A 49,884-nucleotide genomic window follows, 5' to 3' on the forward strand; every position below is an offset into this window, starting at 1 on the left:
GCCGCGATCTTCGCGAGCGAGCCGCCGAATTTGCCGACCGCGGTCCGCGCGGCCGATACGATCACTACGTCCGTCATGTTTTGTTCCTGCATCGAAATCAGTGGGTCGATCCGTGTTGCATGCTGTATCGCGTGCCGGGGCCGGGCGGCACGGCGGCCGACGTCGGCGCTTGAGCGCCATACGGCCCGCGATGCGGCTCGGGGCTCGCGCTTTCACGCGCGCCGCCCATTCGCCCGCTCCAGCCGGGCCCGGACACGCTGCGGCGAGCCGGACGCCACCGGCCACCACGCGGCACACGCGGCGGCCGGCGCCCGCCGGCGCCGTTCGATCAATGGTGTCGCGCCTGCGCGCGACACGCGCTCATGCAGCCGATTCGCGCGAAGCGGCTTCCTTGCGTGCGGCAGCCGCCGTCTGCTTGGCACCGCGCGTCGCCGTTTCGCTGACCGCGTCGAAACCGCTTTGTGCGGCTTCGATTGCCTGCCCCGTCGCTGCGCGCACGGAGTCTGCCGCGGCAGTCGCCGCGGACAGCGCCGAATTCAGAGCGGCGACCACCGCGCCCGAACCGGCCGGCGCATGCTTCGTCAGCTCGCCGACCACCTCCTTCACGCGCTTGTCGTTCTGCTCGTATTGCGCCTGCGCGACCTTCGCCCACTCGGCCTGCGTCGACACCGCGATGTCGAACAGATGGCGACCGTACGCGACGGCCTTGCCGGCCGCTTCCTGCGGTGCGGCGACTTGCTGCGCGAAGCCCGCAGCCGGGTTGCTCGCGTTGAACGCGTTCTTCAGCTTGTCCTCGTATTCGTCGAGCGCCGTCTTGGCCGCTTGCAGGTTGAGTTCGACGACGGCTTCGAAACCATTGATTGCCGGACGCGCAATCGCGAACCAGGCGGCAATTCCGGACTGGTAATCGGCGGCGAATTTTTCGGGGGCAAATACGGACATCGGGCACGCTCCTGTTAGCAATGCGAGAGACGAACGAAAAAAATGGAAGCCAGATCGAGGTCCGCTTCCTTATTCACAACCCGCAGGCACGATTGACTGCGGGGAGTTGAAGATTGCCATTCTAGATGGATTAATTGTCAATTAAATGGCATTAATAGTAGGTAAAAACCCTGATCGATCGGGTTGATCTCCTCGCAATCTGCGCCCGCACACAATGGGGCCGCGTCGCAACGCCTTGTCCCGAAATGATTTTTACTTTTTTACGGCATGGCGCACCGCGACGTCCGTAACATTTACCCCGTCATTATTCCGGTTATTTGAAAAACAGGTGCGCATTGGAAAATAGGGCAGATTCCCCTGTAATCGTTTTTCCAGATTTATTTTGAAATCGTTACCGGGATTATTAATGACGAATTCAATGATCGTATATAAACCGCCGGGCCGGGCCAGCGCCGACACTCTCACCCGACCAGTTCGCGATGCAGCGCGCGAAACTCCTGCGCGAGCTTGTGTGCCGGCTCGAGATGGATCACCGGCGTCGACTGCTGATGCGATTCGCGGATCTTCACCGATGCCGAGAGCCGCGACGCCAGCACCGGCAGCCCTTCCTCGACGAGTTCGTCGACCAGCCGCTGCGGCAGGCTCGCGCGCGGCTGGAACTGGTTGATGACGATCCCTTCGACCTCGAGCGCCGCGTTGTGGTCCTGCTGGATTTCCTTCACGTTCTCGAGCAGCGTGTACAGCGCGCGGCGCGAGAAGTCGTCGCAGTCGAACGGAATCAGGCAGCGCTCGACCGCGATCAGCGCCGAGCGCGTGTAGAAGTTCAGTGCGGGCGGCGTGTCGATGTAGACGGCATCGTAGGTGTCGAGCTCGTTGAGCGCGTCGCGCAGCTTGTAGATCTTGTAGCGCGACTCGAGCTTGCCGTGCAGCGTGTCGAGGTCCGGATGCGCGGGCATCACGTCGAGCCCGTCGAACGGCGTCGGATGGATGAACGATGCGACGTCGACCGGCCGGAAGTTGAAGGTCAGCGCGGTCTCGAAGAATTCGGCGACGCCGGGATGCGCGTCGGTGGCCCGGTCGCCGAGCAGGTAGTGCGTGGAATTCGCCTGCGCGTCGAGGTCGATGACGAGCGTGCGCAGCCCTTCGCTCGCGCTGATCGCCGCCAGGTTGCAGACGATCGTCGACTTGCCCACCCCGCCCTTTTGGTTGAATACGACCCGCCGCATTGTGTCTCCTTCGATCGAAACGTCGAAAAATCGAGCTTAGCCGGTCAATCGTGGCGGCCGCGTGACATCGATCAGATACACGAACCGCCCGGGAGATTTGCTGAGCGGCGCGACGAACGACTGGAAATCACCACGGAAGACGCGCGCACGAGGAACGGGCACAAGGGCTAATGTTGCGACGCAACATCCGAACTGTTAAACTAGGGAAAACCCGTAGTTCAAGCTTGCGAAGGAGCAGTCGTGTACCCCGTATTTTCGTTCCTGATGGATCTGCTGCCGGGCCGCAGCGCGGCTTCGTTTTCGCCGTCGGCAAAAGTAAACCGTGTCACGTTCACGGGTGCCGTGGACCGCAGCGATGGCGTGATCCTGTCGATCAACGGTAGCGACGCGCTGGTCCGTTGGCCGAAGGGTGGAAAATCCGTCGAGCGCGTCAGCAATCTGGTCGCGATCGTCACGGAAGCGTAAGCGGTTCTGTTCTGCGGCGGCCACGGCGCCGCTCTTGTCATGGTCCGCACCGTCCGAAGCAGGCGACTCGGGCGTGAATGCCACGGCCCCCATGTCGGGAATGCGCCGTTGCAGTCTTCAGGAAACCTGCTCACCGGCGCGGTTGCGTCGGTTGAAGTTTGCGGTCGGCATGCTCGCCACGTAAGCACAACAGACGTCAGAGCCATCGCGCCCGCGACGACGAACGTCCGCTGACGGGGGAGTCCATTCTCAAGTCTCGCCCATCCGACGCGGCCGGCGCCAGCGGCTTCTCCCCGCCTTGCACGACGCCACCACGACGCTCCTCACGCCCGATCGGGCACGTTCCGCCCAAACCCCAAAAAACGCGCAAACGAAAAAAGGACCCGAAGATCCAGGCTGAACCAGTGATTCAGCGTGGAGATTCGGGCCCCTCTTTACATCGGGAACCGGCGTTCCGCTTAGAACGGAATATCGTCGTCCATCTCGTCGAAGCCGCCGCCTGCCGGCGCGCTCGGACGGCTCTGGCCGCCGCCTGCACCGCCGCGCGGCGCGCCGCCGGCACGACCGCCGCCGCCGCGTTCCATCTGTTCGCCGCCGCGGCCGCCGCCACCACCACCGTAGCCGCCGCCGTAACCGCCTTCGTCACCGCCGCCACCGCCGCCGCCCGAACCGCCGCGGCCGCCGAGCATCTGCATCTGGTCGGCGACGATTTCGGTCGAGTAGCGATCCTGGCCGTCCTGGCCCTGCCACTTGCGCGTGCGGATGCGGCCTTCGATATAGACCGACGAACCCTTCTTCAGGTACTCGCTGACGATTTCGGCGAGACGGCCGAAGAACGCGACGCGGTGCCACTCGGTCATTTCCTTGAAATCGCCGCTTGCCTTGTCCTTGTAGCGATCGGTCGTCGCGAGACGGATGTTCGCAACCGCGTCGCCGCTCGGCAGGTAACGGACTTCAGGATCGGCGCCGAGATTGCCGACGAGGATGACCTTGTTGACGGATGCCATGTGTTTCTCCAGTAAATTCGATGCCGGGCCGCCCGCGAATGTCGTCGGAGCGGCCCGCCGGGCAAGCCGGCGAGCGCCGCCGGTGCCTGCCCGAAAAGAAGGTTCAGGCCTTGCGCGGCGGCGCTTTCATGCTGGCCGCGATTATAAGCCACGCCGCCACGAGCCCCGAGCACGCGTAGAAGACGGTGTTCGCGCCGCCGTGCTTCAGCAGCCAGCCGCCCACGATGCCGCCGAGCGCGAGCCCGATCGATTGCGTGGTGTTGTAGACGCCCGTGGCCGCGCCCTTGCGCGAACCGGGCGCGAGCTTCGACACGAGCGACGGCTGCGACGCTTCCAGGATGTTGAAACCCAGGAAGTACACGAACAGGATCGCCGCCACAATCAGGATGGTATGCGGAGCGCTGCCGAGCAACAATTGGCCGATCAGGATAGCCAGAATGCCACCGAGCAGCACCGGCTTCATCTTGCCCCGTTTTTCCGCGACGATGATCGCCGGGACCATCATCACGAACGCGAGCCCCATCACCGGCAGGTAGACCTTCCAGTGCGCGGCGACCGGCAGCCCGCCGTCGACCAGGAGGCGCGGCACGACGAGGAACAGCGCCGTCTGCGTCGCGTGCAGCACGAGCACGCCGAAGTTCAGGCGCAGCAGCTCGCCGTTGTGCAGCACCTCGCCGAACGGCGCCGGCACGTGCACGGGCTTCGCCGCGTCGGGCACGATCCACACGACGACCCCGATCGCGAGGATCGACAGCACGCCGACGATCGCGAACAGCCCGCTCATCCCGACCCAGTGGAACACGATCGGCGCGCCGACGATCGCGACCGCGAACGACACGCCGATCGAGCCGCCGACCATCGCCATCGCCTTCGTGCGGTTCTGCTCGGAGGTCAGGTCGGCGATGAACGCGAGCACCGCGGACGACACGGCGCCCATCCCCTGGATCACGCGGCCGACGATGATCCACGTGATGTCGTGCGCGAACGCGGCGACGAAGCTGCCGAGCGCGAAGATCAGCAGGCCGGTGGCGATCACGGGCTTGCGGCCGAACTTGTCCGACGCCCACCCGTAGAAGATGTACAGCAGCGACTGCGTGACGCCGTACGCCCCGAGCGCGATGCCGACGAGCAGCACGTTGTCGCCGCCCGGGATGGTTTTCGCGTAGACCGAGAACACCGGCATGATCATGAACAGGCCGAGCATGCGCAGCGCGAAGATCGCCGCGAGCGACGTGGTCGCGCGCAGTTCGGGCGCACTCATGCGGGAAGACGTGGCGGACGGATTGGACATCGGGAATGAATTTCGAATGATCGGAATGTCCGCCCGGCGGCGGGCGGCGGAAGATCAGGGCCACCGGCCCGGCAGGCCTGGCTGGCGCTTTCCGGGGCCGCTTTCCGGGACGTCGGGCAGGCAGCCTGCGGGCCGCCTCGCGCCGTGCGGCGCGGCCGCCTCCCCGGCGTGGACACCGCCTTGCTGCCAGCTGCTGCAAAGGCTGGGGGCCCCCAACGACGGCCTCGAAAAGCCGTTATAGTAGCAGGTTTGGTTCCCTCCATTTTCGCCAGGTTCATGGAACAGATCCGTATCCGTGGGGCACGCACCCACAACCTGAAAAACGTCAATCTCGACCTGCCGCGCCACAAGCTGATCGTGATTACCGGGTTGTCCGGGTCGGGCAAGTCGTCGCTCGCGTTCGACACCCTTTATGCCGAAGGCCAGCGCCGCTACGTCGAGAGCCTGTCCGCGTACGCCCGCCAGTTCCTGCAGCTGATGGAGAAACCCGACGTCGACCTGATCGAGGGCCTGTCGCCCGCGATCTCGATCGAGCAGAAGGCGACGTCCCACAACCCGCGTTCGACCGTCGGCACGGTCACCGAAATCCACGACTACCTGCGACTTTTGTTCGCACGGGTCGGCACGCCGTACTGCCCCGACCACGACATCCCGCTCGAGGCGCAGAGCGTGTCGCAGATGGTCGACGCGGCGCTCGCGCTGCCCGAGGAAACCAAGCTGATGATCCTCGCGCCGGTCGTCGCGAACCGCAAGGGCGAGCACGCCGAGCTGTTCGAGGACATGCAGGCGCAGGGCTTCGTGCGCTTTCGCGTGCGCTCGGGCGGCGGCACCGCGAACGAAGGCGTCGCGAAGATCTACGAGGTCGAGTCGCTGCCGAAGCTCAAGAAGAACGACAAGCACACGATCGACGTCGTCGTCGATCGTCTCAAGGTGCGGCCGGACATGAAGCAGCGCCTCGCGGAATCGTTCGAGACCGCGCTGCGCCTCGCCGACGGCCGCGCGATCGCGCTGGAGATGGATACCGACCACGAACACCTGTTCAGCTCGAAGTTCGCGTGCCCGATCTGCTCGTACTCGCTGCAGGAGCTCGAGCCGCGCCTGTTCTCGTTCAACAACCCGATGGGCGCGTGCCCGGAATGCGACGGCCTCGGCCAGATCACGTTCTTCGACCCGAAGCGGGTCGTCGCGCACCCGTCGCTGTCGCTCGCCGCGGGCGCCGTGAAGGGCTGGGATCGCCGCAACCAGTTCTACTTCCAGATGCTGCAGAGCCTCGCGGCGTTCTACGAATTCGACATCGACGCCGCGTTCGAGGACCTGCCGGAAAAGATCCGCAAGGTGCTGCTGTTCGGCTCGGGCAAGCAGACGATCCCGTTCTCGTACATCAACGAGCGCGGCCGCACGACGATCCGCGAGCACGTGTTCGAAGGGATCATCCCGAACCTCGAGCGCCGCTACCGCGAGACCGATTCGGTCGCGGTGCGCGAAGAGCTCGCGAAATACCAGAACAACCAGCCGTGCCCGTCGTGCGACGGCACGCGGCTGCGCCGCGAGGCGCGCCACGTGCGGGTCGGCACCGGCGACTACGCGCGCGGCATCTATGAAATCAGCGGCTGGCCGCTGCGCGACGCGCTCGGCTATTTCGACGGCCTGTCGCTTGACGGCGCGAAGCGCGAGATCGCCGACAAGGTGATCAAGGAAATCGTCGCGCGCCTGACCTTCCTGAACAACGTCGGCCTCGACTACCTGTCGCTCGAGCGCAGCGCTGAAACGCTGTCCGGCGGCGAGGCGCAGCGGATCCGGCTCGCGTCGCAGATCGGCTCGGGCCTGACCGGCGTGATGTACGTGCTCGACGAGCCGTCGATCGGCCTGCACCAGCGCGACAACGACCGCCTGATCGCGACGCTCAAGCACCTGCGCGACCTCGGCAACTCGGTGATCGTCGTCGAGCACGACGAGGACATGATCCGCACGGCCGACTACGTCGTCGACATGGGCCCCGGCGCGGGCGAGCACGGCGGCGTGATCGTGGCTGAAGGCACGCCGAAGCAGGTGCAGTCGAACCCGCAGTCGCTGACGGGCCAGTATCTGGTCGGCAAGCGCACGATCGAATACCCGGACGAGCGGCTCGCGCCCGACCCCGAGCGGATGCTGCGCATCGTCGACGCGCACGGCAACAACCTGAAGCACGTCGATCTCGAACTGCCGGTCGGCCTGCTGACCTGCATCACCGGCGTGTCGGGCTCCGGCAAGTCGACGCTGATCAACGACACGCTGTATCACGCGGTCGCGCGCCACCTGTACGGCTCGTCGGCCGAGCCGGCGCCGCACGAGGCGATCGAGGGCCTCGAGCACTTCGACAAGGTGATCAACGTCGACCAGTCGCCGATCGGCCGCACGCCGCGCTCGAACCCGGCCACCTACACGGGCCTGTTCACGCCGATCCGCGAGTTGTTCTCGGGCGTGCCGACCGCGAAGGAGCGCGGCTACGATCCGGGCCGCTTCTCGTTCAACGTGAAGGGCGGCCGCTGCGAGTCGTGCCAGGGCGACGGCGTGCTGAAAGTCGAGATGCACTTCCTGCCGGACGTCTACGTGCCGTGCGACGTGTGCCACGGCAAGCGCTACAACCGCGAAACGCTCGAAGTGCAGTACAAGGGCAAGAACATCAGCGAAGTGCTCGACATGACGGTCGAACACGCGTACGAATTCTTCAGCGCGGTGCCGGTGATCGCCCGCAAGCTGAAGACGCTGCTCGACGTCGGCCTCGGCTACATCCGCCTCGGCCAGTCGGCCACGACGCTGTCGGGCGGCGAGGCGCAGCGCGTGAAGCTGTCGCTGGAACTGTCGAAGCGCGACACGGGCCGCACGCTGTACATCCTCGACGAGCCGACCACCGGCCTGCACTTCCACGACATCGCGCTGCTGCTCGAGGTGATCCACCGGCTGCGCGACCAGGGCAACACGGTCGTGATCATCGAGCACAACCTCGACGTGATCAAGACGGCCGACTGGGTGATCGACCTCGGCCCCGAAGGCGGGGCCGGCGGCGGCCAGATCATCGCGCAGGGCACGCCCGAGCAGGTCGCGAAGACCAAGGCGAGCTTCACCGGCAAGTACCTCGCGCCGCTGCTCAAGCGCCCGGCCCGCAAGGCGGCGGCCGGCTGACACTTTCCGTTCCCGCGCGCGGCTGCCCGGCCGCGCGCGCCCGGCAGCGGGGCGGCGCCGGCCTCCTCGTTTTCCCTTCTGCGGTTTTCCCCTCTGCGTTTACACCACGAGCCAAACAGCCCCGTGGCGGACCATAATGGCAGCTATACTTTACGGTCGTAAGGTTCGCCATCCGCACCAATCCGGTGCGGCGCCGGGCGATCGCCGCCGTGTCGCCCACCGCGCGGCACGGCACACGAACGACAGGAATCCATGATGGAGAAGCAACAAGAGTCGCGCGACGCGCAGAACCGCGAGCCGCACCTGCGCAGCGTGCGGCTGACGAGCGACTTCAGCCTGCCGAAGCTGTCGGCGATCGAGATCGGCAGCTACCTGTTCGCCCTCATCGCGATGGTGCTCGTCATCGAACTCAAGCTGCTGGGCGGGCTGCTGGCCGGCATGCTGGTCTATCAGCTGATCCACACGATCGCCCCGGTGATCGAACGCCACACCACGAGCATGCGCGCGCGCTGGGTCGCCGTCGTGCTGCTGTCGATCGCGATCGTCGGCGGGCTCACGGGCCTCACGATCGGCATCATCGACCACTTCGAGCACACGGTGCCGAACCTGCAGAGCCTTCTTGGCCAGCTGATGCAGATCGTCGAGCAGACGCGCGCCCGCACGCCGGCCTGGATCGCGAACCTGCTGCCGGTCGACGTCGAACAGATGAAGACCAAGGCGGCGCTGCTGATGCACTCGCACATGGACCAGCTCCAGCAAGGCGGCAAGAGCGTCGCGCGCGGCTTCGGCCACGTGGTGTTCGGGATGATCATCGGCGCGATGATCGCGATCGGCGTCGAGCACGGCAAGGTGCGTCGGCCGCTGTCGACCGCGCTCGTCACGCGCGTGTCGCGCTTCGCCGAATCGTTCCGCCGGATCGTGTTCGCGCAGATCAAGATCTCGGCGATCAACGCGACCTTTACCGGCATCTACCTGCTCGTCGCGCTGCCGATCTTCCACCAGCGGCTGCCGCTGTCGAAAACACTGGTGCTCGTCACGTTCATCGTCGGCCTGCTGCCGGTGATCGGCAACCTGATCTCGAACACGCTGATCGTCGCGGTGTCGCTGTCGGTCAGCATGGGCACCGCGATCGCGTCGCTCGCGTTCCTCATCGTGATCCACAAGCTCGAATACTTCCTGAACGCAAAGATCATCGGCGGCCAGATCGAGTCGCGCGCGTGGGAGCTGCTGCTCGCGATGCTGATCATGGAAGCCGCGTTCGGGCTGCCGGGCGTGATCGCCGCGCCGATCTTCTATGCGTACATGAAGCGCGAGCTGTACATGCTGCGGCTGATCTGACGCGCCGTACCCGACGCAACCCGATCCCCGCGCATCACGCGAAAAAAACGCCGCGCCCCGTCAAGGGCGCGGCGTTCTTGTTTGCGGCAACCGACGGCCTGCGCAGGCCGGCCGGCGCGCATCACCGATCAGCCGATCAGCGGAACACGACGGTCTTCGTCCCGTTCAGCACGATCCGGTGCTCGACGTGCCACTTCACCGCACGCGCGAGCGTCACGCACTCGACGTCGCGGCCGATCGCGGTGAGCTGGTCGGGCGTCATGCTGTGGTCGACGCGCTCGACTTCCTGCTCGATGATCGGGCCTTCGTCGAGGTCGGTCGTCACGTAGTGCGCGGTCGCGCCGATCAGCTTCACGCCGCGGTCGAACGCCTGGTAGTACGGCTTCGCGCCCTTGAAGCTCGGCAGGAACGAATGGTGGATGTTGATCGCGCGGCCGGCGAGCTGCTGGCACATGTTCGGCGACAGGATCTGCATGTAGCGCGCGAGCACGACGAGATCGGCCTGGTGTTCGTCGATCACTTCCAGCACCCGCGCTTCCTGCGCGGCCTTCGCCGCATCGGACGAACCGCCGACGAGCGGGAAATGATGGAACGGGATGTTGTAGCTGGCGGCGAGCTGGTAGAACTCCTTGTGGTTCGACACGATCGCCGGAATCTCGATCGGCAGCTGGCCGGTGCGGTAGCGGAACAGCAGGTCGTTCAGGCAGTGGCCGATCTTCGACACCATGATCACGACGCGCGGCTTCACGGCCGCGTCGTGCATTTCCCAGCGCATCCCGAACTGCTCGGCGAGCGGCGCGAATTCCTCGCGCAGCGTGTCGAGCGCCGACGCGGCATCCGCGCCCTCGCCGTCCTGCACGAAGTGCACGCGCATGAAGAACTCGCCGGTGCGGCTGTCGCCGAACTGCGCCGAATCGAGGATGTTGTTGGCGCGCTCGAACAGGAAGCCCGAGACCGCGTGGACGATGCCATGCCGGTCGGGGCACGACAGTTTCAAGATAAAGCTGTGATCGGTCGACATGACCGCTACTCCCTTCGTTTCGGTATTCGTCAAATAGGCCGTTCGTCCGGCCTCACCCTGGGGCCCAAGCCCGGGCAGGCAGGCGGCGCCTTCAGGTGGCTCGCCAGGTGGCACGTCAGGCGGCCGGCGCGAACAGCGCGTCGATGCCCGCGGCGTCCGCCGCCGATAGCCAGCGGTGGCGCAGCAGCGTGTCGAGCATCGCGAGGCTCGCATCCATCGTCGCGCGGCCTTCGCGCAGCCAGCCGATCACCTCGGGCACGCCGGCCAGCAGGTGCTCGGCCACTTCGCCGTCCTGGTTGTGCGGCGCGAAGTCGCGCGGCAGCGGCAGGTCGTACACGAAGATCAGTTCGGACTGCGTGCCTTCCGGCAGCGAACACAGTACCTGCACCGCGCGGCCCGCGATCGCGCGTGCCGCCAGTTCGGCCGGCATGCCGGCCTCTTCCCAGCATTCCTTCGTGAGCGTCTCGTGAACGCCCAGGCCCCAGCCGATGCCGCCCGCGACGACGTTGTCGAGCATGCCTGGGTCGGTGGCCTTGGTCGCGCTGCGGCGGCCGAGCCACATCTGCGGCGCGGCGGACGAACCCGGCGCAGCCGCATATTCTACGATGCCGTTCAGGTGCACCGCATAAGTCTGCGTGCCGAAGAAGCGCGACGCGGCGCGCTCGATGTACGCGAGCGGCGGATCGTCGAAGCGGTTGCGGATCGCATAGATCTCGTCGCGCCAGCCGGGAATCGCGCCTTCGGCCGCCAGCGCGCCGATCGCGCTCGCGAGCGCCATGCTGCGCGCGTCGACCGTGTCATAGCGCGCCGACAGCACGACGCGCGCGTCCGTCAGCTCGAACACGTCGGGCCAGCGCGCGAGCTTCGCGACGTCCTGGCGGCGCACCCAGCCCACGACCACGCCGGCGATCTCGAAACGCAGGTGCGCGGCCGGATCGAAGCGGCGCGCGGCCGCAATGCACGGAAACGTCATCGGGCTCAGTCCTTCAGCGCGACGCGGATGCCGATCGCGATGAAGGTCGCGCCGGCGATCCGGTCGAGCCACACACCGGCCTTCGGGCGGCGCTTCAGCCATGTGCCGATCGCGCCCGCGCCGACGCCGAACAGCGAGAAGATCGCGGCCGTCTGCAGCATGAACAGCGCGCCGAGCTCGAACATCTGCAGCGTCACGCCCTGCACGCCGTGCGGATCGACGAACTGCGGCAGGAACACGACGAAGAACAACGTGACCTTCGGGTTCATCAGGTTGCCGATCACGCTCTGCCGGAAGATCGCGCCAAGCGGCTGCGGCGGGCGCGCGTGCGCGTTCGCGAGGCCCTGGCTGCGCAGCGCCTTGATGCCGATCCACACGAGGTACGCGGCGCCCGCGAGCTTCAGCGTCTGGAACGCGACCGGCGACGAGCGCAGCACCGCCGCGACGCCGAGCGCCGCGAGCGTCGTATGGAACAGGATTCCGGCCGTGAAGCCGAGCGCGGCGACGAAGCCGGCCGCGCGGCCCTGCGAGATGCCGCGCGCGAGCACCTGCAGGTTGTCGGGACCCGGCGCGAACGTGATCGCGATCGACGTGGCGAGAAACAGCATGAAGTTGGGCATCGTGACCTCGCGGCGTGGGCCGGCTCCAGTGGTTCAGTGGTTCAGTGGCCGGCGAATTCGGTGACGGTATAGACGGACAGCCCCGCGTTGTGCAGCAGCGTCGAGCCGCCGAGATCGGGCAGGTCGATGATCGCCGCGCCTTCGACGACGACCGCGCCGAGCCGCTGCAGCAGGTTGCGCCCCGCCATCATCGTGCCGCCGGTCGCGATCAGGTCGTCCATGATGATCACGCGGTCGCCGGGGCGGCACGCGTCTTCATGGATCTCGACGGTCGCGCTGCCGTATTCGAGGTCGTACGATTCCGAGCGCGTCTTGTACGGCAGCTTGCCGAGCTTGCGGATCGGCACGAAGCCGACGCTCAGCTCGTACGCGACGATCGGCGCGATGATGAAGCCGCGCGCGTCGAGCCCCGCGACGTAGTCGAGCTTCGCATCGACGTAGCGTTCGACGAACAGGTCGACGAGGATGCGCAGCGCCTTCGGGCTCTGCAGCAGCGTCGTGATGTCGCGGAACTGCACGCCCGGCTGCGGCCAGTCGGGCACGGTGCGGATCTGGCTGTGGATGAAGGCGACCGGATCGAGCGGTGCGCCCGGCGACGAATGCGGCATGAAACTCTCCGAAAAAAACGGTGCGCGAAGATCGGGCACCGTTTCGAATAAATACGGGTCAGGTTATCGAAGCGCGACTCAGGCGAGCGCGGCCGGCGGCTCGCGCCGATGCCGCGACAGCCGCTCCTCCGCGAGCGCGAGCGCTTCGGGCAGCCCGCGCAGCACGACGATGTCGCTCGCGCGCAGCTTGGTCTGCGGGTCGGGTTCGACGCCGCGGATGCCGTGCCGGCGGATCGCCGTGACTTCCAGCCCGAGCGCATACAGCCCGAGCTCCTCCAGCGAGCGCCCGACCGCATCCGCGCGCGCGTCGACCGGCACCGATTGTAGCCGCACCTGCTCGTGATCGTCGTCGTCCGTGTCGTCGGCGCCGCGGAAATAGCCGCGCAGCAGGCTGTAGCGCTCGTCGCGCATCTCCTCGACGCGCCGCACGACCTTGCGCATCGGCACGCCGACCAGCACCAGCGTGTGCGACGCGAGCATCAGGCTGCCCTCGACGATCTCCGGAATCACCTCGGTCGCGCCCGCCGCGAGCAGCTTCTCGAGGTCGGCATCGTCGACCGTGCGCACGATCGCCGGCAGCGTCGGCTCCAGCTCGTGCACGTGGTGCAGCACGCGCAGCGCCGACGGCGTGTTCGCATACGTGATCGCGACGGCCGCCGCGCGATGAATACCGGCCGCGAGCAGCGACTCGCGGCGCGCCGCGTCGCCGAACACGACCGATTCGCCGGCCGTCGCGGCCGCGCTCACGCGATCGGGGTCGAGGTCGAGCGCGACATACGAAATGCCTTCCTGCTCGAGCATGCGCGCCAGGTTCTGCCCGGCGCGGCCGTAGCCGCAGATGATCACGTGGCCACGCTGCTTGAGGCTTTGCGTCGCGATCCGCGTCATCTGCAGCGACTGCTGCATCCATTCCGTCGACGACAGCCGCATCACGATCCGGTCGGCGTTCTGGATCAGGAACGGCGCGGCGAGCATCGACAGCAGCATCGACGCGAGGATCGCCTGCAGCAGCGTCGAATCGACGAGATGCCGGTCGAGGATCAGGTTCAGCAGCACGAAGCCGAATTCGCCGGCCTGCGCGAGGCCGATGCCGGTGCGCATCGCGACGCCCGGCGTCGCGCCGAACAGCCGCGCGAGCCCGGCGATCATCGTCCCCTTGAACAGGATCTGCCCGACGAAGAAGCCGAGCACCAGCAACGGATGCTCCCAGATCACGCGCGGATCGAGCAGCATCCCGGTCGTCACGAAAAACAGGCCGAGCAGCACGTCGCGGAACGGCTTGATGTCCTCTTCCACCTGATGGCGGAACGGCGTCTCGGAGATCAGCATCCCCGCGATGAACGCGCCGAGCGCGAGCGACAGGCCGAAGCGGTCGGTGATGAACGCGGCGCCGAGCGTGACGAGCAGCAGGTTCAGCACGAACAGTTCCTGCGAGCGGCGCCGCGCGACGACGTTGAGCCAGCGCGTCATGAAACGCTGGCCGACGATCAGCAGCAGCGCGAGCGCGATCACGATCTTAACGGCCGCGAACCCGAGCGTGAGCGCGAGATCCTTCGACGACTCGGCGCCGAACGCGGCGATCACGATCAGCAGCGGCACCACCGCGAGATCCTGGAACAGCAGCACGCCGAAGATGTTGCGGCCGTGCGCGGTCTCGATCTCGAGCCGCTCGGCGAGCATCTTCGACACGATCGCCGTCGACGACATCGCGAGCGCGCCGCCGAGCGCGACGCTGCCCTGCCACGTGATGTGCACCCAGCGCTCGAACAACGCGCCGAGCACGACCGCGAGCGCGAGGGTCGCGACCACCTGCAGCAGCCCGAGCCCGAACACGAGCCGCTGCATCGCCCGCAGCTTCGCGAGCGAGAATTCGAGGCCGATCGAGAACATCAGGAACACCACGCCGAATTCCGCGAGATGCTCGGCCCGTTCGAGGTCCGCGGCGATGCCGAACGCGTGCGGGCCGACCAGGATGCCGACGGTCAGGTAGCCGAGCATCGGCGGCAGGTTCAGCGAGCGAAATACGACGACGCCCACTACCGAGGCCAGCAGCAGCAGCAGGGTCATTTCGAGCGGGGAAATCACGGGCGAAGCGTCCTCGTTCGTCGGGGCCACGGCAAGGCGGGCGGGGGTGGTGGCGGTAGGCAAGCGGCATCGGACGAGTCCGAAGGCGCGGCGCGGCGAACAAACGCCTTTGCTATACTCCGCGCATGATAGCGAAAATCAATGATGATCGGGCGCTCGCGCTCGCCCGCGACGTGCTCGACATCGAGGCGGACGCCGTGCGCGCGCTGCGCGACCAGCTCGACGGCGACTTCGTTCAGGCCGTCGCGCTGCTGCTCGGCTGCCGCGGCCGCGTCGTGGTATCCGGCATCGGCAAATCGGGGCATATCGCCCGCAAGATCGCGGCCACGCTCGCCAGCACCGGCACGCCGGCCTTCTTCGTCCACCCGGCCGAGGCCAGCCACGGCGACCTCGGCATGGTCACGTCGGACGACGTCTTCATCGGCATCTCCTATTCCGGCGAATCGGAAGAACTCGTCGCGATCCTGCCGCTCGTGAAGCGGATCGGCGCGAAGCTGATCGCGATCACGGGCCGCGCGGAATCGAGCCTTGGCACGCTCGCCGACGTGAACCTGAACGCCGCGGTGTCGAAGGAAGCCTGCCCGCTGAACCTCGCCCCCACCGCGAGCACGACCGCCGCGCTCGCGCTCGGCGACGCGCTCGCCGTCGCGGTGCTCGACGCGCGCGGCTTCGGTTCCGAGGATTTCGCGCGCTCGCATCCGGGCGGCGCGCTCGGCCGGCGCCTGCTCACCCACGTGCGCGACGTGATGCGCTCGGGCGACGACGTGCCGCGCGTCGGGCTCGACGCGACGCTGTCGGACGCCCTGTTCCAGATCACCGCGAAGCGGCTGGGCATGACCGCCGTGGTCGAGCCCGACGGCCGCGTGGCCGGCATCTTCACCGACGGCGACCTGCGCCGTGTGCTCGCGCGCGACGGCGATTTCCGCACGCTGCCGATCGTCGACGTGATGACGCGCGAGCCGCGCACGATCGGCCCCGACCATCTCGCGGTCGAGGCCGTGGAACTGATGGAGCGCCACCGGATCAACCAGATGCTGGTGGTCGATGCCGACGGCGCGCTGATCGGCGCGCTGAACATGCACGACCTGTTTTCGAAGAAGGTGATCTGATGAGCGCAGCGCTGACTGCGGCCGAACGCGCGAGCCGCGTGAAGCTGATGATTTTCGACGTCGACGGCGTGCTGACCGACGGCGGGCTGCTGTTTACCGCGGCCGGCGACGCGATGAAGTCGTTCAATTCGCTCGATGGCCACGGCGTGAAGCTGCTCGGCGAAGCCGGCATCGCAACCGCGATCATCACCGGCCGCCGCTCGGAAATCGTCGCGGCACGCGCGAAGGAAATGAAGATCGCGCACCTGTTCCAGGGCGTCGAGAACAAGCTCGCCGTATTCGCCGACCTGATCGCATCGCTCGGCATCACCGCCGACGCCTGCGGCTACATGGGCGACGACTGGCCCGACCTGCCGGTGATGCTGCGCTGCGGCTTCGCGACGGCACCGGCCAACGCGCACCCCGAGGTGATCGCGCGTGCGCACTGGGTGGCCGAGGCCCGCGGGGGCCACGGCGCGGTGCGCGAGGTCTGCGACGCGATCCTGCGCGCGCAGCGCCGCTACGACGCGCTGCTTGCGGCTGCCTGTGGAGCCTGACGGATGAACACGCATTTCCGCTGGACCCAGCTGCTGCCGCTCGTCGCGGTCGCCGCGCTCGCGGGCATCACGTGGTGGCTGCTGCAGGCGACGCTGCCGCCGCCCGGCGAGGGTGCCGTGCGGCCGAAGCGCCACACGCCCGATTATTTCGCGGACAACTTTTCCGTCACCGAGCTCGACCAGTCCGGCTCGACGCAATACCGGCTGACGGCCGCGAAGCTGATCCATTACGAAGACACCGACAACAGCGACCTGACCGATCCGGCCATGCGCGCGTTCCAGCCCGGCAAGCCGGTCGTGACGACCACCGCGAAGCGCGGCACCGTCAACGGCGACGTGTCGATCGTCGACTTGTACGACGATGCGCGCATCCTGCGCGTGGCCGGCGGCGGCGATCCGCAGATGCAGGCCGATTCCCAGCATTTCCGGATCTTCGTCAATGACGATGTGATCCAGACCGAAAAGCCGGTTAAACTTCAGCGCGGCCTGTCGCTCGTCAACGCGACCGACGGCATGAAGTACAACAACGTCACCCGGGTCATCGAGCTTTACGGCAACGTGCGCGGCACGATCGCCGCGGCGGACACGTCCGGCGGCTCGAAAGGTCAATCCAGGTGACGCATCCCTCACGTGACTGCATGAACGAACCGTTCCCTCGACAGAATTCCGGCGGCGCTGCGCGCGCCGTCCGCGCCGCGCTCGCCGCGACGCTCGTGGCGCTCCCGCTCGTCGGGCTGGCGCCGCTCGCCCATGCCGAGAAGGCCGACCAGAACAAGCCGATCAACGTCGAGGCGGACAACCTGACCTATGACGACCTGAAGCAGGTGACGGTCGCGACCGGCAACGTCGTGATCACGAAGGGCACGATCATCATCAAGGGCGACCGCGTCGAAGTGCGCCAGGATCCGGAAGGCTATCAGTACGCGACGTCGTTCGGCAGCGGCAAGAAGCACGCGACGTTCCGCCAGAAGCGCGAAGGCCTCGACGAATACATCGACGGCGACGCCGAGCGCATCGACTACGACGGCAAGCAGGACCTGACGACGCTGACGACCGCCGCGACCGTGCGCCGCCTGCAGGGCACGTCGACGATCGCCGACACCGTGCACGGCAGCGTGATCACGTACGACGGCCAGCGCGACTTCTACACCGCGAAGGGCGGCAAGGACGTCGCGGCGCCGGGCAACCCGAACGGCCGCGTGCGCGCGATGCTGTCGCCGAAGAACGGCGGCCCCGGGCAGCTGAACGGCGCGCCGGCGAAGCTGTCGCCGTCGACCACGATCCAGGGAGCGCCGGCCCAATGAACGCGCTTCCGAACCGCCAGCCGGCCGGCACGACGAGCTCGCTCGTCGTGCGCAACCTGAAGAAACGCTACGGCTCGCGCACCGTCGTCAAGGACGTGTCGCTCGACGTGAAGAGCGGCGAGGTCGTCGGCCTGCTCGGCCCGAACGGCGCCGGCAAGACGACGTCGTTCTACATGATCGTCGGCCTCGTGCCGACGGATGCGGGCGAAATCTCGCTGAACGGCAGCTCGATCGGCCTGCTGCCGATCCACAAGCGCGCGTCGCTCGGCCTGTCGTACCTGCCGCAGGAAGCGTCGGTGTTCCGCAAGCTGACCGTCGAGGAAAACATCCGCGCGGTGCTCGAGCTGCAGCACGGCGAAGACGGCAAGCGGCTGTCGAAGGACGCGATCGCGTCGCGCACCGAGGCGCTGCTCGACGAACTGCAGATCGGCCACCTGCGCGAGAACCCGGCGCTGTCGCTGTCGGGCGGCGAACGCCGTCGCGTCGAGATCGCGCGCGCGCTCGCGACCAATCCGAACTTCATCCTGCTCGACGAGCCGTTCGCCGGCGTCGACCCGATCGCGGTGCTCGAGATCCAGAAGATCGTCAAGTTCCTGAAGCAGCGCAACATCGGCGTGTTGATTACCGATCACAACGTCCGCGAAACGCTCGGCATCTGCGACCACGCTTACATCATCAGCGACGGTTCGGTGCTCGCCGCCGGCGCGCCGAGCGAAATCATCGAAAACGAAAGCGTGCGCCGCGTGTACCTCGGCGAACACTTCCGCATGTAAATCCCCCGTGGCTGGCCGCCCCCGCCCGGCATCGCCGCGCGGGGCGCGCCCGCGTGTCCTGCGGCCCCGCCGCGGCCGGGCGCCGCGCCGCGCGTAATCGCGGATGGCTCAAGGCGCCTGGGTCGTGGCAAACTGCCGGTATGACTCCCTCTCTGCCATGAAAGCCAGCCTTCAACTCCGCCTGTCGCAACACCTGGCGCTGACACCGCAACTGCAGCAGTCGATCCGGCTCCTGCAGCTGTCGACGCTCGAACTGCAGCAGGAAGTCGCGATGGCCGTCGCGCAGAATCCGCTGCTCGAGAACGACGACGAATGGATCGCGAGCCCGCTGCGCGTCGCGGCGGACGGATCGCTGATCGCGCAGACGCCGCCCGGACAGAACACCGAACCGGGCATCACGAACGGCAGCAGCCAGTCGAGCGAACGCGCCGAGCGCGACGAGCCGGCCGGCGCCGACGAATACGACGGATACGCATCGGGCGACGCCGGCGACGGCCCGCAGTGGAATCTCGACGAGTTCGGCCGCTCGAGCGGCGCCTCGGACGATGACGATCTCCCGCCGCTGCAGGTGCAGGAAGCCGCGACGTCGCTGCGCGACCACCTGTCCGCGCAATTGCGCGTCACGCAGGCCGGGCCGCGCGACCGCGCGCTCGTGATGTTCCTGATCGAATCGCTCGACGACGACGGCTACCTGACCGCCACGCTCGACGAAGTGCTCGCCGACCTGCCGCCCGAACTGGAAATCGACTGCGACGAACTGAATGCGGCGCTCGCGCTGCTGCACAGTTTCGATCCGGCCGGGGTCGGGGCCCGCTCGGCGTCCGAATGCCTGAAGCTGCAGTTGCTGCGCCTCGATCCGTCCCCCACCCGCACGCTCGCGCTGGAGATCGTGTCGCAGCACCTCGAACTGCTCGCCGCGCGCGACTTCACGCGGCTGCGCAAGCAGCTGAAGGCGAGCGACGACGCGCTGCGCGACGCGCACGCGCTGATCCGCTCGCTGGAGCCGTTCCCCGGCGCTGCCTACGGCAAGGCCGAGGCCGACTACGTCGTGCCCGACATCATCGTGAAGAAGGCCGGCCAGGGCTGGCTCGCGGAACTCAATCCGGAAGTGATGCCGCGCCTGCGGATCAACAACCTGTACGCGAACATCCTGCGCAACAGCCGCGGCGACCCGTCGGCCGGATCGTTGAAACAACAGCTCCAGGAAGCACGCTGGCTGATCAAGAACATCCAGCAGCGATTCGACACGATCCTGCGTGTCGCGCAGGCTATTGTCGAACGTCAGAAGAACTTCTTTGCGCATGGCGAAATTGCCATGCGCCCCTTGGTTTTGCGGGAAATAGCTGATACGCTGGGCCTACACGAGTCGACTGTCAGCCGTGTGACAACCGGGAAGTACATGCTGACCCCGTTCGGGACGCTGGAATTCAAGTACTTCTTCGGATCACACGTTTCGACCGACACCGGAGGCGCCGCATCGTCGACCGCCATCCGAGCCCTGATCAAGCAACTGATAGGAGCTGAAGACCCAAAATCGCCACTTTCGGACAGCCGCATTGCCGAGCTGCTGGCAGAACAGGGATTCGTGGTTGCGCGCCGCACGGTTGCCAAGTACCGCGAAGCCCTCAAGATCCCGGCAGTGAATCTGCGCAAGTCTCTTTAAGCCTGCTGCCTGCCCGGCGGCAGGCGTGTTCCGGCCACCGCGCACTCGGGGAACAGGCCGGGCGACTTGTCCGCGAATTTGCCGCGCCATGCGGCAGGGGCAAGTCGACCGGAGCGCCGCCTCGATGCGGCCGGGTGGTCACTCGCTTGGAGAAGCACTATGAACCTGAAGATCAGTGGACATCATCTCGAAGTCACGCCTGCAATTCGCGAATACGTGATCACCAAGCTGGACCGGGTGCTACGGCATAGCGATCAGGTGATCGATGGCACTGTGATCCTCTCGGTCGACAATCACAAGGAAAAGGACAAGCAGCAGCGCGCGGAAATCAACCTGCATCTGAAGGGCAAGGACATCTTCGTCGAAAGCGCAAACGGCAACCTGTACGCTGCGATCGATCTGCTGATCGACAAGCTGGATCGCCAGGTCGTCAAGCACATGGAGCGTCTGCAGACCCATGCGCACGACCCGATCAAGCTGCAGCCGTCGATCGACCAGATCGAACTGCCGCCGCAATAACGTTCACCGCAACACACACGCCGCCCGGTTCGCCGGGCGTTTTTTTTGCGTCCACGCGGCAGTGGTGCGACCGGTCCGTCCATGCCGCGCCACGCACGCGGCTGTGCTCTATAATGTTCCGGTTATCGCCGGGGGGCGTTGGGTGCGGTAGCTGTCGTGCAGGTTTCCGATGCCGAACGCCTTGATATCGCCGAACATGGAAAATCAGTCTGCCGCCGCAAGGAGACCCCAGGCCGCCCAATCGCCTGCCAACATGAATCGCCTAGCCAAAATCCTGCCCATAGAGAACGTCGTCATCGACCTCTCCGTCACCAGCAAGAAACGCGTCTTCGAACAAGCCGGGCTGATGTTCGAGAATCAGAACGGCATCGCCCGCAGCACCGTCACGGACAACCTGTTCGCGCGCGAGCGCCTCGGCTCGACCGGGCTCGGCGAAGGCGTCGCGATTCCGCACGGGCGCATCAAGGGGCTCAAGCATCCGCTCGCCGCCTTCGTGCGGCTCGCCGACGCGATCCCGTTCGAAGCGCCCGACGGCCAGCCGGTCGGTCTCCTGATTTTCCTGCTCGTCCCCGAGCAAGCCACCCAGCAGCACCTCGAGATCCTGTCGGAAATCGCGCAACTGCTGTCCGATCGCGACGCGCGAGAGCGTCTGCACAACGAAACGGATCTCGCCGAGTTGCATCGCCTGCTCACTCAGTGGCAACCTTGAGTTGATCCGGGCGGATTATTTTCCCGAACGAGGCGGCACACGCCGCCGACCAGGGCCGCCCGGCGCCGGTCCGGCATGGCGACGCCCGTCGCCGCGCGCATGCACCGGCTCATTGGAGTGACGAGAGTCATGGATACGTCCAGCATCAACGCCCAGAGCATCTTCGACGACAACGCGGCCACGCTGAAACTGAGCTGGCTGACGGGGCATGAAGGCTGGGAGCGCGGTTTTTCGGCCGACACCGTCGGCAACGCGACGTCGAGCGCCGACCTCGTCGGCCACCTGAACCTGATCCACCCGAACCGGATCCAGGTGCTCGGCGAAGCCGAAATCGACTACTACCAGCGGCAGACCGACGAAGACCGTTCGCGCCACATGGCCGAGCTGATCGCGCTCGAACCGCCGTTCCTCGTCGTCGCCGGCGGCGCCGCCGCGCCGCCCGAGCTCGTGCTGCGCTGCACGCGCTCATCCACGCCGCTGTTCACGACGCCGATGTCGGCCGCCGCCGTGATCGACAGCCTGCGGCTCTACATGTCGCGCATCCTCGCGCCGCGCGCGACACTGCACGGCGTGTTCCTCGACATCCTCGGGATGGGCGTGCTGCTCACCGGCGACTCCGGGCTCGGCAAGAGCGAACTCGGCCTCGAACTCATCAGCCGCGGCCACGGCCTCGTCGCCGACGACGCGGTCGACTTCGTCCGACTTGGCCCCGATTTCGTCGAAGGCCGCTGCCCGCCGCTGCTGCAGAACCTGCTCGAAGTGCGCGGCCTCGGCCTGCTCGACATCAAGACGATCTTCGGCGAAACCGCGGTGCGCCGGAAAATGAAGCTGAAGCTGATCGTCCAGCTCGTGCGCCGCCCGGACGGCGAATTCCAGCGGCTGCCGCTGGAAAGCCAGACGGTCGACGTGCTCGGTCTGCCGATCAGCAAGGTCACGATCCAGGTCGCGGCCGGCCGCAACCTCGCGGTGCTGGTCGAGGCGGCCGTGCGGAACACGATCCTGCAGTTGCGCGGCATCGACACGTTGCGCGATTTCATGGATCGGCAACGACTCGCGATGCAGGATCCCGACAGCCAGTTCCCCGGCAAGCTCGTGTAACCGCCCGGCGCCGGCCTCGCAGCGCCGACGCGTCGAGCCGGTGCTATGATGAAACGTCAGGATTCTCTGCTTCCCATGCGCATCGTCCTCATCACCGGCATCTCCGGCTCAGGCAAGTCCGTCGCGCTGAACGCGCTCGAAGACGCAGGCTACTACTGCGTCGACAACCTGCCGCCGCACGTGCTCCCCGAACTCGCCCGCTACCTGGCCGACGGCGGCCAGCACCGGCTCGCGGTCGCGATCGATGCGCGTTCGAGCGCATCGCTGGACGAAATGCCCGGCCTGATCCGCTCGCTGTCGCTCGAGCACGATGTCCGCGTGCTGTTCCTCAACGCAAGCACGCAGGCGCTGATCCAGCGCTTCTCCGAAACGCGCCGGCGCCACCCGCTGTCCGGCTCGCCGTCGCACGACGCGAACGTCGGGCTGCTGTCGTCGCTCGAGGAAGCGATCGAGCGCGAACGCGAGCTGGTCGCGCCGCTCGCCGAATTCGGCCACCAGATCGATACGAGCACGCTGCGCGCGAACGTGCTGCGCACGTGGGTCAAGCGCTTCATCGAGCAGAAGAACAACGACCTGATGGTGATGTTCGAGTCATTCGGCTTCAAGCGCGGCGTGCCGCTCGATGCCGACCTGATGTTCGACGTACGCGCGCTGCCGAACCCGTACTACGACCATGAGCTGCGCCCGCTCACCGGGCTGGACCAGCCGGTCATCGCCTTTCTCGACGCACTGCCGATCGTCCGCCAGATGATCGACGACATCCATGCGTTCCTGATGAAATGGCTGCCGCACTTTCGTGAAGACAACCGCAGCTACCTGACCGTCGCCATCGGCTGCACGGGCGGTCAGCATCGCTCGGTGTTCATCGCGGAAACGCTCGCCGCGCGCCTCGCGCACGATGCGAACGTGATCGTGCGGCATCGTGACGCGCCGGTGGATGTCGACGCGTCGTCGCGGCTCGTCACCGAGGTCGAACGACCTTAGCGACACCGCCCTCTCGCCGGCGCGCCATGTCCACCCTATCGACCACCCTGATCGACCTACCGCTGTTTCCGCTGCATACGGTGCTGTTCCCCGGTGGCTTGCTGCCGCTCAAGGTATTCGAGGCGCGCTATCTCGACATGTCGCGCGCGTGCCTGCGCGACGACGCGCCGTTCGGCGTGTGCCTCCTGAAGAGCGGCCCCGAAGTCGCGCAGGACGGCGCCGTGTCGGTGCCCGAGACGATCGGCTGCATGGCGCGCATCACCGAGTGCGACACCGGCGAATTCGGGATGCTGTACCTGCAGGCGATCGGCACGCAGCGATTCGAGTTGCTGTCGTATCGCGTCGAAAGCAACGGGCTGCTGGTCGGGATCGCGGAGCCGCTGCCCGACGACATCCCGCTCGAAGGCGAACAGGCGCTCGCACAATTCGGCTCGTGCGCCGAGGTGCTCGAGCGCATCATCGAAGCGCTGAAGAAGTCCGAACCGGACAAGATGCCGTTCGGCGAACCGTTCCGCCTCGACGACCCGAGCTGGGTGTCGAACCGACTCGCGGAACTGCTGCCGCTCGACCTGCGCGCACGGCAGAAGCTGATGGAGTTTCCGGATGTCGGCGCGCGGATCGACGCCGTGCACCACGTGCTCGACCGGCACGGCTGGCTGTAAGGCGCGGCCGGCCAGCCGCGTCGCACCGGCGTCGCCGGGCGGATCATGCTGACGGGCGAGCCGACCGCGTCGGCGCGGCACTTCCGTAAGCACGGCCCGCGCCGCGCCCTTTCCCCATCGTTACAGCAGCGACCCGCTCAGCGCATCGAGCAGCTTGCGCACGGGCGCCGGTACGCCGTACGCATCGAGCCCGGCGAGCGGCACCCACGCCGTCTCGGCATCCCGTGCATGCGCAAGCGGAAGGCCGCCGTTCGTCATGTCGCTCAGCCGCGGCTCGATCTCGAGCCGGAAATGCGTGAACGTGTGCGTGAACGGCGCGAGCGGGACCGGGCCGCCGCCGCCGAAGCCACGCGCGAGTTCCACGAGCGCCGCATCGCCGTCCGCCTGCGGCAGGCACCACAGGCCGCCCCAGATGCCGGCCGGCGGACGCCGTTCGAGCAGCACGGCGTCGCCGTCGCGCAGCACGAGCATCCAGGTCTTGCGCGTCGGTACGGCCTTCTTCGGCCGCGCGGCCGGCAGTTCGCGCTGGCGGCCCGTGGATTGCGCGACGCAGTCGCCCGCGAACGGGCAGCGCGCGCAATCCGGCTTGCCGCGCACGCACAGCGTCGCGCCGAGATCCATCAGCCCCTGCGTATAGGCGCTCACGTCGGCCGCGTTCGCGGCATCCGGCAGCAGCGATTCGGCCAGCGCCCACATGTCGTTCTCGACGCGCTTCTCGCCCGGAAAGCCCTCGACGCCGAACACGCGCGCCAGCACGCGCTTCACGTTGCCGTCGAGGATCGTCGCGCGTGCACCGTATGCGAACGACGCGATCGCCGCGGCCGTCGAACGGCCGATGCCGGGCAGTTCGGCGAGCGCTTCCGGCGTCGACGGGAATACGCCGCCATGCTCGGCGACGACGACCTGCGCGCAGCGGTGCAGATTGCGCGCGCGCGAGTAGTAGCCGAGCCCGGCCCACAGCGCCATCACGTCGTCGGACGGCGCGGCCGCGAGCGCAGCGACGTCGGGAAAGCGCTCGAGAAAGCGCGTGTAATACGGGACGACGGTCGAGACCTGCGTCTGCTGCAGCATGATTTCCGACAGCCAGATCCAGTAGGGATCGCGGGTGTTCTGCCACGGCAGGTCGTGGCGGCCGTGCTCGCGCTGCCAGGCGATCAGTCGCGTGGCGAACGTGCGATGCAGCGGCGTGACGGGGAACGGAGCGGGGGCGATGCGGGGCGGCTTCAAGTGTTCGAATCTTCGGAAAAAGGTTGCAACGCGGGGCTCAACGCTGGCAGGTCGGGCAGTAATAGGTCGAGCGCTGACCCTGCACGATCTGGCGGATCGGCGTGCCGCAGACGCGGCAAGGCAGCCCCGCACGGTCGTAGACGAAGCAGTCGAGCTGGAAATAGCCGCTTTCGCCATTGCTGCCGACGAAATCGCGCAGCGTGCTGCCGCCGCGCTCGATCGCGTCGGCGAGCGTCGCGCGCACCGCGTCGGCCAGCCGCTCATAGCGCGGCAGCGACACCTTGCCGGCGGCGGTCGTCGGCCGGATGCCCGCGCGAAACAGGCTCTCCGACGCATAGATGTTGCCGACGCCGACAACCATGTCGCCCGCGAGCAGCGCCTGCTTGACCGACACCGTGCGGCCGCGCGTGCGTGCGTGCAGCAGCGCGCCGGTGAACGCCGGCGAGAACGGCTCGACGCCGAGGCTCGCGAGCAGCGGATGCGCATGCACGTCGCCGGCTTCGCGCGGGTGCCACAGCACGGCGCCGAAACGGCGCGGATCGCGGAACCGCAGCACGAATTCGTCGAAGATCCAGTCGATGTGGTCGTGTTTCGCAGCCACCGGCACGCCGGCCGCGGGCAGCACGCGCAGCGTGCCCGTCATCCCGAGATGGACGATGAACCAGCCTGCGTCGACCTCGAACAGCAGATACTTGCCGCGACGCTCGACGGCGAGCACCTCGCGCGCGCGCAACTGCTCGGCGAGCCCCGCCGGCACGGGCCAGCGCAGCATCGCGGTACGGACGTCGACACGCTCGACGCGGCGGCCCGCGACAAAGGGCTCGATGCCCCGGCGCGTGACTTCGACTTCTGGCAACTCTGGCATGTTCTACGGGTCTGAAACTGGATTCACGATCGTGCGTGTATTGTAGCGAGCGCGTTACAATCGGTTGAAACATCGAACGGATTTCCATGACCCTGCCCTCGAAGCTGCTTCTGAAGCGCCCCGCCGCCGAGCGCGGCGTGCGTGCCTTCCCGGTCCGCCGTGCGCTCGGCGCCGCGCTGTTCGCCGCCTGGACCCTCACCGCCATCCCGGCTCACGCGCAGGATCCGGCATCGGACGACGCGGAGCCGCAGGGCGCGTTCGAGCACGTGATGCCGGACGAGCAGAAGAATCTCCCGGGCGTCCCGCTGACGAGCCAGATCGTCTACCAGGTACTGGCCGCCGAAGTCGCGCTTCAGCGCAACCAGCCGGCGCCGGCCTACCAGACCTACCTCGCGCTCGCCCGCGACACGCGCGATCCGCGCATGGCGCAGCGTGCGACCGAGATCGCGCTCGGCGCGCAAAGCCCGGCCGACGCGCTGTCCGCGGCCAATCTCTGGCGCCAGTACGCACCGGATTCGAACCGCGCATCGCAAGTCGACGCCGCGCTGCTGGTGCTCGCCGGCAAGCCGGCCGACGCGCAGCCGATGCTCGCGCGCGAACTGGCCCGCGCGACCGGCGAAACGCGCGGCCCCGCGATCCTCGCGCTGCAGGCGCTGCTGGTGCGCGGCGCGGACCGCGTCGGCGGCCTCGCGGTGCTGAAGGACATGCTGAAGAACGACATGAACCGTCCCGAGGCGCAGCTCGCGATCGCGCGGCAGCAGCTCGCGGTCGACGACAAGGAAGGCGCCGCGCAGTCGCTGAAGCAGGCGCTGCAGATCCGCCCCGACTATCTGCCGGCGGCGCTGATGCTGTCGCAGATGGGGCCTGCCGAGCGCGCAGCCGGCATCACGTCGTTCGAGAAATATGTTCAGCAGAATCCGAAGTCGCGCGATGCGCGCCTCGCACTGTCGCAGCTCTACCTCGCCGACGACCGCCTCGACGACGCGCAGAAGCAGTTCGAGACGATGCGCAAGCTCGACGCGAAGGACCCGACGCCGCTGATGGCGCTCGCGCTGATCAAGATCCAGCAGAAGAAACTCGACGACGCGAACGCATACCTGAAGCAGTACGTGCAGCTCGGCAACAAGCAGCCGAACCTCGACGTCGGCCAGGGCTACATCTACCTCGCGCAGATCTCGATCGAACAGGGCAATGACGCGCAGGCGTCGCAATGGCTCGACAAGGTCGACCAGACGAGCCAGCACTACCTGCCCGCGCAGATCACGCGCGCGCAGCTCCTGCAGAAACAGGGCAAGACCGACGAGGCCCGCAAGGTGCTCGACGACCTGCCGATCAGCGATCCGCGCGATGCGGCCGTGGTCGCACGCACCGACGCGTCGATCCTGTTTACCGCGAAGCGCTATCCGGAAGCCGAGGCGCGACTCGCGCAGGCAGTCCAGGACTTCCCGGACGATCCCGACCTGCGCTACGACTACGCGATGGCCGCCGAGAAGACGGGCCACTACGCGGCAATGGAAAAGCAGCTGCGCGAGCTGATGCGCACGCAGCCCGACAACCCGCAGGCGTACAACGCGCTCGGCTATTCGCTGGCCGATCGCAACCAGCGCCTGCCCGAAGCCAGCAAGCTGATCGACAAGGCACTGTCGCTCGCGCCGAACGACGCGTACATCATGGACAGCCTCGGCTGGGTGAAGTACCGGATGGGCGACGCGGCCGGCGCGGCGAAGGTGCTGCGGCGCGCGTACGAGCTGCAGCCGAACGCCGAAATCGGCGCGCACCTCGGCGAAGTGCTGTGGAAGAGCGGCGCGCAGGACGACGCGCGCACCGCGTGGCGTGCCGCACAGAAGCTCGAGCCCGACAACGACACGCTCGTGCAGACGCTCAAGCGCCTGCAGATCAACGGCCTCTGATGCGAATGTTCCCGATGCTTTCCCTGTCTTCCCGCGCGCTGCGCACGCTGGCCGCGGCCGGCGCCGCGCTTGCGCTCGCCGGCTGCGCGAGCACGCCGCCGTCGGCGAATGCGCCGGCGGGCGCGGTGCTGCAGACGGCCGCGACGCACGCGTACCACGGCCGTTTCGCGGTGCAGTACAACGATCGCCTCGGCCGACCGCAGAACGTGTACGGCAACTTCGACTGGCAGGAGTACGGCGACGACGTGTCGCTGGAGCTGCGCAGCCCGCTCGGCCAGACGCTCGCGGTCGTGAAATCGACACCGCAGGCCGCGTCGCTCGAACTGCCGAACCGCCAGCCGCAATACGCGACGGACGTCGGCGAGCTGATGCAGAACACGCTCGGCTTCTCGCTGCCGCTGGCGGGCCTGCGCTACTGGCTGCTGCCGACGCCCGCGCCCGCGACGCCCGCGCAGACGGTGCGCGACCCGGCCGACACGACGCACGTCAAGCAGATCCGCCAGGACGGCTGGACGATCGACTATCTCGCCTACGCGGACGCACCGGCCACGGGCGTCAAACGCGTCAACCTCGTGCGCGCGACGCCGCCGCTCGACATCAAGCTCGTGCTCGACCAGTAAGCACCTGAACCTAGCCCCGACATACGCATGACCGATTCGATCCGCTCGCTGCGCAACTGCCTTGCGCCCGCGAAACTCAACCTGTTCCTGCACATCACCGGCCGCCGCCCGAACGGCTATCACGATCTGCAGAGCGTGTTCCAGCTGCTGAACTGGGGCGACACGCTGCATTTCACGCTGCGCGACGACGGTCGCGTCGCACGCGTCACCGACGTGCCGGGCGTGCCCGAGGAAAGCGATCTCGTCGTGCGCGCGGCCAACCTGCTGAAAACGCACACGGGCACCGCGGCCGGCGTCGACATCGAGATCGACAAGCGCCTGCCGATGGGCGCGGGCCTCGGCGGCGGCAGCTCCGACGCGGCAACGACGCTGCTCGCGCTGAACCGTCTGTGGCGACTGAACCTGCCGCGCGCGGAACTCCAGTCGCTCGCAGTGAAACTCGGTGCTGACGTTCCGTTTTTTGTTTTTGGAAAAAATGCGTTCGCAGAGGGTATCGGAGAAGAATTAGCTGAGGTAGAATTGCCGACTCGCTGGTTTTTGGTTGTGACGCCGCGAGTTCATGTCCCCACCGCTGAAATTTTTTCAGACGAGTTGTTGACAAGAGATACAAAGCGAGTCACAATTACAGACTTTCTTGCACAGCAAAACCGCGATGCGGGATGGCCAGATAGCTTCGGCCGGAACGATATGCAGCAAGTTGTGACAAGTAAGTACGCGGAAGTTGCGCAGGTGGTCAAATGGTTGTATAATATGACCCCCGCGAGGATGACCGGCTCCGGAGCAAGCGTGTTTGCAGCGTTTCATAGCAAGCACGAGGCAGAAGCGGCGCAAGCCAAGCTGCCCACCGGTTGGAACGGTGCAGTTGCCGAGAGCCTGAACGAGCATCCGCTCTTCGCTTTCGCGTCATGAAGTTTTGCTTTGCCGGATGGCCTACAAGTCCGGTGAAGTTATCAGTTGAGTGTAGGGGAGTCGCCAAGTTGGTCAAGGCACCGGATTTTGATTCCGGCATGCGAGGGTTCGAGTCCTTCCTCCCCTGCCAAAAATTTTCCCGCATTTCCCGCCTAAGCCTGAAGCAGGTGCACGATGAGCAGCCACAGCCATGATGGCTTGATGGTCTTTACTGGCAACGCGAATCCCGCGCTCGCCCAGGAAGTCGTCAATATCCTTGGAATCCCCCTCGGCAAAGCAATGGTCAGCCGTTTCTCCGACGGTGAGATCCAGGTCGAGATCCAGGAAAACGTGCGCGGCAAGGACGTCTTCGTCCTGCAATCCACGTGCGCGCCGGCCAACGACAACCTGATGGAACTGATGATCATGGTCGATGCGCTCAAGCGCGCATCCGCCGGCCGGATCACCGCTGCCATCCCCTACTTCGGCTATGCCCGCCAGGACCGACGCCCGCGTTCGGCGCGCGTCGCGATCTCGGCGAAGATCGTCGCGAACATGCTGGAAATCGCCGGCGTCGAGCGGATCATCACGATGGATCTGCACGCCGACCAGATTCAAGGCTTCTTCGACATCCCGGTCGACAACATCTACGCAACGCCGATCCTGCTGGGTGACCTGCGCAAGCAGAACTACTCGGATCTGCTCGTCGTGTCGCCGGACGTCGGCGGCGTGGTCCGCGCCCGGGCACTCGCGAAGCAACTCAACTGCGATCTCGCGATCATCGACAAGCGTCGCCCGAAGGCGAACGTCGCCGAAGTGATGAACATCATCGGTGAAGTCGAAGGCCGCACCTGCGTGATCATGGACGACATGGTCGATACGGCCGGCACGCTCTGCAAGGCCGCGCAAGTGCTGAAGGATCGCGGTGCGAAGCAGGTGTTCGCGTACGCGACGCACCCGGTTCTGTCGGGTGGCGCCGCCGAGCGTATCGCCGCATCGGCACTCGACGAGCTGGTCGTCACCGATACGATCCCGCTGTCGGCCGAGTCGCTGTCCTGCTCGAAGATCCGCTCGCTGACGAGCGCGAGCCTGCTGGCAGAAACGTTCTCGCGGATTCGCCGCGGCGACTCGGTGATGTCGCTGTTCGCGGAATCCTGATCGCGGAACGACACGATATAGCATGCGCAGAAAGCGAAGCGGCAACGCTTCGCTTTTTGCACAATCGGACGGGATAGACGAAACCCCGTCCGTTTCATCGGGGGCCGCCATTTCGCCGGCCCCGTTTTACTGCCTGGTCGCGGGCAGCAAATGGAGAATCACATGAAAGTCGTCGCTTTCGAGCGCCAACAGCAAGGTACGGGTGCGAGCCGCCGCCTGCGCAACGCCGGTAAGACCACGGGTATCGTCTACGGTGGCGAAGCAGCCCCGCAAAAGATCGAACTGGATCACAACGCGCTGTGGCACGCCCTGAAGAAGGAAGCCTTCCACTCGTCGATCCTCGACCTGGAAGTCGCTGGCCAGTCGCAACAGGTTCTGCTGCGCGACGTGCAATACCACCCGTTCAAGCAACTCGTGCTGCACGTGGACTTCCAGCGCGTCGACGCGAAGAAGAAGCTGCACACGAAGGTGCCGCTGCACTTCCTGAACGCTGAAGTCAGCCCGGCAGTGAAGCTGTCGAGCGCAATCGTCTCGCACGTCGCGACGGAAATCGAAGTCGAGTGCCTGCCGTCGGCCCTGCCGGAATTCCTCGAAGTCGATCTGTCGAAGATCGAAGCAGGTCAGTCGCTGCACGCGAAGGACATCGCACTGCCGAAGGGCGTGACGCTGGTCGCGCACGTCGACGCGGAAAACCCGGTTGTCGCATCGGCGACGGTCCCGGCTGGTGCCGTGTCGGACGCAGCAGGCGAAGGCGAAACGCCGGCTGCCTAAGCGGCTGCCCACGCGCCATTCGATCCGTTTCACGAAACGGTCGATGCAACCCGCCGCGGCTTGCCCGGCGGGTTTTTCTTTTTCTGCGCCCAGGCGGGCGCTGCCGCCTACGAAACGTCATGATCAAACTGATCGTCGGCCTCGGCAATCCCGGGGCGGAATACACCGCGACGCGCCACAACGCCGGCTTCTGGCTGATCGACCAGCTCGCCCGCGAAGCCGGCGCGACGCTGCGCGACGAGCGCCGCTTTCACGGCTTCTACGCAAAAGCGCGCCTGCACGGCGAGGAAGTCCACCTGCTCGAGCCGCAAACCTACATGAACCGCTCCGGCCAGTCGGTCGTCGCGCTCGCGAATTTCTTCAAGATCCTGCCCGACCAGATCCTCGTCGCCCACGACGAACTCGATCTGCCGCCCGGCACCGTGAAGCTGAAGCTCGGCGGCGGCAGCGGCGGCCACAACGGCCTGAAGGACATCTCCGCGCATCTGTCGTCGCAACAGTACTGGCGCCTGCGCATCGGCATCGGCCATCCGCGCGACCTGATCCCGGAAGGCTCGCGCGCCGGCGCGAAACCCGACGTCGCGAACTTCGTGCTGAAGCCGCCGCGCCGCGAGGAGCAGGACGTGATCGACGCATCGATCGAACGCGCGCTCGCCGTGATGCCGATGGTCGTCAAGGGCGAACTCGACCGCGCGACGATGCAGCTGCATCGCAACTGAACCCGCGCTGCACCGGCGCGGTGCAATGTGCCGCCCGGTTGCGCCGGGCAGCCCCGTCCTGCCGCGCAATTGCGCACTGCAACGCCCACATGCGGTAATCTGGTCGTTTTTGCCCGTCAGGAGCCAAGCGGTGAGCCGTTACTGGAGCGACGTCGTTCAGCAACTCGTGCCTTACGTGCCGGGCGAACAGCCCGCGCTCGCACACCCCGTCAAGCTGAACACCAACGAGAATCCCTATCCGCCTTCGCCGCGCGTCGTCGCGGCGATCGCACGCGAACTCGGCGATACCGGCGACACGCTGCGCCGCTACCCCGATCCGCTCGCGCGCGCACTGCGCGAGACGGTAGCGGCCCATCACCGCATCAAGCCCGAACAGGTCTTCGTCGGCAACGGCTCCGACGAAGTCCTCGCGCACGCATTCCAGGCCCTGCTCAAGCATGACCGGCCGCTGCGCTTTCCCGACATCTCGTACAGCTTCTACCCGACCTACGCGCGCCTGTATGGCGTAGAAACTTCGATCGTGCCGCTCGCGGACGACTTCTCGATCCGGGTCGAAGACTATCTCGACGACGCGGGCGGCGTGCTGTTCCCGAACCCGAACGCGCCGACCGGGCGCGCGCTGCCGCTCGCGGACATCGAGCGGATCGCGGCCGCGAACCCGTCGTCGGTCGTGCTGATCGACGAGGCGTATGTCGATTTCGGCGCGCAATCCGCGATCGCGCTGATCGACCGCCATCCGAACCTGCTCGTCGTGCACACGACGTCGAAGGCGCGCTCGCTCGCGGGCATGCGCGTCGGCTTCGCGTTCGGCGATGCCGCGTTGATCGACGCACTGAACCGCGTGAAGGACAGCTTCAATTCCTATCCGCTCGACCGGCTCGCGCAGGCCGCGGCGCAGGCGGCATACGAAGACACCGACTATTTCGGCGCGACCTGCCGGCGCGTGATCGACAGCCGCACGCGGCTCACGCACGCGCTCGAGGCGCTCGGTTTCGAGGTCGTGCCGTCGGCCGCGAACTTCGTGTTCGCGCGCCATCCCGCGCACGATGCGGGCACGATCGCGGCACAGCTAAAGGATCGGGAAATTTTCGTGCGGCACTTCCGGGCGCCGCGCATCGACCAGCACTTGCGCATCACCGTCGGTACCGACGCCGAATGCGACGCGCTCGTCGCGGCATTGCGCGAGCTGATCGGCTGAAACGGTAGCGGAAGCTGAAACGGAACCGGAACCGGCGCCGAACGGCGCCGGCCGAGGAAATCGTGACGTCGAGACGCGCGACGTCAGCAGGGCGTCACTGCACGTCGTCGCCCTTCGCGGCGGTCAACGCGTGATACTTCGCCATCAACTGCGCGTGCGATTCGTCGTGCTGCGGATCGCGCGGAATGCATTCGACCGGACACACCTGCTGGCACTGCGGCTCGTCGAAATGGCCGACGCACTCGGTGCACTTGTTCGGGTCGATCACGTAGATATCCGGGCCCATCGAAATCGCGCCGTTCGGGCACTCGGGCTCGCACACGTCGCAATTGATGCACTCGTCGGTAATCATCAAAGACATACTGCCACCAACTTTCCTAGAAAAAACAATACATTATAGCTTTTCAGCCTTCCGCACGGTCGTGCAGAATTCCCCGAAATTCGTGCTTGCGTGTTGCGGCTGAGTTGCACAGGTGTTGCAGATTTTTCACCGCACAAAGTCCAGATAGCATGCCGTGCCATGAGCAGCAAGGCGTTTGGGCACAATTGCGACGTGTGCGAGCCCGAGTGCCCGAACGGCGCGATTTCGATGGGCCCGGAAATCACGTGATCGACCGGACGACTGCTGTACCGTGCACCGGCGCAAACCACTCCTAGCGCAGGGCACAGACGCAGACATGGCGTCCGTGCGACATCTATCAACAATACTAAGGCACGGCAACAAATGAGGGGGGTTCCGAGGCATATTTCGCGCCAGCAGCAATCTGCTCGGACAATGCCTGAATGCGACCGTAAAGGTAGACGAATCTGTCCAGCGCTTCGACCTTCTCATCTGAGCCTTGGCGAATCGGCATATCCAGCCGCACCTTATGGACTGGGCCGAAGCGGGTTTCAGTGACAAAAATAGCAACGCCCCGTTCTATCCCGCCAGCACCCATTGGCTCCCGGTGAAGAAACCAGTTGCGGTACTCGCCCAAGTCAAATAACCACCTATCCGGCGTGTCTTCACGCCAGCCGTCGATGAGTGGTGTGATCAGCTGGTGACTCAGCGCATGAGCATTCACCGGCTTATGGGCCCAATCAATAAGCCTTGCATGACTGTCAATCTTCCGTGGAGCATCAACGTGCCTAGCGACAATAGCAGATAGGTAGTCCCGGGCAGCAGCCATTTCAGTCAGGAGCGAATGGAACGCAAGATGCAGATCCGACAAACTGATATTGCTGAAGCGTAGATTAACGGCCTCGCCACGCGCCAGAGCCGCAACCAGTTGACGGTGATACTGATCCGAAGCATCTCGCAATCGGATATCTGCTGCGCGTAGGCTGATCGCTACGTTTCGTGCCAGATTGGCGTAATCATCGTCGTTGGCGTTGCGTGCTTGATTCGATATCGCCCCCCACCGATCTGCCCCCCACAAAGCCCCCGACCCACGCACTACCATCGGATGCCAGATCTGCGATAAAAGGTTAGGGTCATCACGAATTATTTCGTTGATACCAAGCAGCGTAATGCTCAAATCATTCGCAAGCTGGGTGATCCGATCAGCCGGAACGGGGCCGATTTGGTGAAATTTTTCGTCCCGATGCACCGGTTGCACGATCCATCCCTGCGGTACCCTGAAGCCACGGATGCCACCGGAAAAGTGCACGACCTGCGTGGCTTGCGTAGTTCCATACTTGATGTTGGTTGCTTCCATCTTCTTTCCTGTCCGGTCGTCGTGGCAAGGTGGCAAATCCAAAATTTAGCGGAACTTGCGCCGGAGAATGATTCCGTGAGCGTGGAAGTAGCGAGTTAGCAGTTGAAGCCCCTTGAAGATATGATCCAGTTAAGTGAATCGCCGGTCGCCTGAGGCCGCCGTGCGCGCCTCGCATCGTGGCCAACACTCACCATACTCATGACCAGCACAATGGCCGCACAGGAAATTATTGGACAACCAGGGCTTCGCGTCGAGACCCTCCAGTCACAGCAAAGCAAAGCCCGCGCATCGCTGATTACGTGCAACTGTCGATGTGATCGACAATTCACTACGGCTCACCAGAAGAGCCATCATGCGTGTCTCCGATGTGCTTGACCCGACGCCTGCATTTGTCCTCTTGGGCTCGACCTGGCAGCAAATCGCCGAAACGACTGCAATGCCGCCGGTCATCGGATGCCGGACCGCAGCCTTGAACCTATTTGACCCGCCCCCTACACACCACAAAGCCGATATGCTCGCGATTAAAGGCATCGAACGAGTTTTCTACACGCGCGATGAGGTCAAGCAGATTACCGACGCCTACCAGCACATCTTCGGGCCGATCGGCGCCGAACTGCGCGACTATTGGGACCTCGACCGGAAGCGCGAGTGGGGTTGTTTGACGACCGATTTCCACAACGCCTCGTTCGAGCAATACGATGAAGCAAGCAAACGCGCCATCGAGATTGAGACCACCGTTTCTGATCCAGTGCAGCGAGGCCTCGCTCTGCGAGACGTCACCAGAAAAACTGGCGTTGGGCTCAGTCTTGGCGTGTGTCCGTGGACCGATCACGGCCTCTTCCAGACCTACGGGCAGAACAGGCATCAACAGCGATTGACAATCATCCTTGGGCATGACTGGTATCCCATTGTCCCCCGACGGGCAAAAAGGCCGCACCCCGTCGACGTGCCTCTGTCGCGCTATGCCGGCTTACGTGGCCTCACGAAGTACATCAACGTCGGTGCGGTGCCGGCGGCGATCATGGACAAGTCCGAGGTGTTGCTGTTTCTGAACTTCAAACCGGATTTTCGGCCGCCCAACGAACCTGTGAAGGGCCCCTTCGAGCCGTACGACCGTTGCGCCCAGGGCTTCAACGCGCTTGTCGAGGCAGCAAGCCATGAATTCAAGGTTCAGGTCATCAGCTGGGGAGCTAACGTCTGGCAGTTGCTCTGCAAGCAGGTGGCGGAGATACGCAAGCCTGTAGGCGTTTGCGTTCACGCCCGCACGAACGAAGGGTTCGGCCGTCCGCTCGAACTATGCTGTGGCCAACGCACCGTGCCCTATCTCCCGCTTGCGCACCCCTGCGACAGACGCAACTTCAACGAACATCATGCCGCGCATGCGTATGAAGGTTTCCTCAAGATGGGACTTGGGGGCAGGGGCAGCGTGACGGGAGATCTTTAGCAGCGGGCGCTGATCTGCAGGGCGTGAGTACCGAAAGACCAAGCCTTGCGCGTCGCTGATTGCTTGCAACTGTCGGTGTGACCGACAATTTGTGCTACGGCCTACCGGAAGAGCCGCCAAGCATCTGGCGGCTTGGCTTCGCACCGGAGCGTGCTGAAGTCGGCAAATGCGCCAAAATGCCATCCTCACAGCAAAACACATAGCGACGCTTACACGTCTGAAATCTCGCTTTTCCACGAAGACAACATGACTGCCCACCGACCCGATAGCAGAAAACTCGGAACACCCCTTACCGGCTGCCAGTCGATTGAATCGATGTGCGAGCGAATCACGGAAGAGCTAGTGAAGCTGTATTGCTTGCTGCAACCCGGTAAGTCGCCTAAAGATTTCGTCGCCGAGGTCATGAATCCGATTGCGAACTCCACCATTGAAGAACCCGCCAAGATTGCAGTCGCGAGGCGTGACGGACATTTGAAGCTGGTCACGCATTACGTGGATGCCATAGTGCAGTCGTGCTCCTACGTCGCGCTTGCCCTTCGTGCCGAAGAAGACGGCAACCGCGACCTTGGATGGTCGCATGCCGCGAGCGCACAGTATTTCCTTGGCCGTATCGAGGCCCTCTTGATTTTGGAACCGGCGCTAGCCCATGCGAACACCGTGCGAGGCAAGTCCGGCGCGACAAAACGCGATGAGAAGTTTGGGCCACTTCGAGCACTTGCGAGAGATCTCGCAGCAAGAAGATATTACCCAAGCAAGCGCAACGCAGCCTTGTCCATCAAGCCGGAGATTCTGGCGGCAGCGAAAGTGCAGAACGTCGTTCTCTCTGAGATGCAAGCTGAGCGCACTATCACTGGCTGGCTCGACGGTATGCCGTTTGGTAGCGAACAGTGAGCGATTTGCCTGCAAACGGTTAACCACTTGCAGGCAAGTATCGCACGCTCGGTAGCACGCGGGCTATTTTGCACTTCAGCTCCTGATTAAAGTTCGTTTTGTCGATTCACTGATCGACATTACCCAACTTCAAAAGGATCCGAATATGAGCAACACATCGCAAGTCTCCGCTACCAGCAAGCAAGCCCGATCGGCACGTAATCCGTTTAGCTTTGATTTCGAGCCCAAGTTTTCGTTTTCCGCGGCGAAGACTGGCCCGGTGATCATCAATTTCCAAGACGCCGCTCGGCAGGCGGGCACTCTGAAAGGAGAATTGTCGGTTGATGCGACATCTGCTCCCGAAACGCCGCAAAATGAACCTTTGACGCAGCAACCGGCGCAATCTCACACGGCAGCTCAGGCGGCCACCCCCGCTTCTGACAAGTGCGCACGCGAATCTTTCGATGAGGAGACGGTCCTTCCGCTCCTCCGGACCGACGTCGCCGTAGTCCGCAAAGCAGGTGAGGAACTTGAGACGGAGAAAACCGAATACCACAACAAGACCCAAGAGCTCGCGATCAAGGCCCTGGCTAAAATCCTCGGCCTCCGTCACAAGTATTTTAATCCCATCGCAGACGATACCGTCTCGATCGATACGCTCAAGGATGGGCTTTATAAACAGTGCGAACGCAAGCGGAAGTCGGAGGCCACTCACGAATTTCACCTCTTTTCGATGATCTTGCGGAAAAAGGATCGCAAGCAGGCGTCAGCGGATACAAAAGTTTTGAAACGCGCACACAATGAAGGCCAGACCGAGGAAACTTTCGCAGATTGGGTGAAAAGAAATGGCGGTCTGAGCGCCATCGTCAAAGAGGTCAACACGGACGAATGCAATATGCAGAAAGCGAAGGAGCAGCGAAAGCAGGCTCAACGGACAGCCAAAGGCAAAGTAAAAGCGCTCGTCGATGCCGCCAAGGAAGCATCATGGACGCACGTCGGAAGCTATAGTCGAGACGCGTTGCCGGAATCCATGATCGACTTGATTCCTAGTGCTGGAACCTGGATTCCGATCGCGATCAAGTATGATGGTCAGAAAGTGATTTTCTACAGACCTCAAAAGGACTCGAACTACAACGAACTGTATCGTCACAAGATCGAAGACGTTGAGCCGGAAAGCGATGTCGCCACGGACGATGTAGCGGGCGAGAACTCCTCGGCCGAGGCCGGCGAATCGGTTACGTCTTGATCCCACTGTGGGAATTGTCGGCCCAACAGACAATTCCCAAGCACCGCCGATACGCTCGCGAGCCGACTGAAACAGTCGGCACCGGTGCGCGGACTAGCGCACCCTCGACGGCAGGTTTCTTCTTGATGATATGTCACCCAGTAGCTATCTTCCGCATGTCAATGCGCACGGCATCAGCATATTTATATCCGCGCATAAAAATAGACTCGACGGTTGAGATAGTGAAAATGTTTGCGATTACTCGTTTCCATAATTTCATGTCCCTTTATCACGGGCGGTATGCAACCGCTCTCGCAAAGACGCTGAATACGTCCGCATTCGCAGCAAAGGCACTCGACATTGGGTTGTCCACCGGTGAAATTTCACTCGACAAACTGCATTTGCTGCTCGGTTGCAGTCGCGGTCAGGCAATGGGCGCCGCGTTCGACTTGCAGGAGCAGGGACTGGCCAAGGACATCGAATCCACGAAAAATCAGAACAGCGAATACGTCCTCGTGCCCATCGACAAACGATGCGAAGCAGCCAGGCTGTATCGCGCGACGCTCGAGCACCTTAGCCGCGACATGGGTCTGTACGATGTTCTTGAACGTACACTGCCAGCCTTGCAGGCGATTTTCTTGGAAGCACTCGCCGCGTTGGAGTCTGCGCCAATGAGGCGGAAGTAGCCAAAGCGACCGCGTCAGAGAGAGAGATCTGCACGGCTCGACGGCTCCCGACAAAATTTCATATCCTAGGCTCGCCAGCCCAAGTGCCGAGTGTTTGAGCGCTCAAGGTGATAGCAGCGAACACTTCTTGACACATGACTGGAAAATTAACGCTTCCCTGGGCTTGCGCGTACAATTGCACTTTGTTATAGTTTTTATAACGACATGCATGTGGCAATGCCGTTATGCTAGGGGTAGTGATCTGTCGCCCTGTCCTCGACAATGCCAAAAGTCGAGTGCTCTTGCAATAGTCTTTTGAGACATCAAGTTCAGCGTGAACAGACGCTGCTTGATCGACCAGATCGTTATGAATTTTAGATCGATGTCGATGCTTTACGGCCTGACATCGCCATACCAACGTTTGACGAACAACAGTCAGGTATGTTTGCGATCACACGTTTCCATAACTTCATGTCAGTGTACCAAGGCCGGTATGTAAAGGCCTTTGGCAAAGCGCTGAATACTTCGGTGTTCGCGGCCGGTGCGCTTGAGATTGCATTGGCAACAGGTGCAATCTCACTCGATAAACTACATCTATTACTTGGGTGCAGTCGAGGACAGGCTGTCGGTGCCGCGCTCGACCTCCAAGAATTGGGACTGGTCAGAGACATCGAGTCCACCAGGAATCGATCTAATGAATTTTTCTTGGTGCCCATCGACAAGAAGTGCGAAGCCGCCCGACTGTACCGGGCAAAGCTTGAGCAACTAGCTCAAGAGAAAGGCGTCTATGACAGCCTTGAGCGAGTCCTGCCTGCGCTGCAGTCGATTTTCATGGAATCGTTAGCCGCACTGGAAGAACAGCAGGTCGCCTGATTTGCAATCCAAAATAATCCTCTTACTCTTAGTCGAGCGCGCGCGTTAGCGTGGTCCGGCCGCGAAGGTGGGTGGAAAAAAAGCGAAAATGCATGCGTTACGGGGAACGTTAGATGGACACAACTCTTGAACTTCCTAAAAGTACCAAAACTCGCCCCTCAAGAGACCTTACCCTAGCCAACACAGTTCACCGCGTAGCTCTCGCGCTATGCAACGGTTTTGAACTGCGACCGGTCACCAACATCATGGAGGCCTTTGATGCCGCCAATGCAGCGATTCGTGACGACCGGCACGATTCTATCTCGTACGACGTGTGTCTTCTTTCTGCCGCTGGAGGTCGTATTTCCAGCTCCTCCTCAATGTTCGTCTGGACGGAAAGAATGGAGACTTACCGATACATAGACAATATCCACACGCTTTTTGTCGTTGGGGGCCCGGGGGTGAGCGACGCGTTGCGCGACAGCCGTCTGATCGCATGGCTACGCCTTGCGTATCCGAAGAGCAGACATGTGATACCGCTTGGAGAGGGTGAGACATTGCTGAAGGCTGCCGGATTCGGACAGGCCACAACCGCGCCGGATCATCGTTCACCTGTCAATATGGACCAAGCATTGAGGAATCTCGCAGGTGCATTTTCCTCTCTGCGAACCACGCCCGCGATCGGCCCGGAAAATCGCGACGAAGATGCGGCTCGCCAGATAACTAGTTGGATGGCTTCGAATTCTTCGACAGGTTCCGGCATGATCGTTCACAGAAGCATATCCGACCGCGTGAGCGAAAAGATTCGCAAATCGGCACGCTGGATCGAAACGAATTACCATCATCCGATATCTATGGACGATGCCGCACAGACGGCCGCCATGAGCCAGCGCAATCTCCTCCGGCGCTTCAAGATGGAACTTGGTGTGACGCCGTCCGAATATTTGCTGTATGTGCGACTTGAAATGTGCCGCCGCCTTCTTATCGGCACGGATCTACCGATCGACAAGATTGCTCGCCGGAGTGGATTCGGCAGTGGCGGACCATTATCAAAGCATTTCCGCAGGCACTTTTCGGTCACACCCACGCAATACCGTGTGCAGAACGCATCGGTGTTTTGAATTGCGCTTCCTCATTGCGTTGACAAATCACTGGCTCCCCGATTCCGCTCGCGGTGCCGCGTGCCGTTCTCTCTCGTGCGAGTTTTATGCGCCCGCCGCTCGTTTCGTCGGCGACACATCAAGAATGCCCTTCATCGCATACAGCATGATCAGCGCGCCAGAAAAATCGCCCACAAACATAGCAAGCGACCGCTCGACAAATTCATAGCAACCCAACGGCAAAGTGCCCGGTCAATTTAACTGATTGTCATAGGCGCTGCTTAGTGCCAACCGGATACTGAACATTCCGTTCGTAAGGTTCGAACGGCTTGGTTGTTTCGGCAACAAGGCCAGAATGCCCTTGATGGTATACAGCATAATCAGTGCACCCGCCAAATCACCCGCGAACATCGTCACGAAACTTTCGCCAATGTTGTGCGTGTCCCCTCGCAAAGCAAACCAGAGGTGATGCAACAGCGGATTCGCAATCGAATAGGCGACAGCCAGAACAAGCAGCCGCTTCGGCGTAAGATTGGTTAGCGTTGCACGCAAATCATAGTACTCCAGTGCAAACCGGTAGACGATATAAGGCGCCAGGGAACCCAGAATAGCACCCGCGATTGCACGAACCGGGTCGTGCGGAAACCAATAGAAGAAGTCCATCAGCAGACCGCCAACCAGCAGGCCAACGAACCCATCAAACCCAACCAGCAACGTGCTCAGAAGCCGGACACCTGACGGAAGATAGATCCAGTTGATGCCTCGGACAAACGACGTATCCGCAAAAACCATTTGATTGATCCACAGCGACAACACGAACGCGACCACCGTGCCTGTTATCGACCAGAAATGTAAACGTAAGCTACCCATAGCTGTATAATCCGCCTATCCGTTTTGATTGGCCGCATCATAGCTCGCCGGAGCGTCGAAGAGCGCCCCACACCTTGAACGGTGCGCAACCCATGAAACGTCCTGCTGACATCTATCTTCGATTCCTGCAACTGACCGAAGCACTGCGTGGCTTGCCCACGCTGCCTGCGCTCGATCCGCTCGAAGAAAGGATCCTCGAATTCGTTGCGCGCACGACGCAAAAAAGCGATCGACTTTCGGTCCGGGACATGATGGCCCACAGCGAGCTTGGCTCGCCCGCGACTCTTCACGCCCGCATCACGTCGATGCGAGAAAAAGGCTGGCTCACACTGAGCGACACCGAAGACGCACGCCGCAAACAGATCGACCTCACACCTGCCGCGCTCAAGCATTTCGACAAGCTTGCCGAAGCTTTCGCCAGAGCAGCAAGGGGCGTCTGACTTCTCCCCAATCGTTGGTTTAACCGACAATTCACGCTTCCGGTCAGAAAAAACTCCGCATTCCTATCGCGACGCCCGTTTGATTCCCACGCCCCGGCAATTCCACACTTGCCGCACCTGTCACCCTGTTGTAATCCACCGTGCAATAAATCTCGGTGCGCTTCGAAAGCTCGTACTCAGCCAGTTCGACCAGGGTATATCGACTGCCGCTTCCCAACGTACCGCTATCCGTCGCAGCGTGACGCATGTGATCGTAATAGAACGCCGTGGACAGCAGCACCGGAGCAGCGACCCGCCACGCAAATCCCGCGAACGGCCCCTCATCGATCCGGTTTGTGTTCTTCAACCGGCTGATGTCTGGAATCGGCCGTTCGGCAAGCAGGGTATCAACAAGGCCCGTATTGTCTTGCGAATGCAGCCAACCAGCGTAAAGCTTTACACGCCGCAGCTCGTACATGAAATCGACGTTGAAGACCGTTTGTCTGTTATTCGAGTTGTCGCGTACCTGCTGGACGCCAGTCGCAACGTTAAGCGGACCATCGGAATACGACGCGAGAAAGCTCACAAGGCTCCCCGCCGTGAAGTGGCCGGGCACCTGACCCGAGAATCCATCGGCGCCGCCTATCTCGTAGTTACTGCCGAACGAATACATCGCACCGACAAACAGCTTGCCGAACTGCCCCGTGTACCTGATTGAGTTGTCGGCAGCCAGCCCTGCCTCAAGCGCATACGGCAACCACGAGTTTTCTGGGTAATTCGCGTATGTCAGCGGGTCATACGTGAAAACGAGCTTGTCGAACAACGGCGTATTCTGACGACCAAGTGTTATTGTTCCGTAAGCACCCGACAGGCCAACATTCGCCGTGCTTCCCAAGAACCGGCCGCTGTCGCTCTGCGCGCCGTCCTGTGGATCGAAGTTGCTTTCGATCTGGAATACAGCCTTGAGGCCCCCGCCCAAATCTTCTGCGCCACGCAACCCTATATGACTGTTGATGATCGCTCCATTCGTCATGAATAGGCGACCGTCGTTCTGAGCATTGTCGTTGGTCAAGTAGCGCAGCGTGATTTCCGTCATGCCGTACAGCGTGACCGAACTTTGGGCCGAAGCGTACTGGCAACCGATCGCGAACGCGACGCCACTGGCAGCGGCGGCGATCCTTCTGTATCTCAACTGCTTCCCCGTCTTGTATCGTCGAACCCGTTTAGGTTGCGGCTTGTGCGCGGCTCCCGCCTGCGGACTGGGAATGATAGCAGGCGCAAGTCCGTTAATCGGACCTGCCGGAGAAGGGACTTTCGTGGTGAAACTTCCATAGCCCAAACTGTCGGGCTGACCGACGACTCGTTGCGCATACGACGCTTCCGCATCGGACGGAAGGACGATCCTACAAGGGTTTCACACTAGATCGACCGCCGCACGTTGCATCTCGTCGTTAACATCGATGTAGGCCTGAGTAGTCGAGATGTTGCGATGCCCGGCGAGTGACATTAGTACCCGCACGCCGACGCCCTTGCTCGCGAGATTCGTGATAAACGAGCGCCGCCCCGAGTGGCTGCTCGCACCGTCGATTCCCACCTGCCTGTAGAGCCAGTGGAAGTACTGGCACAGCGTATTCGCCGAAAACCCAGCCCGTTTCTGCGTAGCGAACAGCGGTTTGTCGGTTGACCGACATTTGAGCGTCGCCACATACGACGCCAGTTCCTTGCGAAGCCGTTGCCCGACAAAGACCGTTCGCGCGTGCCGCCCCTTGGTCTGCTGGGCGAGCAAACGGATCTCGGATTTAATCGAGTTGTCGGCGTTGACTACATCGCCGATACGCAAGGCCGCAACCTCGCCTACACGCATACCGGCCCAGTGCGTCAGTAGCAGCATGGTCCTGTTGCGTGCTGCGTGCCGGTGCAACGAGACGTAGGTGAGCACCTGTTTCAGTTCCTTGTCGGTCAGCGTTTTTGCCTGCGCCATGCGTCGATCTCCCGAAACAAATGAATTTCTTTAGCCGGAGGATGCATTCTTTGGTTACGTGGATCAACAGCAAACAATGAAAAGCGAGAAGTCAGTAGAAACAAGAGCTTGTGCGAAAACAAAAGCTTTTCACTATTTTCTTTGGTTTCGCTCCACTTCAAAATTGATGTGTCGGTTAAACCGACATGTGACGCATCGACGATGCCGTGCTGGTGATGTATGTAATTGAAACTACCAAGGTGAGTCCGCCTACGGACTACCTTCCAGCCCTATCCAAGTGCGTAGTTTGCCCCGTGTCTTACTTCTCATCCGTAGTGAGTTCCTCGTCAGACATATTCCGTAGCTCCTTCGATGGACTTCTTCATGGAATCTATAGCCGTAATAATTCATTAAAGAGCATCGAACTATGCTCTTCGCAATGAAAGCTGCGAGGACGATTACGTCAGCAACGCAGCACGGACCATTTTGCTGGGTATTACTTATTTTTGTCGAACGTCGGGAACATGTGCGTTCCCGTAGTCCACGTTGTCGGCGTTACCCATGCCGACTTCCTTCGTGATGTATGTGAGCCAGTCATCGCCGTACATCATTTGCACGTCGATTTGCTCATTGCCGAAGCTTGTCTTCTGCCATGCGTCACGGATCGCTTCGACTATCTCGTCATGGCTCTTTTCTTCACGAAAATTTCCGAAAGCACAGTGGTAGTGGAGGTGTTTCCCAGTTTCAATGCCCTCGAGCACAGGAATCACGTACAGGCGCTTTGGTCCGTTCCCGTACATGCTGCGATTCAGGCGGTTCATGAAGTGTCGGAAGTTCGCTCTCGCATCCTCTACGGTTAGCTTCTGAAAAGTCTGGCCTCGTTCAGTGTCGATGGTCCGGTACTGCTTCATCGTAAGGGTTACGGCATGCGTCAGACACGACCGATGGCCAAGCATCCAGTCGAGTGTTGCGGTCTTGATATCTGTTTCTTTCACAGACGTATTTATCTGGCCGCGAAGCAACTCGACGTTTAGCGTCAAGATCCTGTTGATTTCAATGACGGACGGCTACATCCTGGACTACGTCAAATACCTCAGGAGTCCAACATGAATACGCTGAACACTCTCAAGCTGACCGCAACGAAGCGTCCCGGTTCGCTGCCCCAAATCGTGCAGCGACGTAACCGCCTGATCGCGAAAATTTGGGAGCAAACGGAACTCGCGAAAGCACAGCAGGCGGGAACGACGTTCGCGCCGACGAAGTTCCGTTCGGTGAAGGACACAGAAACCGGCGAACGCCGTAACGTGGAAGTGACGAAGCGCGTTCGTGCGTGGTGGTGGACTGCCGAAAACGGCAAGGTCTGCATGTCCGTCCGCTACGGCACGAAAACGCTGGAGCTGGCGAAAGGCAAGACGGCTATCGAAGTCGGCACGCTCGCCGACCTGATCCCGACGCTCGACATGCTCAAGGCAGCAGTTGCCGTCGGCGAACTCGATGCGCAAATCGAAGCCGTCAGCGGCCAGATGCGTTCGGGTTTTATTGGTAAACAATGAATGAACTTGCCATCTAGGATGGCAAGCCATCATGCATCGTCGGAAGCTGACGCTAGTTGCTCATCCAGCCTAGTAGCCTGCCAACGGGCCGTTCATCGCAGGCTGATCAAACCGCAAATCCCTTGGAGAGAAATCGTCCAGATTAATTAGTGCGGTCTATTTTAACCTTTTGCGGAGACGCGCTTACGGTTGGTTTGCTGAGTCGGTCCTTGATCTCCATCAAATTGCTCTGCATCGTCTCAAGAAGTCGGCTTTGTTTCGAGAGCTCGCGAACAATCAAGCCTTGCTCATGGACGACATCAGGCGACTCTCCCTTGATAAACACATCTTGTGGTTCGCCGCGTGAAAACACCCAAACCACCAGGGAAAGTAAAAATCCGCTGAAACCGACGCTCAAGCCAAACTTCAAGATCCCCAAAGATACGGACTTGATCTTAGGTATCTGCATCCGTTCATTTATGCCGCAAGGGCGCACGAATCGCAGCCATCCAACCATAAGCTTGTCGAACAACGTGGGTTCGCCATCAAGAGAGGTGCACTGCATATAGGCTATCAAATACTGAAAATGCCTCTGCATGCGACGCTCACCAGTATTGAGGACGCGAGGATCTGGAATCGTGGCAAGTTGAATAAAATCTTCAAGCGGCTTCATTCCTTCACTGGCTGCAGGATGAAGAAAGCAATGAACTCTACCTAGATCGTCCTGCACGTATTCGAGAGTGGCGCCGCGCTCGGCGAGCACTCGCAACCCCCGCGCCATTTTTGAGTCGTACCGCTCTTGAACATCATACGGTCTTTGGCCGAAGAAAATCTCGAGACTACGCTTGTCGAGACCACCGTTGCGACCTCCCGGCGTCACACAAAAACCGTAGATTTCGCCAAAACGGCGAGCGTCTTCGTTACCATTGCACATGTCCGTAAAGCGTGCAAATGCGGAGTCTAGGAAGGCGTGAAAATCCACGTAACGTTGAGCCCGAGGCCCGCGAGGAGGCGGCTTTATAGGGGAGGCAATATCTGGAGAATTCGCTTCGGATTCTTTCTGTGTCATAAATCGGCAGCTTTGAAATGTATAGTTGTAGGCTCATCAGTCGGAGTGGTAGTTCTTGGTGAGGCTATCCAAACGGGCTTATGCCATAACGATAGGTTTAACCTCGAACAACCATACTCCAATGCGGAGTCTAAATCCGGAAGAGCACCGCTGCATCCTCTCCGGGAGCGACCTCCTCGTCTAATTTCAGTTCCAAGACGTCCATAACACGGTCGGCAATTTCATCCTTGTAGTTGCGGTCGCCCTTGAAGTTAAGCCGCCGATTCGCAGCTCCGGCGATCACGTCGGCCAGTTGCACCAACGCGCTGTCTTTGGACGACACAGCGTTGAATCGCTCGTCGAATGTCACGCCTTCGAGATGTGCGCGTTCGATGCCTTCCGTAACGCGATTGCGAATTTCAGTCAGGGCAATCCGGTCGATGGACTGCTCCTCGTCCATCGTTACCGCAACATGGCGCGGCACACCCACACGGCCACTTTCAATTTCGTGACGTAGTCCGCGCACAAGCATGAACTCGTGCAACCGCTGCACGACTTCCTCAATCGGGCGTCGCGAGTTGCGCTTGTTCATCGCGATCAACTTGAAGCTCAGAAACTCTCGATTCGCCGCAACAAGATTCAGGTAGTCGGCTACAGCATCCAGATCACCCTTGCCAAATGCTGAAAAGTGGATTTCCCTTTTGGAGAACTTCGAGCCCCCCTGCCACTCCTTGATAGCCTTGGTCACGTCGTAAACCGCTCGTCCGTTCAACACCCAGACCGACCCGATAATGACATGATCCTCGCCCTTCCCCGTCTCGTCCGAGAACACTTGAAGCGTTTGCCTTGGCGCTTCGTCGTTCAGCACGGCCTCACGCATTTCGTCTTCGCGCCCCTTGCGCCGCCGCCGAACCTTTTCCTCTGCTTGAAACAACTCGTACTCGTTTTGGATTTTCGCGCGCGCACGCACGAGGAACGGCACTCGGTCGAGCTTGAAGAAATCAGCCGGCTTGATGCCCTCCGGGTTATATATTTCGGGTTGAAAGGTTTCCCAGTATTTCAGGGCGAGCGCTACATCGCTGTTCCTGGCCGCAGGATGCAGGTTCAGGATGTGAGCAACGCGAGTCTGCTGGTTCGAGAAGTCGCCGCCCGCCAAGGACGTAATCAGGCTTTCTTTTGCTTTCAGCAGAGCGGCAGCACGTTTGGCTTCTCGGTCCGCGTCTGCAGGCAGAGCGCCGTTTTCACCATTAGCAGGGATGCCGCGCGCATCGTCGGCAAACTGTTCGGCCATTCTCGGTCCGTCACGTCATTTTTTTAAATAGGGTTAAGTTTATCCGACGCGATCCGCCGCAACGACATTGCGTTTCCCGTCACCCATTGACATAAATACCTGCACACAACAATGGAGACACTACCCATGAGATACCACGAAATGCTGCCCCGCTCCGATCTGCATGAAGTCGCTGACCTTGAGAAGCAACGCATTGACGCACAAAAACAGGCGGCCAAGCGCCAGACAGTCGCCGCCAAGCGCGCCGACATCCAGCATAAGATGCAGAAGTTGCAAAAGCAGCTATCTGACCTCAATGCGAAGCCGATCTGATCCACATCTCCAGCTGAAACGTCGGTCCAACCGACGTTACCAGTCCTGGCCCCGGTTCGATTGCGTGCGAACGGGGTCATCGTTCAAAGAAGCCCGTTTTTCATGATTTTCCTTGTGTACGGAATACACAAGTGATCTGGGATCAACCCAGCTTCTTCGCCAGTTCACTGGCCGACGTGTGATAGTAACGCTTCAGCATCTGAACGTTGCTATGTCCTGTTACCGACGCGAGTTCGATCACGTTCGGCAACCTCTTCGCAAGACTGGTTGTCGCCATGTGCCGTAGATCGTGAAAGTGAAAATCCTCGATTCCAGCTCGCTTGCATGCTCGCGGCCACGCGCACAAAACGACGTTCTGGCTGATCGGAATGACACGCTCGTCAACTCGTTCCAGACTTTCCAGAATCGCGAGCGCCGCGCTACTCAATGGAACATAACGGTCCTTGCCGTTTTTCGTCATGGGCAGATAGGCCGTACGCTCCTCGAAATCCACGCACTTCCATTGCAAAGAGAGCAGTTCACCCTGCCGCATTGCTGTCTCCAGTGCAAGCTTCACCAGCGGCACAAGCCACTTGCTCCGCAACTCGTGACGCTCGGCATTTAGCTCAAGCAATAGCCGCTCAAGCTCTGCTGGTTTCAGCATGCGGTTTCGGCCCGGCGGCAATCGGGGTTTCTTAACGAGCTTTGCGGGATTGTTGATGCCGAGTCCCCATTCGCGCTGCGCATGCGTGATAACGGCGCTGATCGTCGCAAGCTCGCGACAGACGCATGCGTTAGACGCGTCATTGAGACGTTGATCGCGGTAATCGGCGAGCACGCTGGTCGTGAGGTTGCGCATGCTGTACTCGGCGATCTTGTGCCGCATCATCTTGCCGATACGGTATTCCTCACTGCGTCGACTGCGTTTTGTCTGCGTGACGGACGCTTTGTAACGCTCTAGCAGCGTGCCGAACGTAATCTCGCTCGTGCCGGCTGGATCAACCCACGTTCCATCATCCAATGCCGTTTCGACAGAGCGAGCCCAAGCCTGACCTTCTGTTCTTGTCGCAAACGACTTGTATTGCGTGGGAATGTAGTGGTCAACTGATCCCGGACACTGCGTTAAGTTTTTCTTCCGCAACCGCCGGCGCCAGTCCGTCATTGAACTG

50 protein-coding genes and 1 tRNA gene are annotated in these 49,884 nt (G+C 62.8%); 31 read left to right on the forward strand and 20 right to left on the reverse strand.

The window, feature by feature from the left end; genetic code table 11:
• Positions 1 to 360: 360 nt before the first annotated feature.
• Both phaP and DIE16_RS32140 read right to left on the reverse strand, forming a co-directional pair.
• A complete protein-coding gene (gene phaP / locus DIE16_RS32135; RefSeq protein ID WP_124571312.1) occupies positions 361 to 942 on the reverse strand; it encodes a TIGR01841 family phasin in 582 nt (193 codons plus the stop codon).
• A gap of 461 nt (positions 943 to 1,403) precedes the next feature.
• The gene (locus DIE16_RS32140) at positions 1,404 to 2,168 is read right to left on the reverse strand and encodes a ParA family protein (protein ID WP_044847448.1); all 765 of its coding nucleotides are present in this window, start codon (positions 2,166 to 2,168) and stop codon (positions 1,404 to 1,406) included.
• A 264-nt stretch (positions 2,169 to 2,432) separates the two neighbouring features.
• Between DIE16_RS32140 and DIE16_RS32145 the strand changes: the two genes are divergently transcribed.
• Complete coding sequence (locus tag DIE16_RS32145; protein WP_235879267.1) at positions 2,433 to 2,633, forward strand: hypothetical protein; 201 nt, start codon at positions 2,433 to 2,435, stop codon at positions 2,631 to 2,633.
• 458 nt (positions 2,634 to 3,091) lie between these two features.
• Here the strand turns inward: DIE16_RS32145 and DIE16_RS32150 are convergent, their stop codons facing one another.
• Together DIE16_RS32150 and DIE16_RS32155 are read right to left on the reverse strand one after the other, a co-directional pair.
• The gene (locus tag DIE16_RS32150) at positions 3,092 to 3,640 is read right to left on the reverse strand and encodes a single-stranded DNA-binding protein (protein ID WP_124486498.1); all 549 of its coding nucleotides are present in this window, start codon (positions 3,638 to 3,640) and stop codon (positions 3,092 to 3,094) included.
• 103 nt (positions 3,641 to 3,743) lie between these two features.
• Complete coding sequence (locus DIE16_RS32155; protein WP_044847451.1) at positions 3,744 to 4,931, reverse strand: MFS transporter; 1,188 nt, start codon at positions 4,929 to 4,931, stop codon at positions 3,744 to 3,746.
• A 276-nt stretch (positions 4,932 to 5,207) separates the two neighbouring features.
• Here DIE16_RS32155 and uvrA point away from each other — a divergent pair, with 276 nt between their 5' ends.
• Entirely contained in the window at positions 5,208 to 8,093 is a 2,886-nt protein-coding gene (gene uvrA / locus DIE16_RS32165) for an excinuclease ABC subunit UvrA (RefSeq protein WP_044847452.1), read from the forward strand.
• A gap of 255 nt (positions 8,094 to 8,348) precedes the next feature.
• The gene (locus DIE16_RS32170; RefSeq protein ID WP_185735543.1) at positions 8,349 to 9,431 is read left to right on the forward strand and encodes an AI-2E family transporter; all 1,083 of its coding nucleotides are present in this window, start codon (positions 8,349 to 8,351) and stop codon (positions 9,429 to 9,431) included.
• A 136-nt stretch (positions 9,432 to 9,567) separates the two neighbouring features.
• On the opposite strand, the gene purU is transcribed toward DIE16_RS32170, so the two are convergent.
• The 5 genes from purU to DIE16_RS32195 form a co-directional block, all read right to left on the reverse strand.
• Entirely contained in the window at positions 9,568 to 10,452 is an 885-nt protein-coding gene (purU, locus tag DIE16_RS32175; protein ID WP_124486499.1) for a formyltetrahydrofolate deformylase, read from the reverse strand.
• 115 nt (positions 10,453 to 10,567) lie between these two features.
• The gene (locus DIE16_RS32180; protein WP_124894132.1) at positions 10,568 to 11,425 is read right to left on the reverse strand and encodes an NUDIX hydrolase family protein; all 858 of its coding nucleotides are present in this window, start codon (positions 11,423 to 11,425) and stop codon (positions 10,568 to 10,570) included.
• Between the two features lie 5 nt (positions 11,426 to 11,430).
• Positions 11,431 to 12,045, reverse strand: coding sequence for a LysE family translocator (locus DIE16_RS32185; RefSeq protein ID WP_124486501.1), 615 nt, complete (start codon positions 12,043 to 12,045; stop codon positions 11,431 to 11,433).
• A gap of 41 nt (positions 12,046 to 12,086) precedes the next feature.
• The gene (locus tag DIE16_RS32190) at positions 12,087 to 12,653 is read right to left on the reverse strand and encodes an adenine phosphoribosyltransferase (RefSeq protein ID WP_124894133.1); all 567 of its coding nucleotides are present in this window, start codon (positions 12,651 to 12,653) and stop codon (positions 12,087 to 12,089) included.
• Between the two features lie 78 nt (positions 12,654 to 12,731).
• Positions 12,732 to 14,738, reverse strand: a complete 2,007-nt coding sequence (locus DIE16_RS32195; RefSeq protein ID WP_044847457.1) for a monovalent cation:proton antiporter family protein — start codon at positions 14,736 to 14,738, stop codon at positions 12,732 to 12,734.
• A gap of 125 nt (positions 14,739 to 14,863) precedes the next feature.
• Between DIE16_RS32195 and kdsD the strand changes: the two genes are divergently transcribed.
• The 11 genes from kdsD to DIE16_RS32250 all read left to right on the forward strand — a co-directional run bounded on the left by kdsD (position 14,864) and on the right by DIE16_RS32250 (position 24,095).
• The gene (kdsD, locus tag DIE16_RS32200) at positions 14,864 to 15,847 is read left to right on the forward strand and encodes an arabinose 5-phosphate isomerase KdsD (protein ID WP_044847458.1); all 984 of its coding nucleotides are present in this window, start codon (positions 14,864 to 14,866) and stop codon (positions 15,845 to 15,847) included.
• Positions 15,847 to 16,383: an HAD family hydrolase gene (locus DIE16_RS32205; protein WP_044847459.1), complete on the forward strand. Its 537-nt coding sequence runs from the start codon at positions 15,847 to 15,849 to the stop codon at positions 16,381 to 16,383. The genes kdsD and DIE16_RS32205 overlap by 1 nt, the downstream gene beginning before the upstream one ends.
• Positions 16,384 to 16,386: 3 nt before the next feature.
• On the forward strand, positions 16,387 to 17,001 hold the full coding sequence (gene lptC / locus DIE16_RS32210) for an LPS export ABC transporter periplasmic protein LptC (RefSeq protein WP_044847460.1): 615 nt from the start codon (positions 16,387 to 16,389) through the stop codon (positions 16,999 to 17,001).
• Positions 17,002 to 17,021: 20 nt separating this feature from the next.
• Positions 17,022 to 17,687, forward strand: a complete 666-nt coding sequence (lptA, locus tag DIE16_RS32215) for a lipopolysaccharide transport periplasmic protein LptA (protein ID WP_044847461.1) — start codon at positions 17,022 to 17,024, stop codon at positions 17,685 to 17,687.
• Entirely contained in the window at positions 17,684 to 18,460 is a 777-nt protein-coding gene (gene lptB / locus DIE16_RS32220) for an LPS export ABC transporter ATP-binding protein (protein ID WP_124486505.1), read from the forward strand. The genes lptA and lptB overlap by 4 nt, the downstream gene beginning before the upstream one ends.
• 157 nt (positions 18,461 to 18,617) lie before the next feature.
• Positions 18,618 to 20,123 (forward strand): RNA polymerase factor sigma-54, encoded by a 1,506-nt coding sequence (locus tag DIE16_RS32225; RefSeq protein WP_044847463.1) that lies wholly within the window; start codon positions 18,618 to 18,620, stop codon positions 20,121 to 20,123.
• Between the two features lie 159 nt (positions 20,124 to 20,282).
• Positions 20,283 to 20,642 carry a ribosome hibernation-promoting factor, HPF/YfiA family gene (gene hpf, locus DIE16_RS32230; protein ID WP_006477786.1) on the forward strand — a complete coding sequence of 120 codons (360 nt, stop codon included), beginning with the start codon at positions 20,283 to 20,285 and terminating at the stop codon, positions 20,640 to 20,642.
• Positions 20,643 to 20,811: 169 nt separating this feature from the next.
• Positions 20,812 to 21,351, forward strand: a complete 540-nt coding sequence (locus tag DIE16_RS32235; protein ID WP_044847464.1) for a PTS sugar transporter subunit IIA — start codon at positions 20,812 to 20,814, stop codon at positions 21,349 to 21,351.
• 129 nt (positions 21,352 to 21,480) lie between these two features.
• On the forward strand, positions 21,481 to 22,449 hold the full coding sequence (gene hprK / locus DIE16_RS32240) for an HPr(Ser) kinase/phosphatase (RefSeq protein ID WP_006483133.1): 969 nt from the start codon (positions 21,481 to 21,483) through the stop codon (positions 22,447 to 22,449).
• A gap of 75 nt (positions 22,450 to 22,524) precedes the next feature.
• The gene (rapZ, locus tag DIE16_RS32245) at positions 22,525 to 23,433 is read left to right on the forward strand and encodes an RNase adapter RapZ (RefSeq protein WP_124894134.1); all 909 of its coding nucleotides are present in this window, start codon (positions 22,525 to 22,527) and stop codon (positions 23,431 to 23,433) included.
• 26 nt (positions 23,434 to 23,459) lie between these two features.
• Positions 23,460 to 24,095 carry an LON peptidase substrate-binding domain-containing protein gene (locus tag DIE16_RS32250; RefSeq protein ID WP_124486506.1) on the forward strand — a complete coding sequence of 212 codons (636 nt, stop codon included), beginning with the start codon at positions 23,460 to 23,462 and terminating at the stop codon, positions 24,093 to 24,095.
• A gap of 120 nt (positions 24,096 to 24,215) precedes the next feature.
• Here DIE16_RS32250 and mutY read toward each other — a convergent pair whose 3' ends face one another.
• Positions 24,216 to 25,322 (reverse strand): A/G-specific adenine glycosylase, encoded by a 1,107-nt coding sequence (gene mutY, locus DIE16_RS32255; protein ID WP_124894135.1) that lies wholly within the window; start codon positions 25,320 to 25,322, stop codon positions 24,216 to 24,218.
• Positions 25,323 to 25,359: 37 nt separating this feature from the next.
• Complete coding sequence (gene mutM / locus DIE16_RS32260) at positions 25,360 to 26,187, reverse strand: bifunctional DNA-formamidopyrimidine glycosylase/DNA-(apurinic or apyrimidinic site) lyase (protein WP_044847468.1); 828 nt, start codon at positions 26,185 to 26,187, stop codon at positions 25,360 to 25,362.
• Between the two features lie 86 nt (positions 26,188 to 26,273).
• Here mutM and DIE16_RS32265 point away from each other — a divergent pair, with 86 nt between their 5' ends.
• From DIE16_RS32265 to hisC, 8 genes are all read left to right on the forward strand, one after another.
• Positions 26,274 to 28,097: a tetratricopeptide repeat protein gene (locus DIE16_RS32265; RefSeq protein WP_124486508.1), complete on the forward strand. Its 1,824-nt coding sequence runs from the start codon at positions 26,274 to 26,276 to the stop codon at positions 28,095 to 28,097.
• A complete protein-coding gene (gene lolB, locus DIE16_RS32270; protein WP_124894136.1) occupies positions 28,097 to 28,717 on the forward strand; it encodes a lipoprotein insertase outer membrane protein LolB in 621 nt (206 codons plus the stop codon). The genes DIE16_RS32265 and lolB overlap by 1 nt, the downstream gene beginning before the upstream one ends.
• A 27-nt stretch (positions 28,718 to 28,744) precedes the next feature.
• Entirely contained in the window at positions 28,745 to 29,626 is an 882-nt protein-coding gene (ispE, locus tag DIE16_RS32275; protein ID WP_124894137.1) for a 4-(cytidine 5'-diphospho)-2-C-methyl-D-erythritol kinase, read from the forward strand.
• A gap of 53 nt (positions 29,627 to 29,679) precedes the next feature.
• Positions 29,680 to 29,756: transfer RNA gene (locus DIE16_RS32280), tRNA-Gln, on the forward strand.
• 44 nt (positions 29,757 to 29,800) lie between these two features.
• Entirely contained in the window at positions 29,801 to 30,763 is a 963-nt protein-coding gene (locus tag DIE16_RS32285; protein WP_044847472.1) for a ribose-phosphate pyrophosphokinase, read from the forward strand.
• 162 nt (positions 30,764 to 30,925) lie between these two features.
• On the forward strand, positions 30,926 to 31,534 hold the full coding sequence (locus DIE16_RS32290; RefSeq protein WP_044847489.1) for a 50S ribosomal protein L25/general stress protein Ctc: 609 nt from the start codon (positions 30,926 to 30,928) through the stop codon (positions 31,532 to 31,534).
• A 119-nt stretch (positions 31,535 to 31,653) separates the two neighbouring features.
• On the forward strand, positions 31,654 to 32,253 hold the full coding sequence (gene pth, locus DIE16_RS32295) for an aminoacyl-tRNA hydrolase (RefSeq protein WP_124486511.1): 600 nt from the start codon (positions 31,654 to 31,656) through the stop codon (positions 32,251 to 32,253).
• Between the two features lie 130 nt (positions 32,254 to 32,383).
• Positions 32,384 to 33,451, forward strand: coding sequence for a histidinol-phosphate transaminase (gene hisC, locus DIE16_RS32300; RefSeq protein WP_124894138.1), 1,068 nt, complete (start codon positions 32,384 to 32,386; stop codon positions 33,449 to 33,451).
• Between the two features lie 94 nt (positions 33,452 to 33,545).
• On the opposite strand, the gene DIE16_RS32305 is transcribed toward hisC, so the two are convergent.
• Positions 33,546 to 33,812 (reverse strand): YfhL family 4Fe-4S dicluster ferredoxin, encoded by a 267-nt coding sequence (locus DIE16_RS32305; protein ID WP_124486513.1) that lies wholly within the window; start codon positions 33,810 to 33,812, stop codon positions 33,546 to 33,548.
• Between the two features lie 346 nt (positions 33,813 to 34,158).
• Positions 34,159 to 35,148, reverse strand: coding sequence for a hypothetical protein (locus DIE16_RS32310; RefSeq protein WP_124894139.1), 990 nt, complete (start codon positions 35,146 to 35,148; stop codon positions 34,159 to 34,161).
• A gap of 352 nt (positions 35,149 to 35,500) precedes the next feature.
• Here DIE16_RS32310 and DIE16_RS32315 point away from each other — a divergent pair, with 352 nt between their 5' ends.
• The 6 genes from DIE16_RS32315 to DIE16_RS32340 all read left to right on the forward strand — a co-directional run bounded on the left by DIE16_RS32315 (position 35,501) and on the right by DIE16_RS32340 (position 41,325).
• Positions 35,501 to 36,592, forward strand: coding sequence for a hypothetical protein (locus tag DIE16_RS32315; RefSeq protein WP_124894140.1), 1,092 nt, complete (start codon positions 35,501 to 35,503; stop codon positions 36,590 to 36,592).
• Positions 36,593 to 36,838: 246 nt separating this feature from the next.
• Positions 36,839 to 37,483: a hypothetical protein gene (locus DIE16_RS32320; RefSeq protein WP_124894141.1), complete on the forward strand. Its 645-nt coding sequence runs from the start codon at positions 36,839 to 36,841 to the stop codon at positions 37,481 to 37,483.
• A gap of 145 nt (positions 37,484 to 37,628) precedes the next feature.
• The gene (locus tag DIE16_RS32325) at positions 37,629 to 38,708 is read left to right on the forward strand and encodes a hypothetical protein (RefSeq protein WP_124894142.1); all 1,080 of its coding nucleotides are present in this window, start codon (positions 37,629 to 37,631) and stop codon (positions 38,706 to 38,708) included.
• Positions 38,709 to 38,935: 227 nt separating this feature from the next.
• Positions 38,936 to 39,373 carry a hypothetical protein gene (locus DIE16_RS32330; RefSeq protein WP_124894143.1) on the forward strand — a complete coding sequence of 146 codons (438 nt, stop codon included), beginning with the start codon at positions 38,936 to 38,938 and terminating at the stop codon, positions 39,371 to 39,373.
• 450 nt (positions 39,374 to 39,823) lie between these two features.
• The gene (locus tag DIE16_RS32335) at positions 39,824 to 40,225 is read left to right on the forward strand and encodes a hypothetical protein (protein ID WP_260434498.1); all 402 of its coding nucleotides are present in this window, start codon (positions 39,824 to 39,826) and stop codon (positions 40,223 to 40,225) included.
• Positions 40,226 to 40,338: 113 nt separating this feature from the next.
• Positions 40,339 to 41,325 carry a GlxA family transcriptional regulator gene (locus DIE16_RS32340; RefSeq protein ID WP_124894145.1) on the forward strand — a complete coding sequence of 329 codons (987 nt, stop codon included), beginning with the start codon at positions 40,339 to 40,341 and terminating at the stop codon, positions 41,323 to 41,325.
• A 231-nt stretch (positions 41,326 to 41,556) separates the two neighbouring features.
• Here the strand turns inward: DIE16_RS32340 and DIE16_RS32345 are convergent, their stop codons facing one another.
• Positions 41,557 to 42,174 carry a hypothetical protein gene (locus tag DIE16_RS32345; protein ID WP_124894146.1) on the reverse strand — a complete coding sequence of 206 codons (618 nt, stop codon included), beginning with the start codon at positions 42,172 to 42,174 and terminating at the stop codon, positions 41,557 to 41,559.
• A 92-nt stretch (positions 42,175 to 42,266) separates the two neighbouring features.
• Here DIE16_RS32345 and DIE16_RS32350 point away from each other — a divergent pair, with 92 nt between their 5' ends.
• A complete protein-coding gene (locus DIE16_RS32350; protein WP_124894147.1) occupies positions 42,267 to 42,614 on the forward strand; it encodes a winged helix-turn-helix domain-containing protein in 348 nt (115 codons plus the stop codon).
• A gap of 43 nt (positions 42,615 to 42,657) precedes the next feature.
• Here DIE16_RS32350 and DIE16_RS32355 read toward each other — a convergent pair whose 3' ends face one another.
• The 3 genes from DIE16_RS32355 to DIE16_RS32365 form a co-directional block, all read right to left on the reverse strand.
• Entirely contained in the window at positions 42,658 to 43,785 is a 1,128-nt protein-coding gene (locus DIE16_RS32355; RefSeq protein WP_124894148.1) for a porin, read from the reverse strand.
• A 222-nt stretch (positions 43,786 to 44,007) separates the two neighbouring features.
• Positions 44,008 to 44,574 carry a site-specific integrase gene (locus tag DIE16_RS32360; RefSeq protein WP_124894149.1) on the reverse strand — a complete coding sequence of 189 codons (567 nt, stop codon included), beginning with the start codon at positions 44,572 to 44,574 and terminating at the stop codon, positions 44,008 to 44,010.
• Between the two features lie 479 nt (positions 44,575 to 45,053).
• Positions 45,054 to 45,374 carry a hypothetical protein gene (locus DIE16_RS32365; protein WP_260434499.1) on the reverse strand — a complete coding sequence of 107 codons (321 nt, stop codon included), beginning with the start codon at positions 45,372 to 45,374 and terminating at the stop codon, positions 45,054 to 45,056.
• 285 nt (positions 45,375 to 45,659) lie between these two features.
• On the opposite strand from DIE16_RS32365, the gene DIE16_RS32370 reads away from it, so the two are divergent.
• The gene (locus tag DIE16_RS32370) at positions 45,660 to 46,106 is read left to right on the forward strand and encodes a DUF6641 family protein (RefSeq protein ID WP_124894150.1); all 447 of its coding nucleotides are present in this window, start codon (positions 45,660 to 45,662) and stop codon (positions 46,104 to 46,106) included.
• A 142-nt stretch (positions 46,107 to 46,248) separates the two neighbouring features.
• Here DIE16_RS32370 and DIE16_RS32375 read toward each other — a convergent pair whose 3' ends face one another.
• Together DIE16_RS32375 and DIE16_RS32380 are read right to left on the reverse strand one after the other, a co-directional pair.
• On the reverse strand, positions 46,249 to 47,154 hold the full coding sequence (locus tag DIE16_RS32375; RefSeq protein ID WP_124894151.1) for a hypothetical protein: 906 nt from the start codon (positions 47,152 to 47,154) through the stop codon (positions 46,249 to 46,251).
• 130 nt (positions 47,155 to 47,284) lie between these two features.
• Positions 47,285 to 48,424, reverse strand: coding sequence for a DUF3800 domain-containing protein (locus tag DIE16_RS32380; RefSeq protein ID WP_124894152.1), 1,140 nt, complete (start codon positions 48,422 to 48,424; stop codon positions 47,285 to 47,287).
• A gap of 126 nt (positions 48,425 to 48,550) precedes the next feature.
• On the opposite strand from DIE16_RS32380, the gene DIE16_RS32385 reads away from it, so the two are divergent.
• A complete protein-coding gene (locus tag DIE16_RS32385) occupies positions 48,551 to 48,736 on the forward strand; it encodes a hypothetical protein (protein WP_124894153.1) in 186 nt (61 codons plus the stop codon).
• Positions 48,737 to 48,878: 142 nt separating this feature from the next.
• Here DIE16_RS32385 and DIE16_RS32390 read toward each other — a convergent pair whose 3' ends face one another.
• Positions 48,879 to 49,877 carry a site-specific integrase gene (locus DIE16_RS32390; protein ID WP_221625290.1) on the reverse strand — a complete coding sequence of 333 codons (999 nt, stop codon included), beginning with the start codon at positions 49,875 to 49,877 and terminating at the stop codon, positions 48,879 to 48,881.
• Positions 49,878 to 49,884 lie beyond the last annotated feature (7 nt).

This window comes from Burkholderia sp. Bp9090, from assembly GCF_003857985.1.
Classification (GTDB): Bacteria; Pseudomonadota; Gammaproteobacteria; order Burkholderiales; family Burkholderiaceae; genus Burkholderia.

Excerpts from the sequence above, each read along its gene's own strand:
- DIE16_RS32145 (WP_235879267.1), top strand. The coding sequence starts at position 2,433 with ATGGATCTGCTGCCGGGCCGCAGCGCGGCTTCGTTTTCGCCGTCGGCA.
- DIE16_RS32170 (WP_185735543.1), top strand. The coding sequence starts at position 8,349 with ATGGAGAAGCAACAAGAGTCGCGCGACGCGCAGAACCGCGAGCCGCAC.
- mutM (WP_044847468.1), bottom strand. The coding sequence starts at position 26,187 with ATGCCAGAGTTGCCAGAAGTCGAAGTCACGCGCCGGGGCATCGAGCCC.
- DIE16_RS32330 (WP_124894143.1), top strand. The coding sequence starts at position 38,936 with ATGTTTGCGATTACTCGTTTCCATAATTTCATGTCCCTTTATCACGGG.
- DIE16_RS32350 (WP_124894147.1), top strand. The coding sequence starts at position 42,267 with ATGAAACGTCCTGCTGACATCTATCTTCGATTCCTGCAACTGACCGAA.
- DIE16_RS32190 (WP_124894133.1), bottom strand. The coding sequence starts at position 12,653 with ATGCCGCATTCGTCGCCGGGCGCACCGCTCGATCCGGTCGCCTTCATC.
- DIE16_RS32340 (WP_124894145.1), top strand. The coding sequence starts at position 40,339 with ATGGACACAACTCTTGAACTTCCTAAAAGTACCAAAACTCGCCCCTCA.
- DIE16_RS32380 (WP_124894152.1), bottom strand. The coding sequence starts at position 48,424 with ATGGCCGAACAGTTTGCCGACGATGCGCGCGGCATCCCTGCTAATGGT.
- purU (WP_124486499.1), bottom strand. The coding sequence starts at position 10,452 with ATGTCGACCGATCACAGCTTTATCTTGAAACTGTCGTGCCCCGACCGG.
- DIE16_RS32385 (WP_124894153.1), top strand. The coding sequence starts at position 48,551 with ATGAGATACCACGAAATGCTGCCCCGCTCCGATCTGCATGAAGTCGCT.
- lptC (WP_044847460.1), top strand. The coding sequence starts at position 16,387 with ATGAACACGCATTTCCGCTGGACCCAGCTGCTGCCGCTCGTCGCGGTC.
- DIE16_RS32320 (WP_124894141.1), top strand. The coding sequence starts at position 36,839 with ATGACTGCCCACCGACCCGATAGCAGAAAACTCGGAACACCCCTTACC.
- DIE16_RS32155 (WP_044847451.1), bottom strand. The coding sequence starts at position 4,931 with ATGTCCAATCCGTCCGCCACGTCTTCCCGCATGAGTGCGCCCGAACTG.
- lptA (WP_044847461.1), top strand. The coding sequence starts at position 17,022 with ATGAACGAACCGTTCCCTCGACAGAATTCCGGCGGCGCTGCGCGCGCC.
- DIE16_RS32315 (WP_124894140.1), top strand. The coding sequence starts at position 35,501 with ATGCGTGTCTCCGATGTGCTTGACCCGACGCCTGCATTTGTCCTCTTG.
- phaP (WP_124571312.1), bottom strand. The coding sequence starts at position 942 with ATGTCCGTATTTGCCCCCGAAAAATTCGCCGCCGATTACCAGTCCGGA.
- hprK (WP_006483133.1), top strand. The coding sequence starts at position 21,481 with ATGGATACGTCCAGCATCAACGCCCAGAGCATCTTCGACGACAACGCG.
- DIE16_RS32290 (WP_044847489.1), top strand. The coding sequence starts at position 30,926 with ATGAAAGTCGTCGCTTTCGAGCGCCAACAGCAAGGTACGGGTGCGAGC.
- DIE16_RS32250 (WP_124486506.1), top strand. The coding sequence starts at position 23,460 with ATGTCCACCCTATCGACCACCCTGATCGACCTACCGCTGTTTCCGCTG.
- DIE16_RS32335 (WP_260434498.1), top strand. The coding sequence starts at position 39,824 with ATGTCAGTGTACCAAGGCCGGTATGTAAAGGCCTTTGGCAAAGCGCTG.
- DIE16_RS32375 (WP_124894151.1), bottom strand. The coding sequence starts at position 47,154 with ATGACACAGAAAGAATCCGAAGCGAATTCTCCAGATATTGCCTCCCCT.
- DIE16_RS32140 (WP_044847448.1), bottom strand. The coding sequence starts at position 2,168 with ATGCGGCGGGTCGTATTCAACCAAAAGGGCGGGGTGGGCAAGTCGACG.
- DIE16_RS32310 (WP_124894139.1), bottom strand. The coding sequence starts at position 35,148 with ATGGAAGCAACCAACATCAAGTATGGAACTACGCAAGCCACGCAGGTC.
- DIE16_RS32235 (WP_044847464.1), top strand. The coding sequence starts at position 20,812 with ATGCCGAACGCCTTGATATCGCCGAACATGGAAAATCAGTCTGCCGCC.
- lptB (WP_124486505.1), top strand. The coding sequence starts at position 17,684 with ATGAACGCGCTTCCGAACCGCCAGCCGGCCGGCACGACGAGCTCGCTC.
- DIE16_RS32205 (WP_044847459.1), top strand. The coding sequence starts at position 15,847 with ATGAGCGCAGCGCTGACTGCGGCCGAACGCGCGAGCCGCGTGAAGCTG.
- DIE16_RS32345 (WP_124894146.1), bottom strand. The coding sequence starts at position 42,174 with ATGGGTAGCTTACGTTTACATTTCTGGTCGATAACAGGCACGGTGGTC.
- ispE (WP_124894137.1), top strand. The coding sequence starts at position 28,745 with ATGACCGATTCGATCCGCTCGCTGCGCAACTGCCTTGCGCCCGCGAAA.
- DIE16_RS32370 (WP_124894150.1), top strand. The coding sequence starts at position 45,660 with ATGAATACGCTGAACACTCTCAAGCTGACCGCAACGAAGCGTCCCGGT.
- DIE16_RS32185 (WP_124486501.1), bottom strand. The coding sequence starts at position 12,045 with ATGCCCAACTTCATGCTGTTTCTCGCCACGTCGATCGCGATCACGTTC.
- DIE16_RS32150 (WP_124486498.1), bottom strand. The coding sequence starts at position 3,640 with ATGGCATCCGTCAACAAGGTCATCCTCGTCGGCAATCTCGGCGCCGAT.
- DIE16_RS32365 (WP_260434499.1), bottom strand. The coding sequence starts at position 45,374 with ATGAACCGCCTGAATCGCAGCATGTACGGGAACGGACCAAAGCGCCTG.
- kdsD (WP_044847458.1), top strand. The coding sequence starts at position 14,864 with ATGATAGCGAAAATCAATGATGATCGGGCGCTCGCGCTCGCCCGCGAC.
- DIE16_RS32325 (WP_124894142.1), top strand. The coding sequence starts at position 37,629 with ATGAGCAACACATCGCAAGTCTCCGCTACCAGCAAGCAAGCCCGATCG.
- DIE16_RS32180 (WP_124894132.1), bottom strand. The coding sequence starts at position 11,425 with ATGACGTTTCCGTGCATTGCGGCCGCGCGCCGCTTCGATCCGGCCGCG.
- hpf (WP_006477786.1), top strand. The coding sequence starts at position 20,283 with ATGAACCTGAAGATCAGTGGACATCATCTCGAAGTCACGCCTGCAATT.
- DIE16_RS32305 (WP_124486513.1), bottom strand. The coding sequence starts at position 33,812 with ATGTCTTTGATGATTACCGACGAGTGCATCAATTGCGACGTGTGCGAG.
- pth (WP_124486511.1), top strand. The coding sequence starts at position 31,654 with ATGATCAAACTGATCGTCGGCCTCGGCAATCCCGGGGCGGAATACACC.
- lolB (WP_124894136.1), top strand. The coding sequence starts at position 28,097 with ATGCGAATGTTCCCGATGCTTTCCCTGTCTTCCCGCGCGCTGCGCACG.
- DIE16_RS32285 (WP_044847472.1), top strand. The coding sequence starts at position 29,801 with ATGAGCAGCCACAGCCATGATGGCTTGATGGTCTTTACTGGCAACGCG.
- DIE16_RS32360 (WP_124894149.1), bottom strand. The coding sequence starts at position 44,574 with ATGGCGCAGGCAAAAACGCTGACCGACAAGGAACTGAAACAGGTGCTC.
- DIE16_RS32390 (WP_221625290.1), bottom strand. The coding sequence starts at position 49,877 with ATGACGGACTGGCGCCGGCGGTTGCGGAAGAAAAACTTAACGCAGTGT.
- DIE16_RS32265 (WP_124486508.1), top strand. The coding sequence starts at position 26,274 with ATGACCCTGCCCTCGAAGCTGCTTCTGAAGCGCCCCGCCGCCGAGCGC.
- uvrA (WP_044847452.1), top strand. The coding sequence starts at position 5,208 with ATGGAACAGATCCGTATCCGTGGGGCACGCACCCACAACCTGAAAAAC.
- rapZ (WP_124894134.1), top strand. The coding sequence starts at position 22,525 with ATGCGCATCGTCCTCATCACCGGCATCTCCGGCTCAGGCAAGTCCGTC.
- DIE16_RS32225 (WP_044847463.1), top strand. The coding sequence starts at position 18,618 with ATGAAAGCCAGCCTTCAACTCCGCCTGTCGCAACACCTGGCGCTGACA.